This window comes from Novosphingobium sp. (assembly GCF_041915465.1).
Lineage (GTDB): Bacteria > Pseudomonadota > Alphaproteobacteria > Sphingomonadales > Sphingomonadaceae > Novosphingobium.
In genome coordinates this window covers 1-50,398 of the sequence record NZ_JAYSBK010000010.1, presented here as the reverse complement: position 1 = coordinate 50,398, position 50,398 = coordinate 1, and the positions used below count along the sequence as shown (strand labels likewise).

Here is a 50,398-nt window from a genome sequence, read left to right as displayed (position 1 = left end):
ACGCTGACCTATGAAGCGGTGTTCCAGACCACCAACATCGGCCTTGGCCAGACCACCGCGGTCGGCATCGGCGGCGACCCGGTGAACGGCACCAACTTCATCGACGTGCTCGAACTGTTCCTGGCCGACGATGAAACCAAGTCGATCATCATGATCGGTGAAATCGGCGGCTCGGCCGAAGAAGAAGCCGCGCAGTTCCTCAAGGACGAGGCCAAGCGCGGGCGCAAGAAGCCGATGGCCGGGTTCATCGCGGGCCGCACGGCGCCTCCGGGCCGCCGCATGGGCCACGCGGGCGCGATCGTCTCGGGCGGCCAGGGCGGCGCCGAAGACAAGATCGCGGCGATGGAAGAAGCGGGCATCCGCGTCTCCTCCTCGCCCAGCCTCCTCGGCGAAACCCTCGCCGAAGTGCTTAAGGGCTAATTCAGAACCGCGACGAAAGTCGCGGTTCACCATACTTCGGGCAAAGCCTATTCCTCCCCAGGGACGGATTGCCCCGGAAAACGACAAACCAAGATCGGGCGGCCTGCGGGCCGCCCACCCGAAAGGTTGAATGCGATGGGCAGCGAAAGCCACGATTTCCTCCCGGATGATCCCCAACCCGGCCCCAGCTGGGCGCGCGGCAACTGGCCCAAGGTCGGCGGCGCGTTCGAGGACGATCTGACCCAGGCGCTCGATCCCACGGCCATGCAGGCCGCAATCAAGTCCGCATCGGCCAAGGCCGGCGCCCCGCTGGACGGACGCGCGGTGGAAGAAGCCGCGGCGGATTCGATCCGCGCGATGATGCTGATCCGCACCTACCGCGTGCGCGGGCATCTGGCGGCGGACCTCGATCCGCTGGGCATTTCGCACCAGAACCTGCCGGCCGACCTTTCGCCCGAATATCACGGCTTTGTCGGCGCCGCGCTCGATCGCAAGGTCTATGTCGGCGGTGCGCTGGGCCTGCATTGGACCACGGTGCGCGAACTCGTCTCGATCCTGCGGCAGAACTACTGCGGCAAGGTCGGCCTTGAATACATGCACATCTCGGACGTCGAGGAACGCCGCTTCCTACAGGACCGGATCGAAGGCGGCGACAAGTCGATCGACTTCACCCCGGCTGGCAAGAAGGCGATCCTCGCCGCCGTGATCCGCGGCGAGCAGTACGAAAAGTTCCTGGGCCGCAAATATGTCGGCACCAAGCGCTTCGGCCTCGATGGCGGCGAATCGATGATCCCGGCGCTCGAAGCGGTGATCAAGTACGGCGGCCAGCTGGGCGTGCGCGAAATCGTTTACGGCATGGCCCACCGCGGCCGCCTCAACGTGCTCGCCAACGTGATGGCCAAGCCCTATCGCGTGATCTTCCACGAATTCTCGGGCGGCACCGCCAACCCCGAAGACGTCGGCGGTTCGGGCGACGTGAAGTACCACCTCGGCACTTCGGCTGACCGCGAATTCGACGGCATCAAGGTGCACATGAGCCTGCTGCCCAACCCCAGCCACCTCGAAACGGTGGATCCGGTGGTGCTGGGCAAGGTCCGCGCCAACCAGGCCTTCCGCGACGATATCGGCCCCGGCAAGCACAAGCAGGTGCTGCCCGTGCTGATCCACGGCGACGCGGCCTTTGCGGGCCAGGGCATCGTCTGGGAATGCTTCGGCTTTTCGGGCGTGCGCGGTTACAACACCGGCGGCTGCATCCACTTCGTCATCAACAACCAGATCGGCTTCACCACCAGCCCGCAGTTCTCGCGCGGGTCGCCCTATCCCTCGGACGTGGCCAAGGGCGTGCAGGCGCCGATCATCCACGTCAACGGCGACGATCCCGAAGCCGTGACCTTCGCCTGCAAGCTGGCGATCGACTATCGCCAGACCTTCGGCCGCGACATCGTGGTCGACATGTGGTGCTATCGCCGCTTCGGCCACAACGAAGGCGATGAGCCGGGCTTCACCCAGCCGCTGATGTACGCCAAGATCCGGCAGCACCCCGCCGTCAGCAAGCTCTATGCCGACCGGCTGGTGAAGGAAGGCGTAATCGACGCGAACTACGCGGGCGAAACCGAAAGCCACTTCGTCGCCACGCTCGAAACCGAGTTCGACGCCGCCAAGAGCTACAAGTCCAACCATGCCGACTGGTTCGCCGGTCGCTGGACGGGTCTGCACATGCCGGCCGATCCGGAAACCGCGCGGCGTAACGTGCCGACCGGCATCGAACAGAAGCTGTTCGACAGCCTTGGCCGCACGCTCTGCACGGTTCCCGACACGATCCAGATTCACAAGACGCTGGCCCGCGTGCTGGACGCCAAGCGCGAAATGTTCGCCACCGGCCAGGGCTTTGACTGGGCCACCGGCGAGGCGCTGGCCTATGGCTCGCTGCTCTCGGAAGGCTTCAACGTGCGCCTTTCGGGTCAGGATTCGGGCCGCGGCACCTTCAGCCAGCGCCACGCGGTGTGGGTCGACCAGACCGACGAGCACAAGTACATTCCGCTAACCACCGTGCCCCACGGCAAGTTCGAAGTGCACGACAGCCCGCTGTCCGAATACGGCGTGCTGGGCTTCGAATACGGCTATGCCAGCGCCGATCCCAAGACGCTGGTGCTGTGGGAAGCGCAGTTCGGCGATTTCGCCAACGGCGCGCAGATCATGATCGACCAATACGTCGCCTCTTCGGAATCGAAGTGGCTGCGCGCCAACGGCCTCGTCATGCTGCTGCCCCACGGGTACGAAGGCCAGGGTCCGGAACACTCCTCGGCGCGTCTGGAACGCTACCTGCAGCTCTGCGCGCAGGACAACATCCAGGTCTGCAACATCACCACTCCGGCGAACTACTTCCACGTGCTGCGCCGGCAGATGCACCGCCCGTTCCGTAAGCCCCTGATCATCATGACGCCCAAGTCGCTGCTGCGCCACCCGCTGGCCAAGAGCGTGGCTTCGGACTTCATCGGTGAAGGCCACTTCATGCGCATCCTGTCCGACACCAACCCGTCGGCGGACAAGGACACCAAGCGCGCCGTGCTGTGTTCGGGCAAGGTCGCCTATGACCTGATCGAAGCGCGCGATGCGGCCGAGATCAAGGACACGCAGATCATTCGGCTTGAGCAGCTCTATCCCTTCCCGGGTGAGCCGCTGGCAGCCCGCCTGGCCCGCATGCCCAACCTCGAAGAGGTGGTGTGGTGCCAGGAAGAGCCGAAGAACAACGGTTCGTGGTTCTTCGTCGAACCGCTGATCGAAGAGTCGCTGAAGGCCGCCAAGAGCAAGGTCGGCCGCGCGCGTTATGCTGGCCGCAACGCCAGCGCCTCGCCCGCAACCGGCCTCGCCAAGCGCCACGCCAACGAACAGGGCGCGCTGGTTGCCGATGCACTGGGCCTCTCGGTCCGTTCCGAAATTCGCCGTCGCTCGAAGTCGGCCTGATCAAAATCCTCCCAAGGAAACAAACAGATGTCCACCGAAGTCAAAGTTCCGACACTGGGTGAATCGGTTGCCGAGGCGACCATTGGCGAATGGCTCAAGCAGCCGGGTGAAGCGGTTGCGCTCGACGAGCCGATTGCCAGCCTGGAAACCGACAAGGTCGCGGTCGAAGTGACCGCGCCGGTTGCCGGGGTGATGGGCCAGTTCCTCGCCCAGGTGGGTGACAACGTCGCCGTGGGCGCGGTGATCGGCACGATCGAAGCCGGTTCGGGCGCGGCTGCCGCTGCTCCTGCTGCCGCCGCTCCGGCTGCTGCTCCGGCCCCGGCGCCGGCCGCCGCCGCTGCCGCCCCGGCCAGCGACGCCGCCGTGCTTTCCCCCGCCGTGCGCCGCGCGGTGCTGGAACACGGGATCGACCCGGCCACGGTCAAGGGCACCGGCAAGGACGGCCGCCTGACCAAGGAAGACGTCGTCGCCGCCGCGCAGGCCAAGACCTCGTCCCCTGCCCCCGCCGCCGCCGCTCCGGCTGCTGCCCCGGCCCCCGCCGGCGACCGCGGCGAGGAACGCGTCAAGATGACCCGCCTGCGCCAGACGGTCGCCAAGCGGCTCAAGAGCGCGCAGGAAACCGCCGCCCTCCTCACCACCTTCAACGATGTCGACATGTCGGCGGTGATCGCCGCGCGCGACAAGTACAAGGACACTTTCGCCAGCAAGCACGGCGTCAAGCTCGGCTTCATGAGCTTCTTCGCCAAGGCCGCCTGCCTCGCGCTGAAGGACATCCCGGCGGTCAACGCCCAGATCGATGGCGACCAGATCGTCTACTTCCCCTATGTCGACCTCTCGGTCGCGGTTTCGGCCCCCAACGGCCTCGTCGTGCCGGTGGTCCGCAATGTCGACCAGATGGGCTTTGCCGACATCGAAAAGGCGATCGCGGACCTTGGCAAGCGCGCCAAGGAAGGCACGCTGACCATGGCTGACATGGCTGGCGGCACCTTCACGATCTCCAACGGCGGGATCTTCGGCGGCCTGATGTCGACCCCGATCATCAACCCGCCGCAGTCGGCCGTGCTGGGCCTCCACCGCATCGAGGACCGCCCGGTCGTGCGTAACGGTGAAATCGTGATCCGCCCGATGATGTATCTGGCGCTGTCCTATGACCACCGCCTGATCGACGGCCGCGAAGCGGTGACGGCGCTCAAGACGATCAAGGAATCGATCGAAGATCCCACCCGCCTGCTGATCGACCTTTAAGGGACGCGAACCATGGCTGAATACGATTACGACGTTCTGTTCATCGGTGCCGGTCCCGGCGGCTATGTCGGCGCGGTGCGCGCGGCGCAGCTGGGTCTCAAGACGGCCTGTGCGGAAAGCCGCGAGACGCTGGGCGGAACCTGCCTCAACGTCGGCTGCATCCCCTCGAAAGCGTTGCTCCACGGCTCGGAAAAGTACGAGGAAGTCGCCAGCGGCGCCCTCGCCCGTTACGGCGTGAAGGCCGGCAAGGTCGAGCTCGACCTCGCCGCGCTGCAGGCCGACAAGGCCGATGCGGTCAAGGGCCTGACCGGCGGGATCGAATACCTGTTCAAGAAGAACAAGGTGACCTGGCTCAAGGGTCACGCGACCTTCAAGGACGCCCACACCGTCGAGGTTGCGGGTCAGACGGTGACCGCCAAGGAAGTGGTGATCGCCACCGGTTCGAGCGTGACCCCGCTGCCCGGCGTCGAGATCGACAACGACAAGGGCATTGTGGTGGACAGCACCGGCGCGCTGGCGCTGGACCGCGTGCCGGGCCACCTCGTGGTGATCGGCGGCGGCGTGATCGGGCTGGAACTCGGCTCGGTCTGGCGGCGTCTTGGCGCGAAGGTCACCGTGGTCGAATTCCTCGACCAGCTGCTCCCCGGCATGGACGGCGACATCCGCAAGGAAGCCGCCAAGATCTTCAAGAAGCAGGGCATGGAGCTGAAGCTTTCGACCAAGGTCACCGGCGTTGCCGTCAAGGGCAAGAAGGCCACCCTGACGGTCGAGCCTTCGGCTGGCGGCACTGCCGAAACGATCGAGGCGGACTGCGTGCTGGTTGCCATCGGCCGTCGTCCGAACGTGGCGGGCCTGGGCCTTGAAAACATCGGGCTTGCGCTCAACGCGCGCGGCCAGATCGATACCGGCCACGATTTCCGCACCGCCGTCGACGGCGTGCGCGCGATCGGTGACGTGATTCCGGGGCCGATGCTGGCCCACAAGGCCGAGGACGAAGGCATTGCCGTGGCAGAATACATCGCCACCGGCACCGGCATCGTCAATCACGCGGTGATCCCGGGCGTGGTCTATACCATGCCGGAATTCGCGGGCGTGGGCCTCACCGAAGAAGCCGCCAAGGCCGAAGGGCTTGAGATCAAGGTCGGCAAGTTCCCGATGATGGCCAACAGCCGCGCCAAGACCAATCACGAGCCGGAAGGCTTCGTGAAGGTCATTTCGGACGCCAAGACCGACCGCGTGCTGGGTGCATGGATGATCGCCAGCGTTGCCGGAACGATGGTGGCGCAGGTTGCCCAGGCGATGGAATTCGGCGCGACGAGCGAAGACATCGCCTATACCTGCCATGCCCACCCGACCCATTCCGAAGCGGTAAAGGAAGCGGCCATGGCCGTTCAGGGCAAGCCCATTCACATCTGATCGACAACCGTTCAGACCAGTTTATAGCGGGGCCGTCCGGCAGAACCGGGCGGCCCCCTTCTTTCAGGAGCATACCCCGTGGCCGATACCCAGACCGTCAAGCTGACCAGCGATGAGATCGAAATGATCGTCGATGCGCTCGAAGTCGATCTTGAAGGCTATGTCGAAGCCGCCAAGGAAGCGCGCGGCAACAACAACCGCGAAGACGTGGCAACCTTCACCGAAGCGGCCACCCGCATCCAGGCGCTGATGGCCAAGCTGCAGGACCTGATCGAGGACTGATCGCTGAATTCTGGCAAGACGCCGGATTCAGCGTTAGGCTCGCCTTCTGATACAGGGAGGAGAGGCCCATGCACCCGCAACTGACCGACCAGCCCGGCGCAATCGCAACGGCAAAGATGATCGCGCGCGGCGAACTTTCGCCGCTCGAGGCCGTCGATGCCGCAATTGCGCGGATCGAGGCGCTCGACGGCGCGATCAATGCCGTGGTCGTGCGCGATTTCGACCGCGCGCGGACTGCCGCCAAGGCGCTGGACGGCAAGGCCCCCGCCCCGCACCAGCCGCTGTTCGGCCTGCCGATTACGATCAAGGAAGCCTTCGACATTGCCGGGCTGCCCACCACCTGGGGGATCGAGAGCTGTGCGGGCAATATCGCCAAGCGCGATTCCGCCGTGGTGCGGCGCTTGAAGGCCGCGGGCGCGATCTTCCTGGGCAAGACCAACGTGCCGCCGCAGCTGGCCGACTGGCAGTGCGACAACCCGATCTATGGCCGCACCGACAATCCGCACGATCCCGCGCGCTCGCCCGGCGGCTCGTCCGGCGGATCGGCGGCGGCGCTCGCCAGCGGCATGGTCGCGGCTGAATATGGCAGCGACATCGGCGGCTCGATCCGCATCCCCGCGCACTTTTCGGGCGTGTGGGGCCACAAGACCACCTGGGGCGCCGTCAGCAGCGAAGGCCATGCCTTCCCCGGCAGCGACGGACATGACATCGCGCTGGGCGTGGTCGGTCCGCTGGCCCGCAATGGTGAGGACCTGGCCCTGCTGCTCGACCTCACGCTCGACCGCCCCCTGCCCCGGCGCGGCAAGCCGCTGACGGAATGCCGCTTCCTCTATCTCGACCAGCACCCGCTGTGCGAAGTGGACGAGAGCGTGCGCGAGGCAGTCGAGGGCGCGGTGGAGGCGGCCGGCAAAGCCGGCGCGCAGGTGAAGCAGGATCAGCACGCCCTGCCCGATCTGGCGGCTGCCCACCGCGATTATGTGAAGATGCTCCAGATCGCGATGTCGATGGGCGCACCCGGCCCGGGCGGAAAGGTCGCCACGGCTGCCGACTGGTTTGCCCTGCTCGACGCCCAGGCGCGGCTCCAGCGGCACTGGGCGGCGCTGTTCGAGACTTACGATTTCGTGCTGGCCCCGCCTGCCGCGATTCCCGCCTTCGCGCACGACTTGACGCCTATGAACCTGCGCCGCTTCACCGTGAACGGGCATGAGGTCGGCTCGGAAGCCGTGCTCGCCTATGCGGGCCTCGCGACCTTCCCGGCGCTCCCCTCCACCGTGATGCCAGTGGGCAGCGCCGGACACCTGCCGGTGGGGATGCAGGTGATCGGCCCGCTGTTCGGAGACCGCGACTGCGTGGCGACCGCGACCGCGATCGGACAGGTCCTGCATGGCTGACCTGGGCGTGGCCGCCGCTATTCCGCAGATTCCGACCGTGCTCGATCTTGCCGGCACGGCGGTCTTCGCGCTGTCGGGCGCGCTGCTGGCGGCGCGGCTGCGGCAGACCTTCGTCACCATGGGTTTCTTCGCGCTGGTCACGGGCGTGGGCGGCGGTTCGGTGCGTGATCTGCTGATCGGCGCGCCGGTGTTCTGGATGCGCGATCCCTGGGTTGCGCCGGTCTGCCTTGGCGTCGCGCTGGTCGCCTGGTTCACGCCCCGCCGCTGGTGGGAGGGGCAGCTGCTGGAATGGGCCGACGCCGCCGGGCTTGCCGCCTATGCGGTGCTGGGCACGGCCAAGGCGCTGGCCTTTGCGGTGCCGCCGGTGCCCGCGATGCTGATGGGGATCATCACCGGCTGCGTCGGCGGGATCATCCGCGACGTGGTGGCGGGCCGCCCCTCGATCATCATGCGGCCGGAACTTTACGTCACCGCCGCCGCGCTGACCTCTGCGATCTGCGCGGGCGGGGCGGTGCTGAGCCTGCCGCGCGAGATCGTCTGGCCCGTGGCCGCGCTGGCCGGCTTCGCGCTGCGCGGCAGCGCGATCGCCTTTGGCATTCACCTGCCCGCTTACCGGCGGGCGGAAGATTAAGCCCGCGGCAGTTCCTTGAGCGGGCGCGAGGTATCGGCCAGGTCTTCGGGCGCGATCGCCGCGCCTTCTTCCACCAGCTTGCGGGCCTGGACATAGTCCTTCATCGCGTTGACCGCGTCGATCGCGATCAGCCTGCCGTGCTTGAGGTAGAGCACCGAGAACGAGCGCGTCGCCGGATCGCCGCGCAGCACGGTGGCATCGTGGTTGGTGGACAGGCCGACCGTCTGCAGTTTCAGGTCATACTGGTTCGACCAGAACCACGGTGTCGCCTTGTAGGCTTGCGGATCGCCCATGATCGACTTGACCGCGCAAACCGCCTGGTCGTTGGCGTTCTGCACGCTTTCAAGGCGGATCACCGCGCCTTCGGCAAACTGGTTGGCATGGGCCGCGCAGTCACCGATGGCGTAGATGTCTTCCAGGCTGGTGCGGCAGAACTCGTCGACGTCCACCCCGTTGCCGCCCGCGGCGCCAGCGCTCAGCAGCTGGCCGACCGCGGGGACAATGCCGATGCCCACGATCACCATCTGGCAAGCGATCTCGCTGCCGTCGGACAGCTTGACGCCGGTCACGGACGTATCGCCCAGGATCGCGTCCACGCCGGTTTCGGTGCGCAGGTCCACACCGTGGCTGCGGTGTTCGGCCTCGTAGAAGGCGGAAAGCTGCGGCCCGGCAACGCGCGCCAGCACGCGCGGCAGCACTTCGAGCAGGGTCACTTCCTTGCCCAGCTTGCGCAGCACGGCCGCCGCTTCAAGCCCGATATAGCCGCCGCCGATCACCACGACGCGCTCCACGCCCGCCAGTTCGCCCAGGATCGCATCGGCATCCGCGCGCGTGCGCACACCGTGAACGCCCGCAAGCTGCGCGCCGGGGATCGACAGCCGCCGCGGATCGCCGCCGGTCGCCCAGATCATCTTGCCATAGGTGGCGGTGCGTCCATCGGACAGTTCAACGCGCCTTGCCGCCGGATCGACCGAGACGACCTCGGTGCTCAGCACCAGGTCGATGTTCTTGGACGCCCAGAAGTCCGGCTGGCGGATGTAGAGCCGGTCAAACGTCTTGTCGCCCAGCATGTATTCCTTGGACAGCGGCGGGCGTTCATAGGGCGGCTCGCCCTCGCGCCCGATCATGGCGACGCTGCCTTCGAAGCCCTGCTGGCGCAGCTGGATCGCGGCCCCGCCGCCGCCCTGCCCGGCACCCACGATCAACACGTCGTAATGCATTTACACCCTCGTTCGCATATCTGTTTCGGCGGTCCATAGCGTGAGCCACGGTTCGCACAAGAACATTGCGTCAGGTCAATGGTGCAAGACCGATCTGATCGCGAGCGAAACGAGTCCGAGACTGCCCACGCTGGCCGCCCAGAGCAGCACGAACCAGCCAAACCGGCGCAGGCCAAGGCGCATCAGTGATACCCCTCGGCGCCAACCTTGCCGCGAAACACCCAATAGGCCCAGCCGGTGTAGGCCAGGATTACCGGCACCATCAGCCCCGCGCCCACCAGCATGAACAACTGGCTGCGATAGGGCGCGGCGGCCTGCCAGATCGTGACCCGCGCCGGGATCACGTCGGGCCAGATCGAAATGCCCAGGCCGACGATGCACAGTCCGAACAGCCCGAGCGCATAGGCAAAGGGCTGGAATTCGCGGCGCCGGGCCAGGCTGCGAAAGAACAGCACGCTGACCACCGCGCTCGCCAGCGGCACCTGCGCGGTGGCGAGAACGCCGGGGAAGCTCAGCCAGCGCAGGTAGTACTTGGTTTCCAGCTGCAGCGTCGCCAGGCTGACCAGCACGATCGCGCCAAGCAGCGCGAAGCCGAGCCGGCGGGCATAACGATAGGCCTGGTCCTGCAGATCGCCGGTGGTCTTCCAGATCAGCCAGCAACTGCCGAGCAGCGCATAGCCGATCACCAGCCCCGCCCCGGTCAGCAGGCTGAAGGGCGAAAGCCATTCCCACCAACCGCCGCCATAGGCGCGCCCGGTCACGGTGATGCCCTGCAGCAGCGCGCCCAGCGTGATCCCTTGCGCAAAGGTGGCGACCGCCGATCCGGCAGTGAAGGCCGCGTCCCACAGCGGGCGATGGGCGGGATCGCGCCAGCGAAACTCGAACGCCACCCCGCGCAGCACCAGCCCCAGCAGCATCGCGATCAGCGGGGCATAAAGCGCGGGCAGGATGATCGCATAGGCCAGCGGGAATGCCGCGAGCAGCCCCCCGCCGCCCAGCACCAGCCAGGTCTCGTTACCGTCCCACACGGGAGCGATCGAATTCATCGCGGTATCGCGCTGCGGCCCCACGGCAAAGCGCGGGAACAGGATGCCGATGCCAAGGTCGAACCCGTCCATCACGACATAGGCGATGATGGCGAAGCCGATGATCCCGGCCCAGATTACGGTCAGGTCGATCATTGCCCGGCTCCTTCCACCAGCGCGCTGGCGGGCGTGATCCCGGCCGAGCGGATCGGAGTGCCATCCAGCGTCTTTTCATGGGCTTCGGGCGGCTTCTTCATCAGCCGCAGCAGATACCAGATACCCGTGCCAAAGGCGCCGAAATAGACCAGCGCGAAGGCGGCGAGCGACGCTGCAACGGCCGGCGCGTCAAGCGGCGAGACGCTCTCGCTCGTGCGCAGCAGGCCATAGACGGTGAACGGCTGGCGCCCCACCTCGGTTACCACCCAGCCCGCCAGCACCGCCACGAACCCGGCCGGTCCCATCGCCACGGCAATCTTGTGCAGCAGGCCCCAGTCGTAAAGCCGTCCGCGCGCCCGCGCGATCAGGCTGAACAGCCCCAGCCCCGCCATCGCAAAGCCGAGACCGACCATCACGCGGAACGCCCAGAACACGATGCCCACTGGCGGCTGATCGGCCTGCGGCACGGTGTCGAGGCCCTTCAGCGGCGCATTCAGATCATGCTTGAGGATCAACGACGAGGCCTTGGGGATTTCCACCGCGTAGTCGACCCGCTGGGCCTTGCTGTCCGGAATCCCGAACAGGATCAGCGGCGCGCCGTTCGGGTGGCTCTGGTAATGGCCTTCCATCGCCATGACCTTGACCGGCTGGTGCGCCAGCGTGTTGAGGCCGTGCGCGTCGCCCGCCAGGATCTGCACCGGGGCGACCAAGGCGGCCATCCACATCGCCATCGAAAACATCTTGCGCGCGCCGGGATTGGCGCGGTCCTTCAGCAGGTGCCACGCCCCGACCCCGCCAACCGCGAAAGCCGTGGTCAGGTAGGCGGCGATCACCGTGTGGACCAGGCGATAGGGAAAACTGGGATTGAAAATGATCGCGGCCCAGCTCGGCCCCGGCAGGAACTGGCCATTGGCGCCCACTTCATAGCCGACCGGGGTTTGCATCCAGCTGTTCACCGCCAGGATCCAGAACGCCGAGATGAAGGTGCCGATCGCCACCGCGAGCGTCGCCACGAAGTGCAGCCGGGGGCCGACCTTGTTGATCCCGAACAGCATCACGCCAAGAAAGCCGGCCTCGAGGAAGAAGGCGGTAAGCACTTCATAGGCCATCAGCGGACCGATGATCGGCCCGGCCTTGTCCGAAAATACCGCCCAGTTGGTGCCGAACTGATAGGACATCACGATGCCCGAGACGACGCCCATCGCGAAAACCACGGCGAAGATCTTGAGCCAGTAGCGATAGAGGTTGGCATAAACCCCGCGCCCGGTCCTCAGCCACAGCGCCTCAAGCACGGCAAGAAAGCTTGCCAGTCCGATCGAGAAGGCGGGAAACAGGAAATGGAACGAAACCGTGAACGCGAATTGCGCCCGCGCCAGCAGGAAAGCCGTCATGTTTTCTCCCCGCCGGGTCAGGCTGCGAGGGCTGCCCAGCTTCTGTAGAGCATGTAGCAGGCAACGATCAGGATGAGGGTTGCAAAGACTGCATTAAGTGTTCCCTTTTTCGCCGAAAGTCGGCGCGAGATCGCCGTCCCGGTCACGCTTCCGATAACGCCTCCGGCAATGAAGCTGCCCGCCAGCGGCCAATCGACCAGCCCCGAAAAGGCATAGTTCGCCGCCGTGGTCAGTCCGAAGGCGCTGACTGCGACCAGCGAGGTTCCGATTGCGCGGTAAATCGGCATCGAGGTGGATGCGACCAGTCCGGGAACGATCAGGAAGCCCCCGCCGATCCCGAAGAAGCCCGAAAGCACCCCGGTTCCGAAGCCGAAGCCGGCCACCTTGGGAAAATTGTCACGGTTGCAGACCACGCCCTCGACGCCTTCGTTGCCGCGCCCGCGGAACATCAGCGCGCCGACCACGATCATCAGCAGCGCGAAGAGGAACAGCAGCTTCTGCCCGTCGAAGGCCTTGCCCAGGGTCGAGCCGGCCAGCGCACCGATCACTCCGGCGGCGGCATAGGCCCCGCCGCATTGCCAGTTGACGTTGCTGGCGCGGGCATGATTGACCAACCCGGCCAGCGCATTGGCGGCAACGGCCAGAGCGCTGGTGCCGATCGCGATATGGGGGCTCTTCACGCCCACCACATAGACCATCAGCGGCACGGCCAGGATCGACCCGCCGCCACCGACAAGCCCCAGGGAAAAGCCCACCAGAACCCCGCTCAGCGCGGCCAGCAGATAGATGAGATCGGCCATGATCGCGGCACCTCGTGCGTTAGAGCAGGTTCAGCGGCAGCTTGAGGTAGCTTACACCATTTTCTTCGGGCTCGGGGAAGTGGCCGCCGCGAATGTTCACCTGCACAGACGGCAGGATCAGGCGCGGCATGGCCAGCGTTGCATCGCGCGTCTCGCGCATGGCAACGAAGTCGTCCTCGCTCACGCCGTCATGGACGTGGATATTGGCGGCCCGTTCAGCGGCGATGGTCGTTTCCCAGACATATTCCTTGCGGTCCGGCGCCTGGTAATCATGGCACAGAAACACCCGCGCCTCGCCCGGCAGGGCCAGCAGGCGGTGGATCGAACGGTACAGCGTGCGCGCGTCTCCGCCGGGGAAATCGCAGCGGGCGGTGCCATAGTCGGGCATGAACAGCGTATCGCCGACGAACACCGCATCGCCGATCACATAGGCGAGGCAGGCGGGCGTATGGCCGGGAACGTGGAGCGCAATGGCCTCGATCCCGCCAACGGCAAAGCGGGTACCGTCCTCCATCAACTGGTCGAACTGCGATCCGTCGCGCGCGAAGCTTTCAGGCTCGTTGAACACGCCGGCAAAGGTTTGCTGCACGGTGGTGATGGCCGCCCCGATCACCAGCTTGCCGCCGAGCTGCTCCTGGAGGAACGGCGCGGCCGAGAGGTGGTCGGCATGGGCATGGGTTTCGAGCAGCCAGTCGACGCTCAGCCCCTCGGCGCGGACATAGTCCACCACCGCCTGCGCCGAGGCAGTCGAGGTGCGGCCCGAAGGCTGGTCGAAATCGAGCACCGAGTCGATGATCGCGGCGCGCCTGGTCGCCGGATCGTGGACCACGTGAGTCGCGGTGAAAGTCGCTTCGTCGAAGAAGGTGCGTACCACAGGCACGCGCGCCGCCGCCCGGGCAGCTTCGACCTGCGCGATCGCGGCATAAAGAACCGTGTCGGACATAACCACAAATCCTGCCTTGTCGCGGCCTTGCAGGAACGGAGACCCCGGTCTGGCTCCGATTGTCAGTCCGGGGTCTCCGCCTGGTTGTTCCGTCCTGCACGGGGGTAGCAGGGCGGAACGGGGGGCTCGACTCGTTGAGCAATATTTGCATTGACTAATATTCGTTATATCGCATATAAGCAAGTGCAAATATGAAGGGCGACTCATTCAGCCCTTCCAATCGAAGGACTTAGCATGTTTGGTCTTGGCAAGCCGAAGCACAAGGAACTGTCCCCCAACCAGCTCGCCGCCATGCTGCGCGAAGACCGCGCGCTGGTCGTCGACGTGCGCGAACCCGATGAGTTCGCCGCCGGGCACATCCCCGGTGCCGTCAATATGCCGCTGTCCGGTTTTCGCGCATCGCAGCTCCCCGATCCGGGCGACAAGGTGCTCGTGCTGAACTGCGCGGCGGGCCGCCGCTCGGCCATGGCGCTCGACAAGTGCGGTGCCGCCCAGGCGGAAGTCGATACCCATCTTGCCGGCGGGTTCGGAGCGTGGCGCGCGGCCGGACTGCCGGTCGAATAGGAAACGGACGAAAAGTCGAGCTCTTCGCGCAGGTCGCACTTGCAAGAGAACCGGAAAATCCTAAGTGGAACGGTGAATATGAAGCCAACCGACCTTTCTGAACTGAAGGCCAATGCCAATGTGATGGCCGGGCGGCTCAAGATCATGAGCCACCCCGAGCGTCTGCTGATGCTGTGCCGGCTCGATGAGGGTGAGGCGTCGGTCACCGAACTGGTGGATCTTTCCGGTCTTTCGCAATCGGCCGTATCCCAGCACCTGGCGATGCTGCGCGACGAAAGCGTCGTCACCATCCGGGGTGAGGCGCAGACCCGGTTCTACAGCCTCAAGGACCCGATCGTCCGCGAAATCATCCATGCACTGTGCCTGATCTGCGATCAGCAATAGGCGGCGCGCGCCTGCGCTCGCCGATTTGCCGCGCAGTTTGCGCTTAAGCGATCAATCCCGCTTGCACGCGGGCCGATAGTCTGGAAACTCCCCGCTCAAACAGGGAGCAGGATAACCAGATGAACGGTGCAGAAGCTTTTGTCGGTACGCTGAAGGATTGCGGGGTCGAGGTCTGCTTCGCCAACCCCGGCACTTCGGAAATGCAGCTGGTTGCGGCAGTTGACCGCACCCACGGGATGCGCGCGGTGCTTGGCCTGTTCGAAGGCGTGGTGACCGGCGCGGCGGATGGTTATGGCCGCATGGCGGACAAGCCGGCGGTGACGCTGCTGCACCTTGGCCCCGGCCTCGGCAATGGCCTGGCCAATCTCCACAACGCGCGGCGCGCAGGTTCGCCGATCATCAACATGGTCGGCGATCACGCGACCTATCACCTGCACTACAACGCCCCGCTGACCTCCGACGCACAGGGCGTCGCCCGCCCGATGTCGGACTGGGTGCGCGTTTCGACCTCGGAGCGCGATCTGGCGCAGGCGGGCGCGGAAGCCTTCGCCGTGGCGCAGAGCTATCCCGGCAAGGTCGCGACCGTGATCGTGCCCGCCGACCATGCGTGGAACGAAGGCTCGGCCAAGGTCGCCGTCCCCACCCTGCCCGCTCCGGCCAAGGTTCCCGCCGATGCCATCACCGCCACTGCAGAAGCGCTCAAGAGCGGCGAAGGCCCCAAGTGCCTGTTCCTCGGCGGCCGCGCGCTGCGCGAGGATGCGCTGGTGCAGGCCGGGCGGATTGCCGCCGCCACCGGCGCGCGGCTGATCTGCGAAACCTTCGCCGCCCGGCACCAGCGCGGCGCGGGCCGAGTCGCGGTCGAAAAGCTGCCCTACTTCGGCGAAATGGCGCAGGCCTATATCGCGGGCCTGCGCACCATCGTGTTCTGCGGCACCGAGCCGCCGGTCTCGTTCTTCGCCTATCCCGGCAAGCCCAGCTTCCTCTCCCCGCCCGAAGCGCAACTGGTGCGCCTCGCCTCGCTGCGCGAGGATGCGCTGGATGCGCTGACCGCGCTGGCCGATGCGCTGGATGCCCCGGCGCAGCCCGCGCTGGTGCAGCAGGCCGCCCTGCCCCCCGCCGCGCCGGGCAAGCTCGATGCCGCCAACTTCGGCGCGATCCTCGCCGAACTGCTGCCCGAAAACGCCATCGTTTCCGATGAGGGCGCGACGCAAGGCGGGGCTTCGTTCGTGATGACCGCCGGGGCCAAGCCGCATGACTGGCTGCAACTGACCGGCGGCGCGATCGGCCAGGGCCTGCCGCTGGCCGTGGGTGCGGCGGTTGCCTGCCCGGACCGCAAGGTGATCGCGCTGCAGGCCGATGGCTCGGGGATGTACACCAACCAGGCGCTGTGGACGATGGCGCGCGAGCAGCTGGATGTGACCACGATCATCCTCAACAACGGCTCCTACGCGATCCTCAACATCGAACTCAGCCGCGTCGGCGTGCAGAACCCCGGCCCCAAGGCGCTGTCGATGCTCGACCTCAGGAATCCCGAGATTAACTGGGCCGAACTGTCGCGCGGCCTGGGCGTGCCAGCCGTGCGGGTCGATACCGCCGAAGCCTTCCGCGAGGCGCTGGCCGAAGCACTCGCTGCCAAGGGGCCGCGCCTGATCGAAGCGCTGCTCTGATGGGGGAATCGCTCAACCTCCTGCCCGCCAGCTTCCCCGATTTTCGGCGCGAGGCGGAGAAGAACCTGCCGCGTTTCCTGTTCGATTACATCGACGGCGGCGCGGGCGCGGAGGTCACCCTGCGCCGCAACACCGCCGACTGGGAAGCGGTGCAACTGACGCAAAAGGTGCTGTGCGACGCCTCGAAGATGGATTGCTCGGTCGAGCTGTTCGGGCGGAAGCTGGCCATGCCGCTGGTGCTGGCCCCGGTCGGGATGGGCGGGATGACCGCGCGGCGCGGCGAGGTTCAGGCCAAGCGCGCCGCTGATGCGGCGGGGATCGACTTTTGCCTCTCCACTGTCGGAATCTGCCCGATGGAGGAAGTCGCCACGGTTTCGGACCGGCCGTTCTGGTTCCAGCTCTATATGCTGAAGGACCGCGGGATCGTTCAGGAGATTCTTGAACGCGCCCGCGCCCACGGGGTGGAAACGCTGGCCTTCACCATCGACCTTGCGGTGCTCGGCACGCGCTACCGCGATATTCGCAACGGCATGGCGGGCGGCCTGGGGCCGTGGGGACGGTTCCGCTCAGGCGCGCTCGACTATGCGCTGCATCCCGGATGGGCCGTGAACGTTGGCCTGCTGGGCGGCCCGCACGGGTTCGGCAATATCGCGCCTTATGTGAAGCAATCGAAGAACCCGCGCGATTACCTGCACTGGACCGGCACCCAGTTCGATGCCTCGGTCACCTGGAAGGACATCGAATGGCTGCGGGGGATCTGGCCCGGCAAGCTGGTGCTCAAAGGCGTGCTCGACGTGGAAGATGCGAAGCAGTCTGTCGCCATCGGGGCTGACGGGATGATCGTCTCCAACCACGGCGGACGGCAATTGGATGGCGTGGCCTCGACCGCGACGATGCTGCCGCGCATCGCCGATGCGGTGGGCGATCAGACCACCTTGCTGGTCGATGGCGGCATCCGCTCAGGCCAGGACCTCGTCCGCGCGCTGGCGCTGGGCGCCAAGGCCGCACTGGTCGGCCGCCCGTGGGTAATGGCGCTCGCCGCCGGGGGCGAAGCCGCACTGACCCGGATGCTCGGCCTGATGAAGCAGGACATGCGCACCGCTTTAGGTCTTTCGGGTGCGATCAACGCGCGCGATGTCGGGCGCGAGGTGTTGCTGAACGGTTAGGCCAACACCTTCCCCGGGTTCAGGATGCCCTTGGGGTCCATCGCCGCCTTGAGCGTGCGCATCAGCGCGATTTCTTCGGGCGAGCGGGTGATGTGCAGCCAGTCGCGCTTTTCAACGCCGATGCCGTGTTCGGCCGAAATCGAGCCCTTCACCGGCACCAGTTCGCCATAGACGATTTCCTCGACCCGGTGGTGGGCGCCCTCGTCGAACGGGCGCGGGCCGACGAGGAGGTGGAGGTTGCCGTCGCCGATGTGGCCAAACACCACAAGCTTGGAATCCTCGCCCCACTGCGCCAGCACTTTCTCCTTCACCCGGCCGACATAGGCGTCCATTTCTGTGATCGGCAGGCTGACGTCGAAAGTCACCGAAGGCAGCGTGTAGTGATAGAGCCCCTCGATGTCGTCGCGGATCGCCCACATCTGCGCTGCCTGCGCCTTGCTGGCGGCGATCACCGCGTCGACCACCAGGCCCTGCTCCAGCGCTTCGCCCAGCACGTCGGCGAATAGTTCGGCGTCGCGATCGGGATCGAGGCCGCTCATTTCGGTGAGGATGTAGAACGGATGTCCGCCCGGCAGCGGGGAGTTGTGGCGGCCCGAGGCGACCGCGATCGGCTCGTAAAAGCTGGCCCACATCACCTCGAACGAGGTCAGCCCGCTGCCAAGCCGGCGGCCCATGTGCATGAAGAACTTCTGCACCGCATCGAAGCTTTCGAGCGCGAGGAACGCGGTTGACGAACCCAGCGGCGCGGGGTGCAGTTTCAGCACGGCGCGGGTGATGATGCCGAGCGTCCCCTCGGTGCCGATGAACAGGTGCTTGAGGTCATACCCGGCGTTGTTCTTGAGCAGGCTGTTCATCGCCGAAATGATCGTGCCGTCGGCCAGCACGGCCTCCACGCCCAGCACGTTGTCGCGCATCATGCCGTAGCGCACGACCGAATTGCCGCCCGCATTGGTCGACATGCCCCCGCCAATGCTGGCCGAACCGCGCCCGCCCCAGTCGACCGCAAACTTGAGGCCCTGTTCGGCCGCCGCTTCCTGCACCGCCTGGACGGGAATCCCCGCCTCGACAGTTACGGTGCGGCCAACCGGATCGATCCGCTCGATCTTGCGCATCCGTTCGAGCGAGATCTGAATGTCGGTCGGCTGCGACTCCGTGCCGCGCACCAGCCCGGTCATGCCGCCAACGGGGATCACGACCTGCCCCGCCGCATGGCAAAGCTTCATGACTTCGGAGAGTTCCTGCGTGGTCGCGGGGCGCACCACGGCGAGCGCCTGGCACTTGGCATGGCCCATCCAGTCCGCCGCGCGCAGAGCCACGTCCTCCCCGGTTATCAGGCCCTTGGGGCCGACAATCGCGGCAATCTGGTCAAGCAAGGCAGTCATTCCGGTCCTCTCCAAAACGAAACGCCCCGACCGTATCAGCTACGGCCGGGGCGCAAAACGCAAAGTTGCGTCTTCGTCTGTTAGTCGAGACGTTCGATGATGATCGCCGGGGCCATGCCGCCCGCTGCGCACATCGTGATCAGGCCATAGCGGCCATTGATGCGTTCGAGTTCGTCGAGCGCGGTGCCGATCAGCATCGAGCCGGTCGCGCCGATCGGGTGGCCCAGCGCCATCGCGCCGCCGTTCGGGTTCACCTTGGTGCGGTCAAGTTCGAGGTCGCGGATGAACTTTTCGGCCACGACGGCGAAGGCTTCGTTGATTTCGAAGACGTCGATGTCTTCCTTCTTGAGCCCGGCCTTTTCGAGCACCTTCTTCGCCGCCGGAACCGGGGCGTTGAGCATCAGCGTCGGGTCATCGCCGCAGTTGACATAGGCCACCACGCGGCCGCGCGGCTTGAGGCCGTGCTTGTCGGCATAGTCCTTTGAGGTGATGAGCACGGCGCCCGCGCCATCGACCACGCCCGAGCTGTTGCCGGCGTTGTGCACGCCCTTCCAGTTGAGGTCGGGATAACGGCGCTGGATCTGCTTGCGGAAGGTCACGCCGCCGCCCAGGTCGAAATCGGCGATGCCGTCGAAGCTGGCCTTCAGCGAAGCGAGGCCTTCAGCGGTGGTTTCGGGACGCGGAAATTCTTCGCGATCCAGCGCCACGGTGCCGTCCGGGTTGTAGACGGTAACCAGCGACTTGTCGAAGCGGCCTTCGCGGATCGCGCGGTCGGCGCGTTCCTGCGAAACCAGCGCCAGCGCGTCGAGCGCTTCGCGCGGGATGCCTTCCATCGCGGCGATCGCGTCGCCGCACACGCCCTGGTGCGACTGCGGGTGCAGCGCGTCGAGTTCGGGGTTGCCCGAACCCATGCCCATCGGCTTCAGCCCGGCATTGGCTTCTTCCGCGCCAAGCTGGGCGGTGTAGCTCATCATTTCGGTGCCGCCTGCGATCACGCAGTCTTCCATGCCCGACATGACTGCCGCCGTGGCGAGGTTGACGGAGGTGATGCCGCCACCGCAGAAGCGGTCAAGCGTCATGCCCGAGGCGCCGATGTCGTAACCGGCGGCCAGCGCGGCCATGCGGCCAAGGTCGCCGCCCTGCTTGCCCTTCTGGGTCGAGGTCGACCAGATCACGTCGTCGACCGTCGAGGTGTCGAGGTTGTTGCGGTCCTTCAGCGCCTTGAGCACGGTCGCGGCGAGGTGCTGCGGGTGAAGGTGCGAAAGCGCGCCCTTGCCGGGCTTGCCGATCCCGCGCGGGGTGCGGCATGCGTCGATGATGTAAGCTTCAGCCATTGGAATGCTCCTCTCTTGGCGTTTGTCTCTTGGTGGGGATCAGGCCAGCTTGCTGGCGAGACGGCCCCGGATGATCTGTTCGGCATCAGCCACGATGCGGCTGACGAGTTCCTGGCAGGTAGGAATATCATGGATCAGGCCCTGGATCATGCCTGCCGTCCAGATGCCGTGTTCGGTATCGCCGCTGCCCAGCCCTTCACGGCCGCGCACGCCCTTGACCAGATCGGCCACGGCTTCGAACGGCTTGCCTTCGGCTTCGGCGGCAACCACCGCCTGCGCGATCGAGTTCTTCGCCACGCGCGCGGTGTTGCGATAGGAGCGGAAGATCAATGCGGTCGAACGTTCGTCGTTATCGACCATCGCCTGCTTGAAGTTCTGGTGGATCGGCGCTTCGACCGTGGCGCAGAACCGGGTGCCCATGTTGATGCCCTCGGCGCCCAGCGCAAGGGCAGCCGCGAGGCCGCGCCCATCACCGAACCCGCCCGAGGCGAGCAGCGGGATCTTCACCTTGTCGGCCGCCGCCGGGATCAGGATCAGGCCCGGAATATCGTCTTCGCCAGGGTGACCGGCGCATTCGAAGCCGTCGATGCTGATCACGTCGACACCGGCCTTTTCAGCCGAGACGGCGTGGCGAACGGCAGTGCACTTGTGCAGGATCTTGATGCCGTTCGGCTTCATCATTTCCCACAGTTCGCGCACGGCAGGCGTGCCGGCGGTTTCGACCACCTTGATCCCGGCATCGATGATGACCTGGGTATAGGCCTTGTAGTCGGGCGGATTGATCGCGGGGAACACGGTCATGTTCACGCCGAACGGCTTGTCGGTCATGGAGCGGCAGCGTTCGATTTCGGCGGCCAGCGCCTCGGCACTGGGCTGGGTCAGGCCGGTGATGATGCCAAGGCCGCCCGCATTCGAAACGGCCGAGGCCATTTCAGCGGTGCCAACCCACTGCATCCCACCCTGGACGATCGGGTGTTCGATTTCGAGCAGCTCGGTAATGCGAGTCTTCAGCGCCATATATCCCCTCCGTGGAATCCCTTTGGCGACTCGTTTAACCGCTCAATTAAAATTGGCAATGGGCAATGCTGCGTCTGCGATAGAGTCGCAAATCAAAGCGCCTGCCCGGCGGCCTGTGCGCTGGCCCAGGCCCACTGGAAATTGTAGCCGCCGAGCCACCCGGTCACGTCCACCGCCTCGCCGATGGCATAGAGCCCCGGCACCTTGCGGGCCTGCATCGTCTGGCTGGAAAGCTCCGCCGTGCTGATCCCGCCGGCGGTCACTTCGGCCTTGGCGTAGCCTTCCGAGCCGTTGGGCATGAACCGCCAATCGCCCAGCCGCGCCTCGGCGGCGCGCAGCGCCTTGTCGGTCAGCTGGCCCAGTTCCCCGTCGATCCCGACGAGATCGCACAGCCGCGCGGCCAGCCGTTCGGACAGTGCCTCGCCCAGCACCTTCTTCAGCCGGGCGCGGGGCTGCGCACGCTTGGTCTCGATCAGCCAGCCCTCGCTCCGGTCTGGCAGAAAGTCGATCCCCACGCTGTCCCCGCGCTTCCAGTAGGACGAGACTTGCAGGATCGCCGGGCCGGACAGCCCCTTGTGGGTGAACAGCGCCGCCTCGCGGAAGGCGGCCTTGTTGCAGCGGGCGACCACATCGGCCGAAACGCCCGAAAGCTCGCGGAACAGCACGTCCTCGCCGCCCAGCGTCAGCGGCACCAGCGCGGGGCGCGGTTCCACCACCTTGAGGCCGAACTGGCGGGCGAGGTCATAGGCAAAACCGCTCGCGCCCATCTTGGGGATCGACGGCCCGCCGGTGGCGATGACCAGCGCCCGGGCAGCCAGGGTCCGCGCGCCGTGGGTTACGCGGTAAAGGCCGTCCGCATGGGCCACTTCGCGCACCTCTTCCCCGCAGCGCAGGTCCACCGCGCCCTTGGCGCATTCGGCCAGCAGCAGGTCGACGATCTGGCGCGCGGAACCATCGCAGAACAGCTGGCCCAGCGTTTTTTCGTGCCAGGCGACGCCATGGCTTTCGACGAGTTCGAGGAAATCGGCTGGCGTGTAGCGGCTGAGCGCCGACTTGGCGAAATGCGGGTTGGCCGAGAGGTAGCGGTCGGGCGCGGTGTGCAGGTTGGTGAAATTGCACCGCCCGCCGCCCGAGATCAGGATCTTCTTGCCCGGCGCCTCGGCATGGTCAAGCAGCGCCACGCGCCTGCCCCGCTGCCCCGCCACGGCAGCGCACATCAGCCCCGCCGCGCCTACGCCAAGGATAATCGCGTCGAACGCTTCGCTCACGCCGGGACCAGTTCGAGCGCCAGCGCCTCGGCCACCTTGATCCCGTCGACCGCGGCGGACAGGATGCCGCCCGCATAGCCCGCGCCCTCGCCCGCCGGGTAAAGCCCGCGGGTGTTGAGGCTCTGGCAATCCTTGCCGCGCGTGATGCGAATGGGCGAGGAGGTGCGGGTCTCCACTCCGGTCATCACCACGTCGGGATGGTCATAGCCCGGCACCTGCCGCCCGAACACGGGCAGCGCCTCGCGGATGGCCTCGATCACGAAATCGGGCAGACACTCAGACAGGTCAGTCAGCTTGACGCCCGGCTTATACGACGGGGTGACGACGCCGAATTCGCTGGAAGGCTCGCCCTTCAGGAAGTCGCCCACCTTCTGCCCCGGTGCCTGATAGTTCGATCCGCCCGCGACATAGGCCAGCGATTCAAGGCGGCGCTGCAATTCCACCCCCGCCAGCGGGTGGCCCGGAAAATCGCGTTCGGGGGTGATGTCGACCACCAGCCCCGAATTGGCGTTGAATTCGGCGCGCGAATACTGGCTCATCCCGTTGGTAACGACGCGGCCTTCCTCGCTGGTGGCAGCCACCACGCGCCCGCCCGGACACATGCAGAACGAATAGACCGAGCGCCCGTTCGAGGCCTTGTGCGCAATCGAATAGGCCGCCGCGCCAAGGATCTTGTTGCCGGCCGCCGGGCCATAGCGGGCCTTGTCGATCCAGCTTTGCGGATGCTCGATCCTGACGCCAATCGCAAAGGGCTTGGCCTCAACGTAAACGCCGCGATCGTGGAGCTTGTAGAAGGTATCACGCGCCGAATGGCCGACCGCCATGATGACATGACTGCATGGCAGGTATTCGCCTGTCGAAAGGTGCAGGCCCTTGAGCTGGCGATTGCCGTCGTCATCCTCGCCGATCTCGAAATCGTCGACCCGCGTGCCGAAACGGTATTCGCCGCCCAGGCTTTCGATCGTTTCGCGGATCGACATTACCATGGTGACGAGGCGGAAGGTGCCGATATGCGGGTGCGCTTCGGTCAGGATGTCGTCCGGCGCACCGGCCTTGACGAATTCGACCAGCACCTTGCGGCCGAGGTGACGAGGATCCTTGATCCGCGAATAGAGCTTGCCGTCGGAAAAGGTGCCTGCCCCGCCCTCGCCGAACTGGACGTTGCTTTCCGGCGTCAGCACCGAGCGGCGCCACAGCCCCCAGGTGTCCTTGGTGCGTTCGCGCACGGCCTTGCCGCGTTCGATGATGATGGGACGGAACCCCATCTGCGCCAGCACCAGCGCGGCCAGCAGGCCGCACGGTCCGGCCCCGATCACCACCGGGCGCGGACCGTTCCAGCCCTCGGGGGCCATGACCGGGAACTTGTAGGTGGTATCGGGCGACGGGCGCACGTTGTGATCGGCGCTGTGGCGGGCCAGCACGGCGGCCTCGTCCTTCACGACCACGTCGAGCGCATAGACCAGCTGGATCGCGGACTTCTTGCGCGCATCGTTGCCGCGCTTGACCACGGTGAAGCGTTCCAGCTCGTCGGCGCGGATGTCCAGCCGCCGGCAGATCGCGGCGGGCAGGTCTTCCGCCGTGTGATCGAGCGGGAGTTTGAGTTCGTTGAGGCGCAGCATTACCGCCCGCCCCTAGCCCGCTTCGCGGCAAAACGAAATGGCCCGCCACGCGAAAGGGGCGCGTGACGGGCCAAACTTCCTCCCCAGGAAGTCGTGAGCGGGTTTTACGCCGCGAACTGGTTCATCGTGTTGGCCGCGCCGCCAGCCTTGAGGGCAGCTTCACCGGCGAAGTATTCCTTGTGATCGTCACCGATGTCGGAGCCGCTCATGTTCTGGTGCTTCACGCAGGCAATGCCCTGGCGGATTTCCTGACGCTGCACGCCCTTGACGTAGCCCAGCATGCCCTGATCGCCGAAGTATTCCTTGGCGAGGTTGTCGGTGCTGAGCGCCGCCGTGTGATAGGTCGGCAGGGTGATCAGGTGGTGGAAGATACCGGCCTGGGCGGCGGCATCACGTTGGAAGGTGCGGATGCGTTCGTCGGCTTCGTTCGACAGTTCGCTGCCGTCATAGTCCACGCTCATCAGCTTGGCGCGGTCATAGGCGGAGACGTCCTTGCCCTCGGCGGTCCAGGCGTCGAACACCTGCTGGCGGAAGTTCAGCGTCCAGTTGAAGCTGGGCGAGTTGTTGTAGACCAGCTTGGCGTTGGGGATCACTTCGCGGATCCGGTCAACCATGCCGCCGATCTGGCCGATGTGCGGCTTTTCGGTTTCGATCCACAGCAGGTCCGCACCGTTCTGAAGGCTGGTGATGCAATCGAGCACGCAGCGGTCTTCGCCCGTTCCGGCGCGGAACTGGTAAAGGTTGCTGGGCAGGCGCTTGGGACGCAGCAGCTTGCCGTCGCGGCTGATCAGGACATCGCCGTGGCCGACGTTGGCCGGATCGACTTCGTCGCAGTCGAGGAAGCTGTTGTACTGGTCGCCGATGTCACCGGCTTCGCGGGTGAAGGCGATCTGCTTGGTCAGGCCAGCGCCGAGCGAGTCGGTACGGGCAACGATCACGCCGTCTTCAACGCCCAGTTCCATGAAGGCATAGCGAACGGCGCGGATCTTCGCGAGGAAGTCCTCGTGCGGGACGGTAACCTTGCCATCCTGGTGGCCGCACTGCTTTTCGTCGGAAACCTGGTTTTCGATCTGGATGCAGCAGGCGCCCGCTTCGATCATCTTCTTCGAGAGCAGATAGGTGGCTTCCGCATTGCCGAACCCGGCGTCGATGTCGGCGATGATCGGCACGATGTGGGTCTGGTGACCGTCGATCGCGGCCTGAACCTGCTTGGCCTTGACCTCGTCGCCTGCGGCGCGGGCAGCATCCAGATCGCGGAACAGCATGCCCAGTTCACGGGCGTCGGCTTGGCGCAGGAAGGTGTAGAGTTCCTCGATCAGCATCGGCACGGTGGTCTTCTCGTGCATCGACTGGTCGGGCAGCGGGCCGAATTCGCTGCGCAGCGCGGCGACCATCCAGCCCGAGAGGTAGAGGTAGCGGCCCTTGGTGGTGCCGAAGTGCTTCTTGATGGAAATCATCTTCTGCTGACCGATGAAACCGTGCCAACAACCCAGCGACTGGGTGTAGTTGGCCGGATCCTGGTCATAGGCGGCCATGTCTTCGCGCATGATCTTCGCGGTGTAGCGCGCAATGTCGAGGCCGGTCTTGAAGCGGTTCTGCAGGCGCATGCGGGCCACGGATTCGGCTTCGATCCCGTTCCAGGTCTTCTCGAAGCGGCCGATTTCCTGTCCGGCTTCGGCGATGGTCGTCTGGTAGGTCATGGCACGTATCCTCATTCGCAAGCCCGGGGAGGCGGGCAATCCATGGGCATGCAAATGACGCGGAAGCCGGACTGCGGAAAGCGCCTGCGGAGTCGGTTTGTAATGCTTTACATATTTTCCTTGTAAAGTTGTGCAGGTATGACAAAATACGCCGCATGGCCGAATCCCGCCCGCTTTACCTTGGTCCGCGCCTGAAACGCCTGCGCCGCGAACTGGGCCTGACCCAGCAGGCGATGGCGGCCGACCTTGCCATTTCGCCCAGCTATGTCGCCCTGCTCGAACGCAACCAGCGCCCGCTGACGGCGGACCTGCTGCTGCGCCTCGCCAAAAGCTACAAGTTCGACCTCACCGACTTTGCCGGGGAAGACAGCGAGGATTACGCCCGCCGCATCGGCGACGTGCTGCGCGATCCGATCTTTGCCGATATCGACCTGCCCGCGTTGGAAGTGGCCGACCTTGCCACCAGCTTCCCCGGCGTGAGCGAGGCGCTGCTGCGGCTCTATTCCGCCTATAGCCGCGAGCACCGCCTGCTCGCCGAACGCCGCGACAGCCCGGACGAGAACGACCCCGTGGCCGAGGCGCGGCGGTTCGTCGCGCGGGAGCGCAACTATTTTCACGCGATCGACACCCGCGCCGAGGAAGTCGCCGCCGAAATCGCGCGCAAGGGCAGCGCGGCGGAATGGCTGCGCGCGACCACCGGCGTGCGGGTGCGCTATCTGCCGTCCGACGTGATGATGGACGCGCTGCGCCGCTATGACCGGCACAACGAACAGCTGCTGATCGACGATACGCTCGACGGCGCCAGCCGCGCGTTCCAGGTTGCCACCCACATCGCCTATACCGCGCTGCGCGGCGAGATCGCGCAGGTGATCCGCGCCGAAGACTTCGCCAGCCCCACTGCCGCAGCCCTCGTCCGCCGCGCGCTCGCCAGCTATGGCGCCGCCGCGATCCTGATGCCCTATGACCGCTTTGCCCGCGCGGTCGAGGCGCGTTCCTATGACATCGAGGCGCTTAGCCGCGCCTTCGGCACCAGTTTCGAACAGGTCGCCCACCGGCTCACCACGCTGAACAAGCCGGGGATGCTGCGGGTGCCGTTCTTCTTCATCCGCGTCGACATGGCCGGCAATGTTTCCAAACGGCTTGACGGGGCAGGCTTCCCCTTTGCCGGACACGGCGGCGGCTGCCCCTTGTGGAGCGTCCATTCAGTATTCCGCACGCCCGGCGAAATCGTCACCCAGTTGCTCGAACTGCCGGACGGCCAGCACTTCTTCTCGATCGCGCGGACGGTGCGCGCGGGCGGCGGCAAGTTTGGCGAACAGCCGGTGCTGCGCGCCATCGCGCTCGCCTGTGCGGCAGAACACGCGCCCAAGCTGATCTATGCCCAAAAAGGCCTGCCCGAAGCGACCCCGATCGGGGTTACCTGCCGGCTGTGCAACCGCCCGGCCTGCACCGCGCGCGCCGCCCCGCCGGTTGGCCGCGATATCCTGTCAGACGACTGGCGGCGCGATGCCGCGCCGTTCGGCTTCGACGATCAGTGATGACAAGCCTGCGCCAGCGCGGCTAGGGACCCGTTCCGCGATTCGGTCGTGAGGATGCCCCAATGCCAGAAACCCAATCCACTGCCCCGGAAGGCGTGAACACTTCCAAGCTGATCCTGATCGAGGACGGCGAATGGGCCGGCTGGCACAAGTGGGCCAGCGAAGAGCCATTCGAGGATCATGCCGGACCGTTCTATGTCCGATGGGAAGACGGCAAGGCTGTCGCGGGCTTCCGGGTCCAGCCCAAAAACCTCAACGGCTGGGGCAACTGCCATGGCGGCGCGCTGCTGACCTTTGCGGACTATGCGCTGTTCATGATCGCGGAAAACGGCGGCCCGGTGGGCGGCGTGACCGTCACCATGTCGAGCGAATTCGTTGGCCCGGGCCGCGCGGGCGCACTGCTGACCGCGAAGGGCGAAGTCACGCGCAAGGGCGGCAGCCTGATCTTCGTGCGCGGCACGATCAGCGACGGCGACGAGCCGGTGCTGACCTTTTCGGCCACGATCAAGAAACTGCGCGGCTAGGCAATTGGCCGCGCGGCCAAGCCCGCGTCAGGAAACCGCCGCGACCAACGCCAGCACGCGGTGCGCCTGATCAAGGTGGAGCAGTTCTACCATCTTGCCCGCAACCTTGATTGCGCCCTTGCCGGCGTTTTCCGGCAGTTCGAACGCCTCTGCCACGGCGCGCGCCCATGAGACTTCGGCTTCGCTTGGCGTAAACACCGCGTTGCAGACGTCGATCTGGTCAGGGTGGATCAGGGTCTTGCCGTCAAAGCCCCATTCGAGGCCCTGATCGGCCTCGGCGCGGAACACGTCCATATCGCGGAATTCGTTGCACACCCCGTCGAGCACGATCAGGCCGTGCGCCCGCGCCGCGGCCACCGCCAGCGTCAACACCGGCAGGAACGGCGCGCGGCCGGGGCGCAGCTGGGCGCGCATTGCCTTGGCGAGATCGTTGGTGCCCATCACGAAGCCCGCAAGTCGCGTATCGGCGGCGCAGGCGGCAATGGCATCAAGCTGCGGCACGCAGGCGCAGGTCTCGATCATTACCCACAGCTTCATGCGTTCCGGCGCGTTGGCAAGCAGCGCATCATAGGCGCGCACTTCCGCCGGACTGCTGACCTTGGGGACCAGCACGGCATCAGGACCGGCGGCGCTGATCGCGGCCAGATCATCCCGCCCCCATTCGGTGGTCAGACCATTGGCGCGCACCACCAGTTCGCGGGTGCCAAATCCGCCCTCGGCCACGGCGGCGACGGCGGCGGCGCGGGCTTCCGCCTTGAACTCCGGCGCGACGGCATCTTCAAGGTCGAGGATCACCACGTCGGCAGGCAGGGTGCGGGCCTTGGCCAGCGCCTTGGCGTTGGATGCGGGCAGGTAGAGCGCGGAGCGGCGGGGGCGGAACGTGGTCATGCCTTGCCGTGCCATATCCCGCCCCAGCTAGACAAGCCCGCCGCGCGCCTGCACTCTCGCGCCAAACACCAATGGAGGGATAATGTCTGAAGTGCAGCTTATCCGGTCGATGAAGGGGCTGACGGTTCTGGTCACGGGCGCGGGCAGCGGCATGGGCCGCGCCACGGCGCAGGTTTTCGCGGCCGAAGGCGCGAACGTCGCCGTCACCGACCTGCCCGGCACCCCGATCGAGGATATCGCGGCAGAGCTGCGCGCGCGGGGCCTGTCAGCTCAGGCCTGGCCGCTCGACGTCAGCGATGCGGACGCGATCAAGGCCGTGGTGAACGATGTCGCGGTGCATTTCGGCAGCCTCGATTCGGTGGTCAACAACGCGGGGATTTCGGCGTTCTGCCCGATCGACGATGACGATGCCTATGAAGGGATCTGGAACCGCGCGGTCACGATCCTGCTGACCGCGCACCAGCGCATCATCCGCGCCGCCCTGCCGCACCTGCGCAAATCAGCCGCGCCGCGCATCGTCAACATCGCCTCGACCGAAGCGCTCGGTGCCACCTCGCGCGACAGCCCCTATGCCGCGGCCAAGGCGGGCGTCACCGGCCTGACCCGCGCGCTGGCGGTGGAACTGGGGCGCGAGGGGATCACGGTCAACTGCATCTGCCCGGGCCCGATCCGCACCGGCATGACCGCCAACGTGCCCGAAGGCGACAAGGAAACCTATGCCCACCGCCGCACCGCGCTGCGCCGCTATGGCCTGCCGGAGGAAGTGGCGCACATGACGCTGAGCCTGTGCCTTCCCGCAGCTTCGTTCCTGACTGGCGTGACGATCCCGGTGGACGGCGGGCTGATGGCAAGGAACGCTTAGGCGAGACTGGCCCCGCTTTCCCAGAAGCGGCGCACCAGCTCGGCCTGCCCACGCAGGCCGAGCTTGGCATAGGCTTGCTTCGAGTAATTGCGCGCGGTTTCAAGGGTAAGGCCCAGCGCCTCTCCTGCTTCGGCAATCGAGGCACCGCGCGCCAAGGCGACGGCGAACTCGGCTTCGCGCGGCGGAAGGCCGGTAAGCGCGGCGAACAGCGGTGCAGACGGCTGTTCCCCGGCGGCGGCAAAGCGGCATAGCGCCATCGTCGCTGCGCCGGGCAGGTCGCTGGGCATCAGCACCGCTTCGATCCGGGGCGCAACGCTGAGCACGGCGGCGCGCGGCGCATCGCCGGGGACAAAACCGCCCAGCCGCTCGCCCACGCGCAGCCTGAGGCCCGCCGCTTCGAAGCGTTCGGCCAGACCCGGCCCCACCTCGACCACGCGCCCTTCGGCATCGAGCAGCAACCAGCCCGCCCCCGCCCGTTCAAACGCTGCGGCGCTGGCGGCGGCCTGTGCAGCATGGCGCTGCTCGGCGCGGAACTGGCGCAGCGCCATGCCGACATAGGGCGCCAGCGCGGAAAGCAGCGCGCTGTCCGCCGCGCGGCAGCCATCGGCGCGCGTGATTGCCAGCCAGGCCGGGTCATCCCCCGGCAAGCGCAGGACGCGGGCATCGTCTGCACAGCCGTCTTCATCGGTCAATTCCGCCAGCGCATAGACGCGCCCGCGCCGCAAGCCGGCAGCGCGAATGCACTGAACCAGGGTGCCCAGCCCCTCGCCTCGCTCAAACACCGCGCCTTCGAGCACTAGCGCGGCCGTATCGGCCTGCGTGCGGCGGATTAGCCGGTCAAGGAACGAGGCAAAGCGCGCGCCATCGGCTCCGCCGCCAAGCAGCGGGATCAGCAGATCGGTCTCGTCGGCGCTGGTCAACATGGCTACCTCCCATATGGGAGGTGCGAGGCTTTGTCACCCCACCTATCTGCGCAGGCATTCACAGGTTGCCACGCGAAGGACAGGCATGACCGGCAAGACCCTTACCCACCTCCAGCGGCTTGAGGCCGAGGCGATCCACATCATGCGCGAAGTGGTGGCCGAGGCGGAACGTCCGGTCATGCTCTATTCGGTCGGCAAGGACTCTGCGGTGATGCTGCACCTGGCGCGCAAGGCGTTCTATCCCGCGCCGCCGCCCTTCCCCCTGCTCCACGTCGATACCACGTGGAAATTCAAGGATATGTACGCCCTGCGCGACCGCATGGCCGAGGAAAGCGGCATGGAGCTGCTGGTCTATCAGAACCCGGAAGCGGCGGAGCGGGGGATCAACCCGTTCGATCACGGCGCGCTGCACACCGATATGTGGAAGACCGAGGGGCTGAAGCAGGCGCTCGACAAGTGGGGCTTCGATGCGGCCTTCGGCGGCGCGCGCCGGGACGAGGAAAAGAGCCGCGCCAAGGAGCGGATATTCTCGTTCCGCACCGCCAGCCACGGCTGGGACCCCAAGAACCAGCGCCCGGAACTGTGGAACCTCTACAACGCCCGCAAGAACAAGGGCGAGAGCATCCGCGTGTTCCCGATCTCGAACTGGACCGAACTGGATATCTGGCAGTACATCCAGCTCAACGACGTGCCGATCGTGCCGCTCTATTTCGCACAAGAGCGTCCGACCTTCGAATGGGAGGGCGGCCTGTTCATGGCCGACGATATCGAACGCCTGGAAAAGGTGTTGGGTCACCGCCCCGAAATCGTCAACCGCTCGATCCGCTTCCGCACCCTTGGCTGCTTCCCGCTGACCGGCGCGGTGGAGAGCACGGCAAAGACCTTGCCCGAAGTGATCCAGGAAACCCTGCTTACCACCACCAGCGAACGCCAGGGCCGCGTGATCGACAAGGACGCTGGCGGCGCGGGCATGGAAGTGAAGAAGCAGCAGGGGTATTTCTGATGACCGATATGACCGCAACCGCGCCGGTCTACCAGACCGAAGCCCTGATCGCCGAGGATATCGAGGCCTACCTCGACCAGCACCAGCACAAGACCATGCTGCGCTTCATCACCTGCGGCAGCGTGGACGATGGCAAGTCGACCCTGATCGGGCGGCTGCTTTACGATTCGAAGATGATCTTCGAGGACCAGCTCGCCGCGCTGGAGAATGACAGCAAGAAAGTTGGCACCCAGGGCCAGGAGATCGACTTCGCTCTGTTGGTCGATGGGCTTGCCGCCGAGCGTGAACAGGGCATCACCATCGACGTCGCCTATCGCTTCTTCAGCACCGAAAAGCGCAAGTTCATCGTCGCGGACTGCCCCGGCCACGAACAGTACACCCGCAACATGGTGACCGGCGCTTCGACCGCCGATCTCGCCGTGATCCTGATCGACGCGCGCAAGGGCGTGCTGCCGCAGACCCGCCGCCATTCGTACCTGTGCCACCTGATCGGCATCCGCCATCTGGTGCTGGCCGTGAACAAGATGGACCTGGTGGATTACAGCCAGGAGGTGTTCGACAAGATCGTGGCCGATTACGGCGAATTCGCAGCCTCGATCGGCATCGAAAGCTTCACCGCGATCCCGATCTCGGGCTTCAAGGGTGACAACATCACCGCCCTGTCCACCAACACGCCGTGGTATGCGGGCACGACGCTGGTCGAGCAGCTCGAGACGGTCGAGGTCGATACCACCACCGATCAGGCCAAGCCCTTCCGCATGGCGGTGCAGTGGGTCAACCGCCCCAATCTCGATTTCCGGGGCTTCGCGGGCCTGATCGCGACCGGCAGCGTCAAACCCGGGGATGCGATCCGCGTGCTGCCTTCGGGCAAGACCAGCACTGTGGCACGGATCGTCACGCTGGAGGGCGATCTGGACGAGGCCGTTGCCGGCCAGTCGGTTACGCTGACCTTGGCCGACGAGATCGACTGTTCGCGCGGCGATGTGATCGCCGCCGCCGATGCCCCGCCGCAGGCCGCCGACCAGTTCGAGGCGACGCTGGTGTGGATGGACGACGAAGCGCTCCACGTTGGCCGCGCCTATTGGCTCAAGCTTGGCACCCAGACCGTTTCGGTGACGGTGCAGGCGCCCAAGTACACGATCAACGTCAACACGCTGGAACATCTCGCCGCCAAGACGCTTGATCTCAACGCGATCGGCGTGGTCGAGATTGCCACCGACAAGCCGCTGGTGTTCGAACCCTACGAGCAGAGCCGCACGCTGGGCGGGTTCATCCTGATCGACAAGCTGACCAACCGCACGGTGGGCGCCGGGATACTGCATTTCAGCCTGCGCCGCTCGCAGAACGTGCACTGGCAGGCGGTCGACATCACCCGCGAACAGCATGCTTATCTGAAGAACCAGAAGCCCGCCGTGCTGTGGTTCACCGGACTGTCGGGCGCGGGCAAGTCGACCATCGCCAACCTGGTCGAAAAGAAGCTGCACCGGATGAACCGGCACACTTTCCTGCTCGATGGCGACAACGTGCGCCACGGCCTCAACCGCGACCTTGGCTTTACCGAGGCCGACCGGATCGAGAACATCCGCCGCGTGGGCGAAGTGGCCAAGCTGATGGCCGACGCCGGCCTGATCGTGCTCACCGCCTTCATCTCGCCGTTCCGGGCCGAGCGTGAAATGGTCCGCGCGATGCTGCCCGAGGGCGAGTTCATCGAGGTGCACATCGACACCCCGCTGGCCGATGCCGAAGCGCGCGATGTGAAGGGGCTATACAAGAAAGCACGTTCGGGCGAACTTAAGAACTTCACCGGAATCGACAGCCCTTACGAAGCGCCGATTTCGCCCGAGATCAGGATCGATACAACCCAGATCACCCCCGAACAGGCGGCCGATCTGATTGTCGACCATCTGTTGGGGGATGCCTGAGCCATGCTGCTGTTCAATGGCCACGAAACGCATAGCCGATCCTTCGTCAAAGGCGTTTCCTGGCGCATTCTGGGCAGCATCGACACGTTCATGCTCAGCTGGTTCTTTACCGGCAGCCCCAAGGCGGCCGGGGCGATTGCCTCGACCGAGGTGATCACTAAGGTGCTGCTGTACTATTTCCACGAACGCGTTTGGAGCTCGGTAAAATGGGGCGTAGATCGCTTGCCCGCCGATCCTGCCGCCGAAATCTGAGGCCTGCCGAATGACCGATGCCGAACTTGCCGCCCATCTGGCCGAAGTGGCCGGGCGACTGTTGCTCGAAGTGCGCGGATCGGGCGTGTTTTCGGGCAAGGCGCTGGGCAATGCCGGCGATGCGGTTGCCAACCGCTTTCTGGTCGAGGCCCTGCGCGAGGCGCGCACCGACGACGGCCTGCTGTCCGAAGAGGAAAAGGACAGCGCCGAACGCCTGAGCCAAAGCCGGGTTTGGATCGTCGACCCAGTCGACGGCACCCGCGAATATGGCGAGGAGCGCGTCGACTGGGCGGTCCACGTTGCACTCGCGGTCGATGGCAAGCCGGTGCTTGGCGCGGTGGCCCTGCCCGGTGCGGATGCAGTGCTGCGCAGCGACCGCCCGGTCGTCGTACCCCCGGCGCCCGAGCGCCTGCGCATGGTCGTCAGCCGCACCCGCCCTGCCGCAGAGGCGATGGGCGTCGCAGCCGCGCTCGATGCCGAGATCATCCCGATGGGCAGCGCCGGGGCCAAGGCCATGGCCGTGGTGCTTGGGCAGGCCGACATCTACCTCCACACCGGCGGACAATACGAGTGGGACAGCTGCGCGCCAGCCGCCGTGGCGCTGGCGCATGGCCTCCACGTCAGCCGGATCGATGGCAGCCCGCTGATCTACAACCAGCGCGACACCTATATGCCGGACCTGCTGGTCTGCCGCCCGGAGCACGCACCGCTGGTGTTCGAGGCACTGAAGGGGCTTTAACCCTTCTTCAGCTGCCCTCGGATTTCCGCGCCCTGCTCGTCCAGCCGCGGCGGCATGGCCACCTGCGCCGGGATTCCGGCGGAAAAGCGCACGGGCTGCGCCTGTTCGAAATAGGCGCCTTCGCTGGGATGCTCGCGCCGGCGGAAGAAGCCCACGGCATTGAGGTGCTCGTCATGGATCACCTCGCCCAGGTCGCGCACGGCCTGTGCGGGCAGTTGCACGGCGTGGCAGCGGCTGACCAGTTCCGCGACGGTGAAGTTGGGCGTCAGTTCGGCGATGTGCTGATAGAGCTCATCCTGGTGCGCGGCGCGTCCGCCTGGCACGTTAAAGCGTTCCTGCTTGATGAACTCGGGGTCTTCCAGCACGGTGAAAACCCGGTCCCAGGCATCGTGGGTATACATCACGATGCTGACCGCCCCGTCGCTGGCCGGAAACGGTTGGCGATAGGGATCGACCTGCCGGGCATAGCCGACCGGCGCGTTGGGCGGATCGAAGGTCTGCCCGCCCAGATGCTCCAGCATCATGAAGCTGGCGAACACCTCGAACATCGGCACTTCGACCAGTTGCCCCTCGCCCGTGCGCTGGCGGTGGAACAGCGCCCCCATCGCGCCATAGGCCGCGTGCAGCCCCGCCACCTTGTCGGCGATCAGCGAAGGCAGATAGCGCGGGCGGGGATTGCCATCGACGCGCGGCAGCAGCGTGGCCGTGCCGCTGGCGGTCTGGATAACGTCGTCATAGGCCTGAAGATCGGCATAGGGGCCGTCCTGCCCGAACCCGACGCAGTGGACATAGATGATATCGGGCCGCAGCGCCTTGACGCTGGCATAGTCCAGCCCCAGCCGTTCGAGCGCCTTGCCCCGAACGTTGACCACGAACACGTCCGCCTCGCGCAGCAGGTCCTGCATAACGGCGTTGTCGGCCTCGGCCTTGAGATCGAGCGCGATCGAGCGCTTGCCGCGGTTGAGCGCCATGAAGCCAGGCGCCATGCCCGGCGTGGCGGCAGGCGCCGCCGACCAGCGGAAGGCATCGCCGATCCCCGGCCCCTCGACCTTGATCACGTCCGCGCCCAGATCGGCGAGGATCTGCGTTGCATAGGGTCCGAAGACCACGCTGGTGAGATCGACGACCTTGATACCTTCGAGCATGCCCATGCGGCCTTATCCTCCCTGACAAGGACAGGCCGATGCCACAACTCGGGGACGCAGGGAAAGGGGCGGCGCGCGCGCCCCGACCCAAAAAAAATCAGGCGCTGCGCGCCGGCGGCTCGTAAGGCGGCAGACCTTCGTAAACGCTGTCGGGCGTCACCAGCATCTTTTCATAGACCTCCTTGGGATAGTCGAGATGCGGCTTGGCCGGGTCAAAGGCCGGCTGGGGCAGCTTTTCGGGCCCGGTATAGGGCGGCGGATTGATCATCGCCTGCATTTCGTCGGGCGTCACGCCGTGGCTGGCCAGAATCGCCGGATCGACCCAGGTCGCCGCATCGAGCATGCGATACTGCAGCGCGATTTCCAGCGTCATGTTCTCCGGACCCGCGAAATAGAGCGACTTGCAAAAGCCGTGATCGATCGGACCGACGATCGGCACGCCGTGGCTGCGCACGCGGTCGCGCATGGCATAGAGCGCGGCTTCATCAGGCACGCGGAAGGCGATGTGCTGCATCACGCCCGGCGCGCAGGGGATTTCTCCCCGGCCGGCATGGGTCACCCCGATCGTGCTGGGGATCTTTTCCCCGCCCGGCACGTGCACCAGACTGAACAGGCTGTCATCCGCCATCTTCAGGAAGGCATGCGATGCCCCTTCGACGCCGTGCATTTCGAAAATCGCGACCAGCGGGAAGCCGAGCACTTGCGTGAAGAATTCCAGCTGCTTCTTCATGTCCCCGGCCATGAAGGCGATGTGATGCACCCCTACGGGATGCTGGGATAGGGTCTTGGTCATCGGTTCATCTCCTCGATAACGATCCTGGATCAGCTGGTCTTGGCAAGATCGCGCAGTTCCTTCTTGGCGACCTTGTTGAGTTCCGAGCGCGGAAATTCGTCCATGAACCGCACGTCGACCGGCACTTTGAAGCTGGCCAGTTCGTGGCGGCATGCCTCCAGCACGGCCTCGCGCAGCGCGTCGCCCGGCTGAGGGGAAATGATGAAGGCCACGGGCACTTCATCCAGCATCGGGTGCGGACGCCCGACGATGGCGACTTCCTGCACACCGGGAACAGTGGCGATCACCGCCTCGATCTCGCTCGCCGCGACGTTTTCCGCGCCAACCTTGAGCATGTCCTTGGCCCGGTCGGCAAAGCGCAGGTGGCCCTCCTCGGCCTGCCACACGCGGTCGCCGGTATCGAACCAGCCATCGGCATCGAAGCTGGCGGCGGTAGCCTCGGGGTTGTTGAGATATTCAAGGAACAGCGCGCGCCCGCGCTTGCTCCGGATCTTGAGGTTGCCCGTCTCGCCCTTGGCAACCGGCGCCCCCGCATCGTCGACCACCTTGATCTCGTATTCCGGGGCGGGCAGCCCCATCGAGCGCGGCGCGGCGGGTAGTTGGGGCGGCGTGAAGGTGCCGTGGGTGACCGTCTCGGTCATGCCCCAGGCACCGACGATGGTCAGGCGCAGCAGCGGTTCCAGATCGCCGATGTTGGCCGCGCCGACCACCCAGTGACGAAAGCTGTGCTGATCGGGAATGCCCTGCGCAATCGCGGCCTGCAGCGCGAAGGGAATGACATTGCCCCAGGTGCAGCCGTGCTTGACCGAAACCGGCCAGAACCGGCTGGCGGAAAATTTCGGCTGCAACACCATCCGGCTGCCTGACCACATCACCGGGAAGTGGCCCCAGCTCATCGCGTTGGTATGGCACAGCGGGGTAAACACCAGCGCGCAATCGTCGGTGCGCAGCTGGTTGTGGGCCGCGCCCACCTGTGCGCCCCACAGCACGTTGGCATGGGTCCAGACCACGCCCTTGGGCCGAGAGGTAGTGCCCGAGGTATATTGCACCGAGATCCGGGTCATCGGATCGAGCGGATCGAACACCTGCGATGCGCCGTCGCCCACAATCGCGCCGAACGGCAGCACGCCAGCCGGCAGCGGCGCATCGCCGTCTTCCGGCGTTGCGATGGCGGCCACCCAGTCAAACTTCGCGCCGGTCTCGGCAATCAGGTCCAGATAGCCGCTTTCGACCACCGCCGCCTTCACGCCCGAATGCTCGATGAAATAGACCATCTCGCCCAGCCCGGCGCGCGGGTTGGTGGTGACGACCACCGCGCCGATCAGCGCGCAGGCATACCAAGTCAGCAGGAATTCCGGGCAATTATTGGCGTGGAGCAGCAGGAAATCGCCCTTGCCGATTCCGCGCGCGCGCAGCCCCGCCGCGACATCGCGGACCTCGGCATAGAATTCGGCGTAGGACCAGATACGCCCCTCTCCGGTGAACGGCTCCCAGATCAGGAATGGTTCCGCCCCGCGCCGCTCGGCCTGGGCGCGCAGCAGCCAGTGGACGTCCTTGTCGGCATAAGGATCAATCGCTGCAGGATCGAACAAAGTCATCGTCTCAACGCCCTTCGAACACCGGCTTGTAAGCGGCCGGATCGGGATTGGCGAGCCACATCCCCAGCGCGTTCTTCACGTCCTCGCTCTGGATCACCTTGCCCAGTTCAACGCTTTCCAGCGCCAGGAAATCGCGTTGCCCCTGGTTGGTGCCAAAGTTCACCAGCGTCTTGACCCCGCGCAGCGCAAGCGGTGCGCGGGCGGCCATGTTGGCAACGAAAGCGGCCACTTCCTCGTCGAAGGTCTCGGGCGAATAAAGCCGCGAGATCAGCCCCAGTTCCAGCGCCTTGGCCGGGGCCAGAAATTCGCCATGCAGCAGCACATCGAGCGCCTTGGCCCGGCCCAGCAGGCGCACGCAGTGCCACGCCCCGCCGCCGCCCGGCACCAGGCCAAAGCTGGTCTGCGGCAGCGCGAAGCTGCCTTCAGGGTGATCCATCATCAGGCGGAAATCGAACGAGAGCGAAAATTCGCATCCGCCCCCACCGACCACGCCGTTGATTGCCGCCACGGTGACGGCGGGCAGGTTCTGGATGCGCAGCGCCAGTTCGTGGATGCTGCTCATCGAAGAGGGGATCGCGCGAGCGATTTCAAGCAGTTCCTCGGCGCGCGACTGGCCGCCGGTTTCCTCGCGCCGCCCCTCGGCATGGTCCTGCATTTCGTTGAGGTCCATCCAGCGCAGGAACACGCCGTTTTCGCCGGTGACGAGGAACACGCGGACCGTGGGATCGTTTTCCACCTCGGTCAGCAGGGTATGAAGCTCCGCCAGCATCCGCGAATTGAGCACCTGCAACGGTGGATTGCTCATCCTGCAAGTGATAACGTGGCCGTCGCGGGTGACGTTCAGGTGGCGGTAGTCCATCTCTCTTCCTCTCCCGGCGCTGCTACCGCGCAGCGGGCGCGCCTTTGCCATAAACAGTCGCCCGACCTCAAAATAATGTCAATTAAATTTACATTGACCTGACAATTCCGCTTGTTCAAAGCGCTTGAGCGGCGCGGCCTGCTTTGTTGGAGCGAGCGGAGATCGTCGCCCGAATTGACAATCCCCGAGGAGACCCGGCCGTGGCGCAGACCTTGACCATCCAGACGATTTCCAACGAACTCGCCGAAACCCTGACGCAGGGCGCCATTGCCAAGGCGCGCGAAATGGGCATTCCGATGTGCATCGCGATCTGCGACCCATCGGGCACGCTGGTGCAATTCCTGCGGATGGACAAGGCCGCGCTGCTTTCAGTCCAGATCGCGCAGGACAAGGCCTATACCGCCGTCTCGTTCGGCATGGCGACGCACGAATGGCACGATTTCATCAAGGATGACGCGCCGCTCAACACCGGCATCGTCCACACGGCGCGCCTAGTCGTGTTCGGCGGCGGCTATCCGATCAAAGTGAACGGAGAAGTCGTTGGCGGGATCGGGGTCAGCGGCGGCCACTACACCCACGACATGGCAGTGGCGCAGGCCGCCCTCGCCGCAGCGGGGCTCTAAACTTTCAGGCCTTCAATCCGCGCACGATCAGGTCAACCGACTCCGCGATCGTGCGCGCGATCGCTTCGGGCCTGTTGCTGAAGCGCACGTCCACCGCTTCGACCAGCGGGCGCAGTGCAATCAGCGCCCCCGCCCCATGCGCCAGCAGCGTGAAGGGAATGGTGACGTGAACCGGGCGGAACACGCCTTTTGCCTGGCCCTCTTCCAGCAGGGTCGCGATCGGCCAGCTGCGCGCGCGGAAGAAGGTCGCGACGATGTAGTTCAGCCGCTCGCCCGGACAGGCGCCCTCGACGTTCATCAACTGGATGATCGCCGGAAAGGCCGCCACCGATTCGAGGAAATCGACACAGGCGGCGCGAAAGCGCTCCTCGATTCCGACACTGTCCGGCATCCGGGCCTGCCGCTCGACCATCCGGTTGTGCAGGCGCCCCATGCCGTGTTCCACCGCCGATTCCCACAGTGCCTGCTTTGAGCCGAACCGCACGCTCAGCAGCCCGTGGCTGACCCCGCAGGCAGCGGCAATCTCGCGGATCGAGGCCCCTTCGAACCCGCGCTCGGCAAATGCTGCAAGTGCGGCATCGAGGCACGCATCGTCGTTGAGCGCCGGCTGCTCGGACTGCGCGGGTCGTCCCCGGCGGCGCTTGGCGGAAATGATGGTCATGCCACCCTCCTAGCACGCTTGCGGAGATTTTATTAGACAAATGTATATTTACTCGTCATCCATTGGGGCAAACCTTCAAGGGAGTTGACGATGCCTGCCACCGACGCCGAACTGATCGCGCGTGCCCGCGCCCTCGCCCCGGCAATTCGCGCCCGGGCCGCACAAACGGCAGAGCAGCGCAAGCCGCACGACGATTCGATCCGCGACCTGATCGACGCTGAACTCATCCAGATGTTCGTGCCGAAGCGCTGGGGCGGCTCCGAAGCCAGCCTGAAGACCATGCTCGACGTGGTCGAAATCATCAGCGCAGCCTGCCCCTCGACCGGCTGGATCGCAGCCTTCTACATCAGCCACAACATCTATGTCGCCAAGTTCCCCGAAGCCACGCAAGAGGAACTGTTCGGCCCTTATGGCTATACCCTGCTACCTGCGGCATCGGCCGCCGATATGGACGCGCGCAAGGTTGCAGGCGGCTGGGAAGTGAGCGGCCAGGCATCCTGGGGTTCGGGCGTGATGCATGCCGACTGGGTGCTTATGAGCGGCAGGGCAGAGGATGGACCGCGCTCGTTCCTGATGCCGATCGAGAATGTCGAGGTCATCGACAACTGGCACTTTGCCGGCATGGCCGGCACCGGCAGCAACGACTATGTCGCGCGCAAGGTGTTCGTGCCTGACAACCATGCGCTCACGGCAATGGAATTCCACGGCGGTTCAAGCGAGGGGTCGCGGATTCACGCGAATCCGCTCTATTCGATCCCGTTCCTCGCCTCGGCCTATTGCACCATTCTGCCGGTCCTGACCGGGAGCCTGAAAGGAGCTTTTGCCGAGTTCGCCCAGATCATCGCCCGCCGGGTGCGCAACTTCAGCGGCGTGGTCCACAAGGACCAGCAACAGACCCACGTCACCCTGGGCGAGTTCGAGATCGCGACCCGTGCGGCAAGCGAGCTTGCGCGGGCGACCTATGGCTGCGTCGACACGATCCTGCACAGCCGCCCCTTCGAGCTGGCAGACCGGCTGGCGATCAAGGGCCAGACAGCCTTCATCTCCAAGCTGTGCCGCGACACGGTCAATGCCATGATGGGCGCGGCGGGCGCTTCGAACTTCCACCTCGACCAGCCGCTGCAGCGGATCTGGCGCGATCTCAATACCGTCTGCTCGCATGCCTTCTGGGACTGGGACGTCAGCCGTGAACAGACCGGCCGTATGCAATTGGGGCTACCGACCAATCATCCCTTGATCTGACCCCGCATCGCCGCGCCGGTTCATCACCCCGTCCGCCCAAATTGCATCCAATTGTTGACAATCAAGTTGACAAAGCCCCAGCACCGGTTACTCGTCAACTTGATTGACTTGTAGAAGCTGACAATCAGCTCTCACGGGAGGGAAGAAGCATGAAAAGGGCACAACGATTCCTCGTGCGCGGGACCGCTTCGGCGATCGCACTGACCATGGCCAGCCAGGCCCTGGCGCAGGAAGCGGACAATAATGATTCGGGTCTCGGTGAAATCATCGTCACTGCCCAGAAGCGCGAAACCAAGCTGGAAAAGACCCCGATGACGATCAACGTCGTCAGCGGCGACCAGGTCGCCACGATGGGCGTCATCGAAATCAAGACCTTATCGGCCAACGTGCCGGGCTTCACCATGCACGAATCCCCCGGCAACCTTAGCGGAGTCAGCCTGCGCGGCGTCGGCACTTCGGCCGGCAGCCAGGTGTTCGAACAATCGGTCGGCCTGTTCGTCGACGGCGTCTACCATCCCCGCGCCCGCCAGTACCGCGATGCGCTGTTCGACGTCGAACGGGTCGAAGTGGTCAAGGGCAGCCAGGGCGTGCTGTTCGGCAAGAACACGTCGGTCGGCGCGGTCAGCGTGATCTCGCGCGGACCCGGCAACAAGACCGGCGGCTATCTGCAGGGCCAGGTCGAAGCCAATTATGGCAGCTATTCCCTCGAAGGCGCTGTCGACGTGGTGCCCAGCGACACATTCAAGTTCCGCGTCGCCGCCCAGTATGACAACCAGGCCGGGTTCGTCAAAAACATCACCAAGAACCGCAACGAAGCCTCGGGCGATCGCTATGTGGTGCGCGCGATCGCGGTCTGGGATCCGACCGATACGCTCTCCATCAAGGCCAAGACCCAGTTCAGCCGCCTCGATATCACAGGCAATGCCTTTGAATTCATTGCCAACCAGAACGTGACCGGCCTCAAGGCGCTGGGCGTCGCCGATGGCGGCCTTGAAAACTATGTGAAGTATGAAAGCGCCGGTGCGGCCGGGGATCCGATGGACTTCCAGAAGGGCCAGGACCACAGCCTGGAAATCAAGCTGGACCTGGGAAATGATTACACCCTGACGGCGACCTCGGGCTATTCGCGCTTCGACTTCCAGAACGGCTTTGACTCGGATTCAACTCCGCAAAGCGCGCTGTTCTCGCAGTTCAACGAAAATTTCCGCCAGTTCTCCCAGGAAGTGCGCCTGACTTCGCCGGGCGGCAAGCCGATCGAATACATCGTCGGCGCGTTCTATCTGCACTCGACCACGAAGTACGATTACCTCAGCTTCTACAACAACTTCTTCGGGGTATATAACGGCACCACCGGCCAGCGCTTCAACCAGAAGGAAGACACCATCGCGGGCTTTGGCCAGGCCACCTGGCATATCGCCGACAACCTCCAGTTCAATGTCGGCGGCCGCCTGACCAGCGACAAGAAGGATGCCGACTATCAGCGCCGCCTGATCAACGACCTCGGCTTCCCGACCGGGCTGGTTGCGCTTGCCGCACCGACGCCGCTCTACCGGACCAAGGTCACCGATACGACTTTCGATTTCTCCGGCACGCTCAGCTATAACCCCAGCGAAACTTCGACCATCTACATCTCGGGCGGTCAGGGCAACAAGGGTTCGGGCTTCGTCAACCAGGCCGGTCTCGCCGTTCAGCACCCCACCCCGTTCGTGGTCCCGACCGAGCGCGTCACCACCATCGAGGCGGGCGTCAAGGGCCGTTTCCTGGATGGCCGCCTCTACCTGTCGCTGGCGGCTTACCACCTCGACATCAAGAACTATCAGGACAGCTTCTACAATTCGACCGCGCGCGCCTTTCAGGTCCGCTCGCTTGACGCGAAGAGCAGCGGGTTCGAGGCCGAAGGGCAGCTCAAGCTGAGCTCGGGACTTACCGCCTATGGCAACCTCGCCTGGAACCCCGAGGCCAAGCTGGCCAACGGCGAACGGATGCAGCGCTCGCCGCGCTTCACCTCGACCCTGGGCATGCGCTTCAACCTTGCCTTGTCGGACAGCTTCACGCTGTCGGGCTTTGGCCAGTGGGTCCATTCTGACTCGTTCCTGCACCAGCCGGCGTCGGCCCCGGGCGACAACACCAGCCATCCCTATGATCTGGTCAGCGCGCGCGTACAGCTGACCTACGAGCCGGCAGGGATCAGCTTCTTCGTCAACGGCGCGAACCTGACCAAGGAGGTTTACCGCACCTTCTCGTTCGGCAGCCCGATCGGAATGGGCGTGGTCGGCGCGCTGAACGATCCGCGCACGATCACCTTCGGGATCCGCAAGGAGTTCTGATCGAGACCGGCCGGCCCGCGCCTGCTGCGGCAGCTGCGGGTCGGAACGGGTTAGAACACGGCACAGAAAAACCCCCGGGGTCGGATGGCCCCGGGGGTTTTCCTTTGGCTGATGGCGCAGATTATCCCTGCAAGCGGACCGGCAGCACCTTCATCGCCTGAACCAGGTTGGAGCGGACATAGAACGGCTCGCCCGTGACTTCGTAGTGCGGGAAAGCCTTCAGGAAGGCCGCCAGGATCAGGTTCAGCTGCATGATGCCAAGGCGCGAGCCGAGGCAGTGGTGCACGCCATAGCCGAACGCGATGTTGGCCTTGGCGTTTTCGCGGCGCAGGTCGAGCTGGTGCGGATTGGGGAACATCGCCGGGTCATGATTGCCCGCGCCGTAAAGCATCGCGACGTGCTCACCCGCCTTGATCGGCTGACCACCAACGACGGTGTCCTGCTTCGCCACGCGCGAGAAGTGGTAGACCGGAGAGAACCAGCGGATCAGCTCGTTCACCGCCGAGGGGAGCAGCGACATGTCGTCCAGCAGCAAGCGGCGCTGGTCCGGGTTCTTCGCCAGCGCCCAGATCGACCCGGCCAGCGTGCTGCGCGTCGTTTCGTTGCCGGCCGAGATCATGTTCGAGAAGAAGCTCTTCTGCTCGATCGGGGTCAGCGGGCGGCCGCCGACCGTGGCATTGGCAATCTTCGAGAGCACGTCGTCACGCGGTTCGCGGCGCCGCGCTTCGAACAGGTTCCAGCCATAGTCGAACAGTTCGCGGTACCGCGCGTTGGTGACTTCCGGCGTCGGCGCAAGCTCGGGATCGTCGATTCCGAACACCGTGTTGGTGAACTCGAACACGCGCCATTCGTCTTCTTCCGGAATGCCCATGACCGCGCAGACCGTCTTGATCGGGACGATGGCCGCCACTTCGGTCACGAAGTCGACCTCGTCCTTGCCGGCAAGGTCGGCAATCAGGCGATCGACCGAGGTCTGGATCCGGGGCTGCACCGCGGCCAGCGCCGAAGGCATGAAGGCCGAGGCGACGACATTGCGGAAGTCCTTGTGCTCGGGATTGTCCATCGCCAGCATGAAGCGCGACAAGGCAATCCCGATCTCGGGGTCGATGTCGCGCCGCGAACTGGTCGGCACGATGAAGCCCTGGGTGGAGGTAAAGCTCTCGCTGTCCAGCGATACCGCGCGGATATCCTCGAACCGGGTCAATGCCCACATCGCCGGAACAAGGTCTGACGCCGGATGGCGCCAGACCGGCTGTGTCTCGCGGATCCGGTCATAGATCGCGTACGGGTGCCCATGCGCGAACGTATCGGGATTGCCGATATCGAGGCTGATCTGATCGTGCATCGTCCGTCCCCTCAGAGCAGATCGGCAGGCGTGGTCGGAAAGCCGAGCGCAACCTTGCCGGCCAGCACCGCGGTGCGATCCCAATCGAACATCACGTGGCCGCGCATCACCTGCACGTCGCGCAGCTGGCGCTGAAGCGGGGCGCTGAGCAGCGAGGCGCTGGCCCCGGCGGCGGCGGCGAGCGTGTTGACCGCCGAATTGGCGAGCCGCACGATCTGTGCCGCCGCAAGCCGCAGGCCAACCTGCACGTCGAGCGGGGTGTCTGCACCGTTGGGCCCTTCGCGGTCGAGCACCCGGCAGGCCTCATCCCAGATCAGCCGGGCGGCGCGCACATCGCCCATCGCTTCGCCCAGGCGCAGGTGGGTGGTCTGAAGCTCGCCCTGCTTGGCACCGCCGCTGAAGGCCTGAAGCTTGGTCTTCATGCGCTGGGCATACCATTCAAGCGCCGCTTCCGCCGCACCCAGCGCCGGGGTTGCCGCCACCAGCGCAAGGCCCGCGCGCAGCGGTGCGCGCAGGGTCGACCCCGGATGCAGGGCCTCGCCCGGCGAAGCGCCCGCCGCCATCAGCGGGGCGGCCAGGGTCATGTGGACAGGCACGAACACGTCCTTCACCACCACCGCCTGGCTGCCCGTGGCCGCCATGCCCGAAACGTGCCAGACGTCTTCGATCTCGGCCTGACCGATCGACATGGCGCAGAAAATCGGGATCATGGTTTCGGTGTTGATGCCGTTCACCAGCACCCAGTCGGCATGGTTGATGCCGGTCGCCCATTCCCACCGTCCCGTGACGATGTAGCCTCCATCGACCGGGCGGGCCTTGCCCGTCGGCGCGAGCGGCGCAGGGGCGAGCGGCATGGCCCCATCCTTGAAGAATTCCGCCTGGGCTTCGGGCCCGAACTTGCACAGCATCCACGCATGAAGCGCGAGGAACGAGAGCGTCCACCCGCTCGAAGCGCAGCCGTGGCTAAGCCGGCGCACCACATCGAGGAACTCGCTGAAGCGGCTGCCCTGCCCGCCCACCCCGGTCGGCGCGAGCATGCCAAAGAACCCGGCGTCGAGTGCTTCCTGCACAGTTTCCGGCAACATGGTGCGCTGCGCTTCGGCTTCGGCGGCCCGCTCGGCCAGGCGCACGGCAAAGGCATCGGCCCAATCGGCCCAGAGTTCGCCCGATTTCGTAAGCAGCAGCTCTCCCGCCATCGACATTCCTCTCTAACAAATCACCCCGCCCGTCCGTTCGCGGGCTTGATCGCAGACTGCGTCAGTTGCGAGTTTAATGTCAAGTTACTTTACATTATTCCATCCCTGCGCGACAGTGCAATCGAATCGACTTGCACCGGCCGTTTTGAGGGGGAATGATCGCGCGCATGGAAAGCTCCCTGCTGATGATGGACCTGATGCGGGCCTATTACTGGTTCGACGAAAGCCTGCGCGCGCGGCTGTTGCGCCGGGGCTGGGGCCCCGTCACGCGCTCGCAGTCGCTGGTCCTCGCGAATGTCGCAAACGGCGTGAACCGGGCCTCGCGGATTGCCGAGAACCTCGGCGTGTCTCGGCAGGCGATGAGCCAGCTGCTCGCCGAAATGGTTGACAAGGAACTGATTGAAATCGTCCCGGATCCGCAGGATCGCCGCGCCCAGCGGGTAGAGTTTTCCCCGGCGGGCGCCGCAATCCGCGAGGACGCCCAGCAGATCCTGCGCGAACTCGAAGCGGAGATGGCAAGCAAGATTGGCGAACCTGCCCTTGCTGTCGTTCGCAAAGCGCTGGCAAGTTTCCCCGAAAAGACCTGAAGCGCACTTCCCGCTTGAAAAATTGTCAATTTGGACGACAATTTTCACGAGGCGGTGCATAGTCTCCGGCGGGACTGGAAGGCTTTTGGGCGATGCGCTATCAAAAGTGCAATTTACGGGGCAATCGATGCAATCTCCCTATCTGATCGTGTCGCTCCTGCAGGGGTTTTATTGGTTCGACTCTGGCCTGCAGAGCTTCCTGCGCTCGCGCGGGTGGCCGACGCTGACCCATTCGCAGTCGATGGTGATGATGAACATCACCACAGGCGCGACCCGTCCGGTCGAGATCGCCCGCAATCTTGGCATCAGCCGCCAGGCGGTTCACGTCACCTTGTCGCAGATTGCCGAGATCGGGATGATCCGCTTCACCGACGATCCTTCCGACAAGCGTTCCAAGATCGTGGTGCTCACCGAAATGGGCGAACCGATGCGCCGCGACGCGCAAACCGCCGTAACGATCATGACCAAGCACCTGGCGAAACGCATTGGCCAGCCGCAACTGGCCGGCCTGATCGCTGCCTGCGGCGTTGACTGGGGCGATCCGATCGATTTCGAGGCCGAAGCCCTGGCTCTTGGCGAAGAGTGAACCCTAAACGCTGACCGCGCTGGCGCGTCCTGCCCAATAGGTCTTGCGCAGATCAGCCTTCAGCACCTTGCCGATCGGGCTGCGCGGCAGCGGCTCGGTGCGCAATTCCCAGCTTTTCGGGCATTTGTAGCGCGCCAGTCGCTCGTGCAGGTGGGCCAGCATGGATTGCTCGCTCGGCGCTTCGCCGGGCACTGGCACCACGATGGCGTGGACACGCTCGCCCCAACGTTCGTCCGGAACGCCGATCACCGTGCATTCCTGCACCTGCGGATGCAGGCTGAGCGCATTTTCGACCTCGATCGAATAGATGTTCTCCGCGCCCGATACGATCATGTCCTTCAGCCGGTCGGTGATGGTGATATAGCCATCCTCGTCCATGAAGCCGGCGTCCTGCGAATGCATCCAGCCGCCGCGCAGCGCCTCGGCCGTTTCATCCGGGCGGTTCCAGTACCCCGCCATCACGCACGGGCCCCGGCCGACGATTTCACCCACTTGCCCGCGCGGCAGTTCCTGATCGTCCGGCCCGACCACCTTGAGTTCGAAGCCATAGCCCGGCACCCCGGCAGAACGCAGCTTGGCGTGGCCAGAGGCCGGGTCGTGCTGCTCGGGCAAGAGGAAGCTGATCGAAGGCATTTCGGTCATCCCGAAGCCCTGGATGAACTGGATCCCCGGCAGACGGTCCTGCGCACGGGCGATGGTCGCGGCGGGCATTGGCGAGCCGCCATAGCCCAGCATCCTCAAGGATGAGAGATCGTGTGCGGCAAGATCGGCCCGGCTCAGCGCGTCGATCACGGCAGGTACGGTGAAGACGTGGGTCACCTTGTGCCGCGCAGTCAGCGCCATGATGGTGTCCGCATCGAGCCGCTGCGCGAAAACATGGACGCCGCCCACCATCGTCACCGTGAACAGTCCGATATCGGCCAGGTGGAACATCGGCGCACAGTGCAGGTCGATGCAATCGGGCGCGAAGCGGATCATCATGATCAGGTTGCTTGCCACCGACACCAGGTTGCGGTGGGTGAGCATCACGCCCTTTGGCAGACCGGTCGTCCCGCCAGTGTAGAATACCCCGGCAAGATCGCCGTCGCCCCGCCCCGCATCCTCAAGTTCCGGCTGGTCCGCGATCCGCCGCCGCAGCCCGCCCCCGGCTTCATCGAGGTGCTCGATCAGCAGGTTCGGGAACCTTTCGGCAAGGCCGGCTGCCTGAACCTCGAACCCGTCCCCCACGAGCAGCACCGCCGCGCCGACATCCTCGATCTGGAAGGCGAGTTCAGGCACGGACAGCCGGGTGTTGAGCGGAACGATCACCCCGCCCGCCCAGAAAATCGCGAAATAGGCGTCGAAGTAGTGATCGCCATTGTTTGCCAGCACGGCCACCCGGTCATTGGGGCCGACCCCGAGCGAGCGCAACAGCGCGGCAAACCGGGCCACGTCGCGTGCCAGCTCCGCCCAGGTCCGGCGGCGCTCGCCATCGATCGTGGCAATGCCATTCGGATTGATGCGCGCCGAACGATGAACGCCCTGGGTCAACTGCACAATTTCAGGCCTTTTCCGATATTTATTTCAGGAACTTGCGGGCAGCTTCCCGTCCCTGTCATCCCGCCGTGCAACTAACCATTCTTGACCAAAATTGTCAAACAGATTGACCATAATGCCCGCACTCGGGATCAGATAATCCCGGCCTGACGAAGCTCCTCCAGTCGCGCTTCGTCCAATCCCAGCCGCTCGCCCAGCACCTCGGAGTTGTGCTCGCCCGGATAGAGCGGCGCGCGGCGGCGAATGGCCGAAGGCGTGTCCGACAGCTTGGGCATCGGGGCCTGCATCCGGACCTGGCCGTGCTCCGGATGATCGACCGAGACAATCGCCTCGCGCGCGGCGAAGTGCGGGTCCGCCAGCATTTCCTTGCCAGTGTAGATCCGCCCGGCCGGAACCGAATGTTCGATCATCAGCGCTTCGAGCTGATCGACGGTCATGGTCTGGGTCCACGCATTGATCAGGTCATCCAGTTCGCGCTGGTTGGTGCCGCGCGCGACATGGGTGGCATAGCGCGGATCGCTGGTCAGTTCGGGCCGCCCCATCGCCTGGGCAAGCCGCGCGAAGATCGTGTCGCCATTGCCGCCGATCATGTATTCGCCGTCGCTGCAGCGATAGACGTTGCTGGGCGCGATCCCCGGCAGGATCGAGCCGGAGCGTTGCCGCACGATCCCCATCAGGTCGTATTCCGGCACCAGGCTTTCCATCACCTGCAGCACGCTCTCGTAAAGCGCGGAATCGACCACCTGGCCCTTGCCGCTGGTCTCCCGCGCGCGCAGCGCCGCCAGGGCGCCCATGCAGCCATAAGTGGCGCAGAGCGTATCACCGATCGAAACGCCCATGCGGCTGGGCGGACGGTCCGGATCGCCGACGATCGCGCGCCAGCCGCCCATCGCCTCGCCAATCCCGCCGTATCCGGCGCGGGTGGAATAGGGCCCGGTCTGGCCATAGCCGGACATCCGCACGATGATCAGGCGCGGGTTGATCGCATGGAGCGCCTCTGGCCCCATGCCCCACTTTTCCATCGTGCCGGGCTTGAAATTCTCGATCATGATGTCGGCATCGGCCAGGAGGCGGCGCGCCAGTTCCTGCCCCTCGGCGACGCGCAGATTGAGCGAGACCGAACGCTTGTTGCGCGCTATCACGCTCCACCAGACCTTGTGCTCGCCATTGCCCCAGGTGCGCATCGGATCTCCCGCGCCCGGCGGCTCGATCTTGACCACGTCCGCGCCCATGTCGCCCATCAGCTGGCCGCAGAACGGCCCGG

General features: G+C 65.4%; 45 protein-coding genes and 1 pseudogene. 23 read left to right on the top strand and 23 right to left on the bottom strand.

Features of this window, described 5'->3' with window-relative positions:
- From ACE3SN_RS03620 to ACE3SN_RS03590, 7 genes and pseudogenes are all read left to right on the top strand, one after another.
- Positions 1–420 (top strand): annotated as a pseudogene (locus ACE3SN_RS03620) (succinate--CoA ligase subunit alpha); the annotation flags it as partial.
- Between the two features lie 135 nt (positions 421–555).
- Positions 556–3,384, top strand: a complete 2,829-nt coding sequence (locus ACE3SN_RS03615; RefSeq protein ID WP_374527555.1) for a 2-oxoglutarate dehydrogenase E1 component — start codon at positions 556–558, stop codon at positions 3,382–3,384.
- Between the two features lie 27 nt (positions 3,385–3,411).
- Complete coding sequence (gene odhB / locus ACE3SN_RS03610; RefSeq protein ID WP_374527554.1) at positions 3,412–4,629, top strand: 2-oxoglutarate dehydrogenase complex dihydrolipoyllysine-residue succinyltransferase; 1,218 nt, start codon at positions 3,412–3,414, stop codon at positions 4,627–4,629.
- A gap of 12 nt (positions 4,630–4,641) precedes the next feature.
- Complete coding sequence (gene lpdA / locus ACE3SN_RS03605; protein ID WP_374527553.1) at positions 4,642–6,045, top strand: dihydrolipoyl dehydrogenase; 1,404 nt, start codon at positions 4,642–4,644, stop codon at positions 6,043–6,045.
- A gap of 78 nt (positions 6,046–6,123) precedes the next feature.
- Entirely contained in the window at positions 6,124–6,327 is a 204-nt protein-coding gene (locus tag ACE3SN_RS03600; protein WP_374527557.1) for a hypothetical protein, read from the top strand.
- 68 nt (positions 6,328–6,395) lie between these two features.
- On the top strand, positions 6,396–7,718 hold the full coding sequence (locus ACE3SN_RS03595; protein ID WP_374527551.1) for an amidase family protein: 1,323 nt from the start codon (positions 6,396–6,398) through the stop codon (positions 7,716–7,718).
- Positions 7,711–8,349 (top strand): trimeric intracellular cation channel family protein, encoded by a 639-nt coding sequence (locus tag ACE3SN_RS03590; RefSeq protein WP_374527549.1) that lies wholly within the window; start codon positions 7,711–7,713, stop codon positions 8,347–8,349. The genes ACE3SN_RS03595 and ACE3SN_RS03590 overlap by 8 nt, the downstream gene beginning before the upstream one ends.
- Here the strand turns inward: ACE3SN_RS03590 and ACE3SN_RS03585 are convergent.
- The 6 genes from ACE3SN_RS03585 to ACE3SN_RS03560 form a co-directional block, all read right to left on the bottom strand.
- Positions 8,346–9,569, bottom strand: coding sequence for an NAD(P)/FAD-dependent oxidoreductase (locus ACE3SN_RS03585; RefSeq protein WP_374527547.1), 1,224 nt, complete (start codon positions 9,567–9,569; stop codon positions 8,346–8,348). The two genes, ACE3SN_RS03590 and ACE3SN_RS03585, sit on opposite strands and share 4 nt — an antisense overlap.
- Before the next feature lie 75 nt (positions 9,570–9,644).
- Positions 9,645–9,752, bottom strand: coding sequence for a DUF2474 family protein (locus ACE3SN_RS03580; RefSeq protein WP_374527545.1), 108 nt, complete (start codon positions 9,750–9,752; stop codon positions 9,645–9,647).
- Positions 9,752–10,750: a cytochrome d ubiquinol oxidase subunit II gene (cydB, locus tag ACE3SN_RS03575; RefSeq protein WP_374527543.1), complete on the bottom strand. Its 999-nt coding sequence runs from the start codon at positions 10,748–10,750 to the stop codon at positions 9,752–9,754. The genes ACE3SN_RS03580 and cydB overlap by 1 nt, the downstream gene beginning before the upstream one ends.
- A complete protein-coding gene (locus ACE3SN_RS03570) occupies positions 10,747–12,141 on the bottom strand; it encodes a cytochrome ubiquinol oxidase subunit I (RefSeq protein WP_374527542.1) in 1,395 nt (464 codons plus the stop codon). Before ACE3SN_RS03570 ends, cydB begins: the two co-directional genes overlap by 4 nt.
- Positions 12,142–12,158: 17 nt before the next feature.
- Positions 12,159–12,941 carry a sulfite exporter TauE/SafE family protein gene (locus ACE3SN_RS03565; RefSeq protein ID WP_374527540.1) on the bottom strand — a complete coding sequence of 261 codons (783 nt, stop codon included), beginning with the start codon at positions 12,939–12,941 and terminating at the stop codon, positions 12,159–12,161.
- Positions 12,942–12,960: 19 nt separating this feature from the next.
- On the bottom strand, positions 12,961–13,884 hold the full coding sequence (locus ACE3SN_RS03560) for an MBL fold metallo-hydrolase (RefSeq protein ID WP_374527538.1): 924 nt from the start codon (positions 13,882–13,884) through the stop codon (positions 12,961–12,963).
- 234 nt (positions 13,885–14,118) lie between these two features.
- Here ACE3SN_RS03560 and ACE3SN_RS03555 point away from each other — a divergent pair, with 234 nt between their 5' ends.
- The 4 genes from ACE3SN_RS03555 to ACE3SN_RS03540 all read left to right on the top strand — a co-directional run bounded on the left by ACE3SN_RS03555 (position 14,119) and on the right by ACE3SN_RS03540 (position 17,665).
- On the top strand, positions 14,119–14,448 hold the full coding sequence (locus ACE3SN_RS03555; RefSeq protein WP_374527536.1) for a rhodanese-like domain-containing protein: 330 nt from the start codon (positions 14,119–14,121) through the stop codon (positions 14,446–14,448).
- A 78-nt stretch (positions 14,449–14,526) separates the two neighbouring features.
- Positions 14,527–14,832, top strand: a complete 306-nt coding sequence (locus tag ACE3SN_RS03550) for an ArsR/SmtB family transcription factor (protein WP_374527534.1) — start codon at positions 14,527–14,529, stop codon at positions 14,830–14,832.
- A gap of 119 nt (positions 14,833–14,951) precedes the next feature.
- A complete protein-coding gene (locus tag ACE3SN_RS03545; protein ID WP_374527532.1) occupies positions 14,952–16,499 on the top strand; it encodes an acetolactate synthase large subunit in 1,548 nt (515 codons plus the stop codon).
- Entirely contained in the window at positions 16,499–17,665 is a 1,167-nt protein-coding gene (locus tag ACE3SN_RS03540) for an L-lactate dehydrogenase (RefSeq protein WP_374527531.1), read from the top strand. The genes ACE3SN_RS03545 and ACE3SN_RS03540 overlap by 1 nt, the downstream gene beginning before the upstream one ends.
- Here ACE3SN_RS03540 and ACE3SN_RS03535 read toward each other — a convergent pair.
- The 6 genes from ACE3SN_RS03535 to ACE3SN_RS03510 form a co-directional block, all read right to left on the bottom strand.
- Complete coding sequence (locus tag ACE3SN_RS03535) at positions 17,662–19,047, bottom strand: FAD-binding oxidoreductase (RefSeq protein WP_374527529.1); 1,386 nt, start codon at positions 19,045–19,047, stop codon at positions 17,662–17,664. The two genes, ACE3SN_RS03540 and ACE3SN_RS03535, sit on opposite strands and share 4 nt — an antisense overlap.
- 80 nt (positions 19,048–19,127) lie before the next feature.
- The gene (locus ACE3SN_RS03530) at positions 19,128–20,381 is read right to left on the bottom strand and encodes an acetyl-CoA C-acetyltransferase (protein ID WP_374527527.1); all 1,254 of its coding nucleotides are present in this window, start codon (positions 20,379–20,381) and stop codon (positions 19,128–19,130) included.
- Positions 20,382–20,420: 39 nt separating this feature from the next.
- Entirely contained in the window at positions 20,421–21,398 is a 978-nt protein-coding gene (locus ACE3SN_RS03525) for an NAD(P)H-dependent flavin oxidoreductase (protein WP_374527525.1), read from the bottom strand.
- 92 nt (positions 21,399–21,490) lie between these two features.
- Positions 21,491–22,666 carry an NAD(P)/FAD-dependent oxidoreductase gene (locus tag ACE3SN_RS03520; protein ID WP_374527523.1) on the bottom strand — a complete coding sequence of 392 codons (1,176 nt, stop codon included), beginning with the start codon at positions 22,664–22,666 and terminating at the stop codon, positions 21,491–21,493.
- Positions 22,663–24,285: an NAD(P)/FAD-dependent oxidoreductase gene (locus ACE3SN_RS03515; RefSeq protein WP_374527521.1), complete on the bottom strand. Its 1,623-nt coding sequence runs from the start codon at positions 24,283–24,285 to the stop codon at positions 22,663–22,665. Before ACE3SN_RS03515 ends, ACE3SN_RS03520 begins: the two co-directional genes overlap by 4 nt.
- Before the next feature lie 104 nt (positions 24,286–24,389).
- A complete protein-coding gene (locus ACE3SN_RS03510; protein ID WP_374527519.1) occupies positions 24,390–25,985 on the bottom strand; it encodes an isocitrate lyase in 1,596 nt (531 codons plus the stop codon).
- 155 nt (positions 25,986–26,140) lie between these two features.
- Between ACE3SN_RS03510 and ACE3SN_RS03505 the strand changes: the two genes are divergently transcribed.
- Positions 26,141–27,523, top strand: a complete 1,383-nt coding sequence (locus ACE3SN_RS03505; protein WP_374527517.1) for a short-chain fatty acyl-CoA regulator family protein — start codon at positions 26,141–26,143, stop codon at positions 27,521–27,523.
- Positions 27,524–27,585: 62 nt separating this feature from the next.
- On the top strand, positions 27,586–28,047 hold the full coding sequence (locus ACE3SN_RS03500; RefSeq protein WP_374527515.1) for a PaaI family thioesterase: 462 nt from the start codon (positions 27,586–27,588) through the stop codon (positions 28,045–28,047).
- A gap of 27 nt (positions 28,048–28,074) precedes the next feature.
- On the opposite strand, the gene ACE3SN_RS03495 is transcribed toward ACE3SN_RS03500, so the two are convergent.
- Positions 28,075–28,935: a CoA ester lyase gene (locus ACE3SN_RS03495; RefSeq protein ID WP_374527513.1), complete on the bottom strand. Its 861-nt coding sequence runs from the start codon at positions 28,933–28,935 to the stop codon at positions 28,075–28,077.
- Between the two features lie 82 nt (positions 28,936–29,017).
- Between ACE3SN_RS03495 and ACE3SN_RS03490 the strand changes: the two genes are divergently transcribed.
- Positions 29,018–29,797: an SDR family NAD(P)-dependent oxidoreductase gene (locus ACE3SN_RS03490; protein ID WP_374527511.1), complete on the top strand. Its 780-nt coding sequence runs from the start codon at positions 29,018–29,020 to the stop codon at positions 29,795–29,797.
- Here the strand turns inward: ACE3SN_RS03490 and ACE3SN_RS03485 are convergent.
- Positions 29,794–30,720 (bottom strand): helix-turn-helix transcriptional regulator, encoded by a 927-nt coding sequence (locus ACE3SN_RS03485; RefSeq protein ID WP_374527509.1) that lies wholly within the window; start codon positions 30,718–30,720, stop codon positions 29,794–29,796. The two genes, ACE3SN_RS03490 and ACE3SN_RS03485, sit on opposite strands and share 4 nt — an antisense overlap.
- Positions 30,721–30,805: 85 nt before the next feature.
- Between ACE3SN_RS03485 and cysD the strand changes: the two genes are divergently transcribed.
- The 4 genes from cysD to ACE3SN_RS03465 are packed head-to-tail and all read left to right on the top strand — an operon-like array spanning position 30,806 to position 34,636.
- Positions 30,806–31,723 carry a sulfate adenylyltransferase subunit CysD gene (cysD, locus tag ACE3SN_RS03480; RefSeq protein WP_374527507.1) on the top strand — a complete coding sequence of 306 codons (918 nt, stop codon included), beginning with the start codon at positions 30,806–30,808 and terminating at the stop codon, positions 31,721–31,723.
- Positions 31,723–33,645 (top strand): sulfate adenylyltransferase subunit CysN, encoded by a 1,923-nt coding sequence (cysN, locus tag ACE3SN_RS03475; RefSeq protein ID WP_374527505.1) that lies wholly within the window; start codon positions 31,723–31,725, stop codon positions 33,643–33,645. Before cysD ends, cysN begins: the two co-directional genes overlap by 1 nt.
- A gap of 3 nt (positions 33,646–33,648) precedes the next feature.
- Entirely contained in the window at positions 33,649–33,897 is a 249-nt protein-coding gene (locus ACE3SN_RS03470; RefSeq protein WP_374527503.1) for a DUF2061 domain-containing protein, read from the top strand.
- 10 nt (positions 33,898–33,907) lie between these two features.
- Positions 33,908–34,636 carry a 3'(2'),5'-bisphosphate nucleotidase CysQ gene (locus ACE3SN_RS03465; protein ID WP_374527501.1) on the top strand — a complete coding sequence of 243 codons (729 nt, stop codon included), beginning with the start codon at positions 33,908–33,910 and terminating at the stop codon, positions 34,634–34,636.
- Here the strand turns inward: ACE3SN_RS03465 and ACE3SN_RS03460 are convergent.
- The 4 genes from ACE3SN_RS03460 to ACE3SN_RS03445 form a co-directional block, all read right to left on the bottom strand.
- Positions 34,633–35,787 (bottom strand): CaiB/BaiF CoA transferase family protein, encoded by a 1,155-nt coding sequence (locus tag ACE3SN_RS03460; protein ID WP_374527499.1) that lies wholly within the window; start codon positions 35,785–35,787, stop codon positions 34,633–34,635. The two genes, ACE3SN_RS03465 and ACE3SN_RS03460, sit on opposite strands and share 4 nt — an antisense overlap.
- A gap of 91 nt (positions 35,788–35,878) precedes the next feature.
- Positions 35,879–36,574 (bottom strand): VOC family protein, encoded by a 696-nt coding sequence (locus ACE3SN_RS03455; protein WP_374527497.1) that lies wholly within the window; start codon positions 36,572–36,574, stop codon positions 35,879–35,881.
- Positions 36,575–36,603: 29 nt separating this feature from the next.
- Positions 36,604–38,172: an AMP-binding protein gene (locus tag ACE3SN_RS03450; RefSeq protein ID WP_374527495.1), complete on the bottom strand. Its 1,569-nt coding sequence runs from the start codon at positions 38,170–38,172 to the stop codon at positions 36,604–36,606.
- A 4-nt stretch (positions 38,173–38,176) separates the two neighbouring features.
- On the bottom strand, positions 38,177–39,031 hold the full coding sequence (locus ACE3SN_RS03445; protein ID WP_374527493.1) for an enoyl-CoA hydratase/isomerase family protein: 855 nt from the start codon (positions 39,029–39,031) through the stop codon (positions 38,177–38,179).
- Between the two features lie 200 nt (positions 39,032–39,231).
- Between ACE3SN_RS03445 and ACE3SN_RS03440 the strand changes: the two genes are divergently transcribed.
- Positions 39,232–39,654: a heme-binding protein gene (locus ACE3SN_RS03440; protein ID WP_374527492.1), complete on the top strand. Its 423-nt coding sequence runs from the start codon at positions 39,232–39,234 to the stop codon at positions 39,652–39,654.
- A gap of 4 nt (positions 39,655–39,658) precedes the next feature.
- On the opposite strand, the gene ACE3SN_RS03435 is transcribed toward ACE3SN_RS03440, so the two are convergent.
- A complete protein-coding gene (locus ACE3SN_RS03435) occupies positions 39,659–40,315 on the bottom strand; it encodes a TetR/AcrR family transcriptional regulator (RefSeq protein WP_374527491.1) in 657 nt (218 codons plus the stop codon).
- 90 nt (positions 40,316–40,405) lie between these two features.
- Between ACE3SN_RS03435 and ACE3SN_RS03430 the strand changes: the two genes are divergently transcribed.
- Both ACE3SN_RS03430 and ACE3SN_RS03425 read left to right on the top strand, forming a co-directional pair.
- Positions 40,406–41,557, top strand: coding sequence for an acyl-CoA dehydrogenase family protein (locus ACE3SN_RS03430; RefSeq protein WP_374527489.1), 1,152 nt, complete (start codon positions 40,406–40,408; stop codon positions 41,555–41,557).
- A gap of 149 nt (positions 41,558–41,706) precedes the next feature.
- Complete coding sequence (locus ACE3SN_RS03425; protein ID WP_374527487.1) at positions 41,707–43,884, top strand: TonB-dependent receptor; 2,178 nt, start codon at positions 41,707–41,709, stop codon at positions 43,882–43,884.
- Between the two features lie 121 nt (positions 43,885–44,005).
- On the opposite strand, the gene ACE3SN_RS03420 is transcribed toward ACE3SN_RS03425, so the two are convergent.
- Both ACE3SN_RS03420 and ACE3SN_RS03415 read right to left on the bottom strand, forming a co-directional pair.
- Positions 44,006–45,229, bottom strand: coding sequence for a cytochrome P450 (locus tag ACE3SN_RS03420; RefSeq protein WP_374527485.1), 1,224 nt, complete (start codon positions 45,227–45,229; stop codon positions 44,006–44,008).
- An 11-nt stretch (positions 45,230–45,240) separates the two neighbouring features.
- Positions 45,241–46,425, bottom strand: coding sequence for an acyl-CoA dehydrogenase family protein (locus ACE3SN_RS03415; protein WP_374527483.1), 1,185 nt, complete (start codon positions 46,423–46,425; stop codon positions 45,241–45,243).
- Positions 46,426–46,592: 167 nt separating this feature from the next.
- Here ACE3SN_RS03415 and ACE3SN_RS03410 point away from each other — a divergent pair, with 167 nt between their 5' ends.
- Positions 46,593–47,012 (top strand): MarR family winged helix-turn-helix transcriptional regulator, encoded by a 420-nt coding sequence (locus ACE3SN_RS03410; RefSeq protein WP_374527481.1) that lies wholly within the window; start codon positions 46,593–46,595, stop codon positions 47,010–47,012.
- Positions 47,013–47,139: 127 nt separating this feature from the next.
- Positions 47,140–47,598 (top strand): MarR family winged helix-turn-helix transcriptional regulator, encoded by a 459-nt coding sequence (locus ACE3SN_RS03405; RefSeq protein WP_374527479.1) that lies wholly within the window; start codon positions 47,140–47,142, stop codon positions 47,596–47,598.
- A 3-nt stretch (positions 47,599–47,601) separates the two neighbouring features.
- On the opposite strand, the gene ACE3SN_RS03400 is transcribed toward ACE3SN_RS03405, so the two are convergent.
- Both ACE3SN_RS03400 and ACE3SN_RS03395 read right to left on the bottom strand, forming a co-directional pair.
- On the bottom strand, positions 47,602–49,134 hold the full coding sequence (locus tag ACE3SN_RS03400) for a long-chain-fatty-acid--CoA ligase (protein WP_374527477.1): 1,533 nt from the start codon (positions 49,132–49,134) through the stop codon (positions 47,602–47,604).
- Between the two features lie 131 nt (positions 49,135–49,265).
- A partial coding sequence (locus ACE3SN_RS03395; protein ID WP_374527475.1) for a CaiB/BaiF CoA transferase family protein occupies positions 49,266–50,398 on the bottom strand: 1,133 nt, incomplete at its 5' end.

Excerpts from the sequence above, each read along its gene's own strand:
- ACE3SN_RS03615 (WP_374527555.1), top strand. The coding sequence starts at position 556 with ATGGGCAGCGAAAGCCACGATTTCCTCCCGGATGATCCCCAACCCGGC.
- odhB (WP_374527554.1), top strand. The coding sequence starts at position 3,412 with ATGTCCACCGAAGTCAAAGTTCCGACACTGGGTGAATCGGTTGCCGAG.
- lpdA (WP_374527553.1), top strand. The coding sequence starts at position 4,642 with ATGGCTGAATACGATTACGACGTTCTGTTCATCGGTGCCGGTCCCGGC.
- ACE3SN_RS03595 (WP_374527551.1), top strand. The coding sequence starts at position 6,396 with ATGCACCCGCAACTGACCGACCAGCCCGGCGCAATCGCAACGGCAAAG.
- ACE3SN_RS03590 (WP_374527549.1), top strand. The coding sequence starts at position 7,711 with ATGGCTGACCTGGGCGTGGCCGCCGCTATTCCGCAGATTCCGACCGTG.
- ACE3SN_RS03585 (WP_374527547.1), bottom strand. The coding sequence starts at position 9,569 with ATGCATTACGACGTGTTGATCGTGGGTGCCGGGCAGGGCGGCGGCGGG.
- ACE3SN_RS03580 (WP_374527545.1), bottom strand. The coding sequence starts at position 9,752 with ATGCGCCTTGGCCTGCGCCGGTTTGGCTGGTTCGTGCTGCTCTGGGCG.
- cydB (WP_374527543.1), bottom strand. The coding sequence starts at position 10,750 with ATGATCGACCTGACCGTAATCTGGGCCGGGATCATCGGCTTCGCCATC.
- ACE3SN_RS03570 (WP_374527542.1), bottom strand. The coding sequence starts at position 12,141 with ATGACGGCTTTCCTGCTGGCGCGGGCGCAATTCGCGTTCACGGTTTCG.
- ACE3SN_RS03565 (WP_374527540.1), bottom strand. The coding sequence starts at position 12,941 with ATGGCCGATCTCATCTATCTGCTGGCCGCGCTGAGCGGGGTTCTGGTG.
- ACE3SN_RS03560 (WP_374527538.1), bottom strand. The coding sequence starts at position 13,884 with ATGTCCGACACGGTTCTTTATGCCGCGATCGCGCAGGTCGAAGCTGCC.
- ACE3SN_RS03555 (WP_374527536.1), top strand. The coding sequence starts at position 14,119 with ATGTTTGGTCTTGGCAAGCCGAAGCACAAGGAACTGTCCCCCAACCAG.
- ACE3SN_RS03550 (WP_374527534.1), top strand. The coding sequence starts at position 14,527 with ATGAAGCCAACCGACCTTTCTGAACTGAAGGCCAATGCCAATGTGATG.
- ACE3SN_RS03545 (WP_374527532.1), top strand. The coding sequence starts at position 14,952 with ATGAACGGTGCAGAAGCTTTTGTCGGTACGCTGAAGGATTGCGGGGTC.
- ACE3SN_RS03540 (WP_374527531.1), top strand. The coding sequence starts at position 16,499 with ATGGGGGAATCGCTCAACCTCCTGCCCGCCAGCTTCCCCGATTTTCGG.
- ACE3SN_RS03535 (WP_374527529.1), bottom strand. The coding sequence starts at position 19,047 with ATGACTGCCTTGCTTGACCAGATTGCCGCGATTGTCGGCCCCAAGGGC.
- ACE3SN_RS03530 (WP_374527527.1), bottom strand. The coding sequence starts at position 20,381 with ATGGCTGAAGCTTACATCATCGACGCATGCCGCACCCCGCGCGGGATC.
- ACE3SN_RS03525 (WP_374527525.1), bottom strand. The coding sequence starts at position 21,398 with ATGGCGCTGAAGACTCGCATTACCGAGCTGCTCGAAATCGAACACCCG.
- ACE3SN_RS03515 (WP_374527521.1), bottom strand. The coding sequence starts at position 24,285 with ATGCTGCGCCTCAACGAACTCAAACTCCCGCTCGATCACACGGCGGAA.
- ACE3SN_RS03510 (WP_374527519.1), bottom strand. The coding sequence starts at position 25,985 with ATGACCTACCAGACGACCATCGCCGAAGCCGGACAGGAAATCGGCCGC.
- ACE3SN_RS03505 (WP_374527517.1), top strand. The coding sequence starts at position 26,141 with ATGGCCGAATCCCGCCCGCTTTACCTTGGTCCGCGCCTGAAACGCCTG.
- ACE3SN_RS03500 (WP_374527515.1), top strand. The coding sequence starts at position 27,586 with ATGCCAGAAACCCAATCCACTGCCCCGGAAGGCGTGAACACTTCCAAG.
- ACE3SN_RS03495 (WP_374527513.1), bottom strand. The coding sequence starts at position 28,935 with ATGACCACGTTCCGCCCCCGCCGCTCCGCGCTCTACCTGCCCGCATCC.
- ACE3SN_RS03490 (WP_374527511.1), top strand. The coding sequence starts at position 29,018 with ATGTCTGAAGTGCAGCTTATCCGGTCGATGAAGGGGCTGACGGTTCTG.
- ACE3SN_RS03485 (WP_374527509.1), bottom strand. The coding sequence starts at position 30,720 with ATGTTGACCAGCGCCGACGAGACCGATCTGCTGATCCCGCTGCTTGGC.
- cysD (WP_374527507.1), top strand. The coding sequence starts at position 30,806 with ATGACCGGCAAGACCCTTACCCACCTCCAGCGGCTTGAGGCCGAGGCG.
- cysN (WP_374527505.1), top strand. The coding sequence starts at position 31,723 with ATGACCGATATGACCGCAACCGCGCCGGTCTACCAGACCGAAGCCCTG.
- ACE3SN_RS03470 (WP_374527503.1), top strand. The coding sequence starts at position 33,649 with ATGCTGCTGTTCAATGGCCACGAAACGCATAGCCGATCCTTCGTCAAA.
- ACE3SN_RS03465 (WP_374527501.1), top strand. The coding sequence starts at position 33,908 with ATGACCGATGCCGAACTTGCCGCCCATCTGGCCGAAGTGGCCGGGCGA.
- ACE3SN_RS03460 (WP_374527499.1), bottom strand. The coding sequence starts at position 35,787 with ATGGGCATGCTCGAAGGTATCAAGGTCGTCGATCTCACCAGCGTGGTC.
- ACE3SN_RS03455 (WP_374527497.1), bottom strand. The coding sequence starts at position 36,574 with ATGACCAAGACCCTATCCCAGCATCCCGTAGGGGTGCATCACATCGCC.
- ACE3SN_RS03450 (WP_374527495.1), bottom strand. The coding sequence starts at position 38,172 with ATGACTTTGTTCGATCCTGCAGCGATTGATCCTTATGCCGACAAGGAC.
- ACE3SN_RS03445 (WP_374527493.1), bottom strand. The coding sequence starts at position 39,031 with ATGGACTACCGCCACCTGAACGTCACCCGCGACGGCCACGTTATCACT.
- ACE3SN_RS03435 (WP_374527491.1), bottom strand. The coding sequence starts at position 40,315 with ATGACCATCATTTCCGCCAAGCGCCGCCGGGGACGACCCGCGCAGTCC.
- ACE3SN_RS03430 (WP_374527489.1), top strand. The coding sequence starts at position 40,406 with ATGCCTGCCACCGACGCCGAACTGATCGCGCGTGCCCGCGCCCTCGCC.
- ACE3SN_RS03425 (WP_374527487.1), top strand. The coding sequence starts at position 41,707 with ATGAAAAGGGCACAACGATTCCTCGTGCGCGGGACCGCTTCGGCGATC.
- ACE3SN_RS03420 (WP_374527485.1), bottom strand. The coding sequence starts at position 45,229 with ATGCACGATCAGATCAGCCTCGATATCGGCAATCCCGATACGTTCGCG.
- ACE3SN_RS03415 (WP_374527483.1), bottom strand. The coding sequence starts at position 46,425 with ATGGCGGGAGAGCTGCTGCTTACGAAATCGGGCGAACTCTGGGCCGAT.
- ACE3SN_RS03410 (WP_374527481.1), top strand. The coding sequence starts at position 46,593 with ATGGAAAGCTCCCTGCTGATGATGGACCTGATGCGGGCCTATTACTGG.
- ACE3SN_RS03405 (WP_374527479.1), top strand. The coding sequence starts at position 47,140 with ATGCAATCTCCCTATCTGATCGTGTCGCTCCTGCAGGGGTTTTATTGG.